General features: G+C 34.5%; 50 protein-coding genes and 1 riboswitch. Of the genes, 13 read left to right on the plus strand and 37 right to left on the minus strand.

Going from position 1 to position 56,296, the window contains the following annotated elements:
• Nucleotides 1-214: 214 nt before the first annotated feature.
• The 7 genes from CW751_RS13405 to CW751_RS13435 all read right to left on the minus strand — a co-directional run bounded on the left by CW751_RS13405 (nt 215) and on the right by CW751_RS13435 (nt 4,567).
• Nucleotides 215-667, minus strand: coding sequence for a hypothetical protein (locus tag CW751_RS13405; protein WP_101335542.1), 453 nt, complete (start codon nt 665-667; stop codon nt 215-217).
• 93 nt (nt 668-760) lie between these two features.
• Nucleotides 761-976 carry a T9SS type A sorting domain-containing protein gene (locus CW751_RS13410; RefSeq protein ID WP_165779311.1) on the minus strand — a complete coding sequence of 72 codons (216 nt, stop codon included), beginning with the start codon at nt 974-976 and terminating at the stop codon, nt 761-763.
• A gap of 7 nt (nt 977-983) precedes the next feature.
• Entirely contained in the window at nt 984-1,337 is a 354-nt protein-coding gene (locus CW751_RS13415; RefSeq protein WP_101335544.1) for a hypothetical protein, read from the minus strand.
• A 6-nt stretch (nt 1,338-1,343) separates the two neighbouring features.
• Nucleotides 1,344-2,162: a hypothetical protein gene (locus CW751_RS13420; RefSeq protein ID WP_101335545.1), complete on the minus strand. Its 819-nt coding sequence runs from the start codon at nt 2,160-2,162 to the stop codon at nt 1,344-1,346.
• A 119-nt stretch (nt 2,163-2,281) separates the two neighbouring features.
• A complete protein-coding gene (locus tag CW751_RS13425; protein ID WP_133122227.1) occupies nt 2,282-2,710 on the minus strand; it encodes a hypothetical protein in 429 nt (142 codons plus the stop codon).
• A 5-nt stretch (nt 2,711-2,715) separates the two neighbouring features.
• Nucleotides 2,716-3,531 (minus strand): hypothetical protein, encoded by an 816-nt coding sequence (locus CW751_RS13430; RefSeq protein ID WP_101335547.1) that lies wholly within the window; start codon nt 3,529-3,531, stop codon nt 2,716-2,718.
• 70 nt (nt 3,532-3,601) lie between these two features.
• On the minus strand, nt 3,602-4,567 hold the full coding sequence (locus CW751_RS13435; RefSeq protein ID WP_101335548.1) for a hypothetical protein: 966 nt from the start codon (nt 4,565-4,567) through the stop codon (nt 3,602-3,604).
• 575 nt (nt 4,568-5,142) lie between these two features.
• Between CW751_RS13435 and CW751_RS13440 the strand changes: the two genes are divergently transcribed.
• The gene (locus tag CW751_RS13440; protein WP_101335549.1) at nt 5,143-6,369 is read left to right on the plus strand and encodes a pyridoxal phosphate-dependent decarboxylase family protein; all 1,227 of its coding nucleotides are present in this window, start codon (nt 5,143-5,145) and stop codon (nt 6,367-6,369) included.
• Nucleotides 6,370-6,818: 449 nt separating this feature from the next.
• Here CW751_RS13440 and CW751_RS13445 read toward each other — a convergent pair whose 3' ends face one another.
• From CW751_RS13445 to CW751_RS13460, 4 genes are read right to left on the minus strand one after another with little or no spacing between them, the layout of a single operon-like run.
• Entirely contained in the window at nt 6,819-7,166 is a 348-nt protein-coding gene (locus CW751_RS13445; protein WP_101335550.1) for a hypothetical protein, read from the minus strand.
• A 13-nt stretch (nt 7,167-7,179) separates the two neighbouring features.
• Entirely contained in the window at nt 7,180-7,476 is a 297-nt protein-coding gene (locus tag CW751_RS13450; protein ID WP_101335551.1) for a hypothetical protein, read from the minus strand.
• A gap of 38 nt (nt 7,477-7,514) precedes the next feature.
• A complete protein-coding gene (locus tag CW751_RS13455) occupies nt 7,515-8,366 on the minus strand; it encodes a mechanosensitive ion channel family protein (RefSeq protein WP_101335552.1) in 852 nt (283 codons plus the stop codon).
• A 9-nt stretch (nt 8,367-8,375) separates the two neighbouring features.
• Nucleotides 8,376-9,155 carry an enoyl-CoA hydratase/isomerase family protein gene (locus CW751_RS13460; protein ID WP_101335553.1) on the minus strand — a complete coding sequence of 260 codons (780 nt, stop codon included), beginning with the start codon at nt 9,153-9,155 and terminating at the stop codon, nt 8,376-8,378.
• A gap of 206 nt (nt 9,156-9,361) precedes the next feature.
• Here CW751_RS13460 and CW751_RS13465 point away from each other — a divergent pair, with 206 nt between their 5' ends.
• Together CW751_RS13465 and CW751_RS13470 are read left to right on the plus strand one after the other, a co-directional pair.
• On the plus strand, nt 9,362-10,078 hold the full coding sequence (locus tag CW751_RS13465; RefSeq protein WP_101335554.1) for a ComF family protein: 717 nt from the start codon (nt 9,362-9,364) through the stop codon (nt 10,076-10,078).
• 105 nt (nt 10,079-10,183) lie between these two features.
• Nucleotides 10,184-12,613, plus strand: a complete 2,430-nt coding sequence (locus CW751_RS13470; RefSeq protein ID WP_101335555.1) for a TonB-dependent receptor — start codon at nt 10,184-10,186, stop codon at nt 12,611-12,613.
• A gap of 132 nt (nt 12,614-12,745) precedes the next feature.
• On the opposite strand, the gene recJ is transcribed toward CW751_RS13470, so the two are convergent.
• On the minus strand, nt 12,746-14,518 hold the full coding sequence (gene recJ / locus CW751_RS13475) for a single-stranded-DNA-specific exonuclease RecJ (protein WP_101335556.1): 1,773 nt from the start codon (nt 14,516-14,518) through the stop codon (nt 12,746-12,748).
• A gap of 163 nt (nt 14,519-14,681) precedes the next feature.
• Nucleotides 14,682-15,764 carry a 23S rRNA (adenine(2503)-C(2))-methyltransferase RlmN gene (rlmN, locus tag CW751_RS13480; protein WP_101335557.1) on the minus strand — a complete coding sequence of 361 codons (1,083 nt, stop codon included), beginning with the start codon at nt 15,762-15,764 and terminating at the stop codon, nt 14,682-14,684.
• Between the two features lie 147 nt (nt 15,765-15,911).
• On the opposite strand from rlmN, the gene CW751_RS13485 reads away from it, so the two are divergent.
• From CW751_RS13485 to CW751_RS13505, 5 genes are read left to right on the plus strand one after another with little or no spacing between them, the layout of a single operon-like run.
• Entirely contained in the window at nt 15,912-16,319 is a 408-nt protein-coding gene (locus CW751_RS13485) for a DUF983 domain-containing protein (protein WP_101335558.1), read from the plus strand.
• Nucleotides 16,316-16,612: a thioredoxin gene (gene trxA, locus CW751_RS13490; RefSeq protein WP_101335559.1), complete on the plus strand. Its 297-nt coding sequence runs from the start codon at nt 16,316-16,318 to the stop codon at nt 16,610-16,612. The genes CW751_RS13485 and trxA overlap by 4 nt, the downstream gene beginning before the upstream one ends.
• 4 nt (nt 16,613-16,616) lie before the next feature.
• Nucleotides 16,617-17,009: a ribonuclease P protein component gene (gene rnpA / locus CW751_RS13495; protein ID WP_101335560.1), complete on the plus strand. Its 393-nt coding sequence runs from the start codon at nt 16,617-16,619 to the stop codon at nt 17,007-17,009.
• A gap of 42 nt (nt 17,010-17,051) precedes the next feature.
• Complete coding sequence (locus CW751_RS13500) at nt 17,052-18,689, plus strand: S41 family peptidase (protein ID WP_101335561.1); 1,638 nt, start codon at nt 17,052-17,054, stop codon at nt 18,687-18,689.
• A 6-nt stretch (nt 18,690-18,695) separates the two neighbouring features.
• Complete coding sequence (locus CW751_RS13505; protein WP_101335562.1) at nt 18,696-20,264, plus strand: O-antigen ligase family protein; 1,569 nt, start codon at nt 18,696-18,698, stop codon at nt 20,262-20,264.
• Here the strand turns inward: CW751_RS13505 and CW751_RS13510 are convergent.
• From CW751_RS13510 to CW751_RS13550, 9 genes are all read right to left on the minus strand, one after another.
• The gene (locus CW751_RS13510) at nt 20,259-20,858 is read right to left on the minus strand and encodes a non-canonical purine NTP diphosphatase (RefSeq protein ID WP_101335563.1); all 600 of its coding nucleotides are present in this window, start codon (nt 20,856-20,858) and stop codon (nt 20,259-20,261) included. The two genes, CW751_RS13505 and CW751_RS13510, sit on opposite strands and share 6 nt — an antisense overlap.
• Nucleotides 20,859-20,947: 89 nt before the next feature.
• Nucleotides 20,948-21,874 (minus strand): alpha/beta fold hydrolase, encoded by a 927-nt coding sequence (locus CW751_RS13515; protein WP_101335564.1) that lies wholly within the window; start codon nt 21,872-21,874, stop codon nt 20,948-20,950.
• A gap of 10 nt (nt 21,875-21,884) precedes the next feature.
• Nucleotides 21,885-22,556 (minus strand): DUF4412 domain-containing protein, encoded by a 672-nt coding sequence (locus tag CW751_RS13520; RefSeq protein WP_101335565.1) that lies wholly within the window; start codon nt 22,554-22,556, stop codon nt 21,885-21,887.
• Nucleotides 22,557-22,605: 49 nt separating this feature from the next.
• Entirely contained in the window at nt 22,606-23,265 is a 660-nt protein-coding gene (locus tag CW751_RS13525) for a hypothetical protein (RefSeq protein ID WP_101335566.1), read from the minus strand.
• Nucleotides 23,266-23,440: 175 nt separating this feature from the next.
• Nucleotides 23,441-24,772 carry an RIP metalloprotease RseP gene (gene rseP / locus CW751_RS13530; RefSeq protein WP_101335567.1) on the minus strand — a complete coding sequence of 444 codons (1,332 nt, stop codon included), beginning with the start codon at nt 24,770-24,772 and terminating at the stop codon, nt 23,441-23,443.
• Between the two features lie 127 nt (nt 24,773-24,899).
• Entirely contained in the window at nt 24,900-25,574 is a 675-nt protein-coding gene (locus CW751_RS13535; RefSeq protein WP_101335568.1) for a hypothetical protein, read from the minus strand.
• On the minus strand, nt 25,567-27,270 hold the full coding sequence (locus tag CW751_RS13540; protein WP_101335569.1) for a DUF349 domain-containing protein: 1,704 nt from the start codon (nt 27,268-27,270) through the stop codon (nt 25,567-25,569). Before CW751_RS13540 ends, CW751_RS13535 begins: the two co-directional genes overlap by 8 nt.
• A gap of 12 nt (nt 27,271-27,282) precedes the next feature.
• Nucleotides 27,283-28,209, minus strand: coding sequence for a PfkB family carbohydrate kinase (locus CW751_RS13545; protein WP_101335570.1), 927 nt, complete (start codon nt 28,207-28,209; stop codon nt 27,283-27,285).
• Between the two features lie 105 nt (nt 28,210-28,314).
• Nucleotides 28,315-29,082, minus strand: a complete 768-nt coding sequence (locus CW751_RS13550; RefSeq protein ID WP_101335571.1) for a hypothetical protein — start codon at nt 29,080-29,082, stop codon at nt 28,315-28,317.
• A 221-nt stretch (nt 29,083-29,303) separates the two neighbouring features.
• Between CW751_RS13550 and CW751_RS13555 the strand changes: the two genes are divergently transcribed.
• Nucleotides 29,304-31,961: an AsmA-like C-terminal region-containing protein gene (locus tag CW751_RS13555; protein ID WP_101335572.1), complete on the plus strand. Its 2,658-nt coding sequence runs from the start codon at nt 29,304-29,306 to the stop codon at nt 31,959-31,961.
• 90 nt (nt 31,962-32,051) lie between these two features.
• On the opposite strand, the gene CW751_RS13560 is transcribed toward CW751_RS13555, so the two are convergent.
• The 3 genes from CW751_RS13560 to alaS form a co-directional block, all read right to left on the minus strand.
• Nucleotides 32,052-33,149: a transporter substrate-binding domain-containing protein gene (locus CW751_RS13560; RefSeq protein ID WP_101335573.1), complete on the minus strand. Its 1,098-nt coding sequence runs from the start codon at nt 33,147-33,149 to the stop codon at nt 32,052-32,054.
• Nucleotides 33,150-33,215: 66 nt separating this feature from the next.
• Nucleotides 33,216-34,850 (minus strand): M1 family metallopeptidase, encoded by a 1,635-nt coding sequence (locus tag CW751_RS13565; RefSeq protein WP_101335574.1) that lies wholly within the window; start codon nt 34,848-34,850, stop codon nt 33,216-33,218.
• Nucleotides 34,851-34,922: 72 nt separating this feature from the next.
• Complete coding sequence (gene alaS / locus CW751_RS13570; RefSeq protein ID WP_101335575.1) at nt 34,923-37,535, minus strand: alanine--tRNA ligase; 2,613 nt, start codon at nt 37,533-37,535, stop codon at nt 34,923-34,925.
• Between the two features lie 104 nt (nt 37,536-37,639).
• Between alaS and CW751_RS13575 the strand changes: the two genes are divergently transcribed.
• Nucleotides 37,640-38,611 (plus strand): M23 family metallopeptidase, encoded by a 972-nt coding sequence (locus CW751_RS13575; RefSeq protein WP_101335576.1) that lies wholly within the window; start codon nt 37,640-37,642, stop codon nt 38,609-38,611.
• Nucleotides 38,612-38,710: 99 nt separating this feature from the next.
• Nucleotides 38,711-39,061, plus strand: coding sequence for a MerR family transcriptional regulator (locus tag CW751_RS13580; protein ID WP_101335577.1), 351 nt, complete (start codon nt 38,711-38,713; stop codon nt 39,059-39,061).
• 11 nt (nt 39,062-39,072) lie between these two features.
• On the opposite strand, the gene CW751_RS13585 is transcribed toward CW751_RS13580, so the two are convergent.
• The 7 genes from CW751_RS13585 to CW751_RS13615 form a co-directional block, all read right to left on the minus strand.
• Nucleotides 39,073-39,342: a hypothetical protein gene (locus tag CW751_RS13585; protein WP_101335578.1), complete on the minus strand. Its 270-nt coding sequence runs from the start codon at nt 39,340-39,342 to the stop codon at nt 39,073-39,075.
• A 107-nt stretch (nt 39,343-39,449) separates the two neighbouring features.
• On the minus strand, nt 39,450-39,977 hold the full coding sequence (locus tag CW751_RS13590; RefSeq protein ID WP_101335579.1) for an AAA family ATPase: 528 nt from the start codon (nt 39,975-39,977) through the stop codon (nt 39,450-39,452).
• Nucleotides 39,952-40,572, minus strand: a complete 621-nt coding sequence (pnuC, locus tag CW751_RS13595) for a nicotinamide riboside transporter PnuC (RefSeq protein WP_133122228.1) — start codon at nt 40,570-40,572, stop codon at nt 39,952-39,954. The genes CW751_RS13590 and pnuC overlap by 26 nt, the downstream gene beginning before the upstream one ends.
• Nucleotides 40,573-40,646: 74 nt before the next feature.
• A complete protein-coding gene (locus CW751_RS13600) occupies nt 40,647-41,426 on the minus strand; it encodes a tRNA pseudouridine synthase A (protein ID WP_101335581.1) in 780 nt (259 codons plus the stop codon).
• A gap of 69 nt (nt 41,427-41,495) precedes the next feature.
• A complete protein-coding gene (locus CW751_RS13605; RefSeq protein WP_101335582.1) occupies nt 41,496-44,246 on the minus strand; it encodes a T9SS type A sorting domain-containing protein in 2,751 nt (916 codons plus the stop codon).
• Between the two features lie 30 nt (nt 44,247-44,276).
• A complete protein-coding gene (locus CW751_RS13610) occupies nt 44,277-44,522 on the minus strand; it encodes a hypothetical protein (protein ID WP_101335583.1) in 246 nt (81 codons plus the stop codon).
• A 98-nt stretch (nt 44,523-44,620) separates the two neighbouring features.
• Nucleotides 44,621-45,067 carry a single-stranded DNA-binding protein gene (locus tag CW751_RS13615; protein WP_101335584.1) on the minus strand — a complete coding sequence of 149 codons (447 nt, stop codon included), beginning with the start codon at nt 45,065-45,067 and terminating at the stop codon, nt 44,621-44,623.
• Nucleotides 45,068-45,367: 300 nt separating this feature from the next.
• Between CW751_RS13615 and radA the strand changes: the two genes are divergently transcribed.
• The gene (gene radA / locus CW751_RS13620; RefSeq protein ID WP_101335585.1) at nt 45,368-46,732 is read left to right on the plus strand and encodes a DNA repair protein RadA; all 1,365 of its coding nucleotides are present in this window, start codon (nt 45,368-45,370) and stop codon (nt 46,730-46,732) included.
• Nucleotides 46,733-46,740: 8 nt separating this feature from the next.
• Here the strand turns inward: radA and CW751_RS13625 are convergent, their stop codons facing one another.
• From CW751_RS13625 to CW751_RS13645, 5 genes are all read right to left on the minus strand, one after another.
• Nucleotides 46,741-47,088, minus strand: a complete 348-nt coding sequence (locus CW751_RS13625) for a Rieske (2Fe-2S) protein (RefSeq protein WP_101335586.1) — start codon at nt 47,086-47,088, stop codon at nt 46,741-46,743.
• Nucleotides 47,089-47,138: 50 nt separating this feature from the next.
• Nucleotides 47,139-48,332 carry an ATP-binding protein gene (locus tag CW751_RS13630; RefSeq protein WP_101335587.1) on the minus strand — a complete coding sequence of 398 codons (1,194 nt, stop codon included), beginning with the start codon at nt 48,330-48,332 and terminating at the stop codon, nt 47,139-47,141.
• 368 nt (nt 48,333-48,700) lie between these two features.
• Nucleotides 48,701-51,388 (minus strand): methionine synthase, encoded by a 2,688-nt coding sequence (gene metH / locus CW751_RS13635; protein WP_101335588.1) that lies wholly within the window; start codon nt 51,386-51,388, stop codon nt 48,701-48,703.
• A 78-nt stretch (nt 51,389-51,466) separates the two neighbouring features.
• Nucleotides 51,467-52,474 carry a homocysteine S-methyltransferase family protein gene (locus CW751_RS15740; RefSeq protein WP_101335589.1) on the minus strand — a complete coding sequence of 336 codons (1,008 nt, stop codon included), beginning with the start codon at nt 52,472-52,474 and terminating at the stop codon, nt 51,467-51,469.
• A 115-nt stretch (nt 52,475-52,589) separates the two neighbouring features.
• A riboswitch (SAM riboswitch) is annotated at nt 52,590-52,696 on the minus strand.
• 73 nt (nt 52,697-52,769) lie between these two features.
• Nucleotides 52,770-55,568: a CocE/NonD family hydrolase gene (locus CW751_RS13645; RefSeq protein WP_165779312.1), complete on the minus strand. Its 2,799-nt coding sequence runs from the start codon at nt 55,566-55,568 to the stop codon at nt 52,770-52,772.
• Nucleotides 55,569-55,674: 106 nt separating this feature from the next.
• Between CW751_RS13645 and CW751_RS13650 the strand changes: the two genes are divergently transcribed.
• The gene (locus tag CW751_RS13650; protein ID WP_101335591.1) at nt 55,675-56,019 is read left to right on the plus strand and encodes a hypothetical protein; all 345 of its coding nucleotides are present in this window, start codon (nt 55,675-55,677) and stop codon (nt 56,017-56,019) included.
• Nucleotides 56,020-56,296 lie beyond the last annotated feature (277 nt).

A 56,296-nucleotide genomic window follows, 5' to 3' on the forward strand; every position in this document is an offset into this window, starting at 1 on the left:
TGCGCCATTACTAAGTCCTTCACGTATCTCAAAATCCGCACTCACTTCACTTGCGCATTCACATGGATCTTCTGCGTTTAAAATTTCAGGTTGTTCTTTTTTACATGCCCAAAAGAGGAGCAGTGAAAAAACGGCGAATATTAAAAGTTTAAACAGTGTTTTCATAACTGTTATTTATTATGAATGAATAATGTGTCAGCTCAATTTTTAATTGTCAATCTACCTCCACATGAATCACAACTTTTTGACCTTCGAAACCGAGGGTATTATAACTTTCAAATGTTTTGGATTTACGCTTGTTTTTGGTTACATCATAATCTCCGCTGAACTTAAAGGTTTGCTGCTCTACTTCTTCGGTGTAAAAGTCTCCGCAATCTTCTGGTGCCACAACACGAGAAATAGTGAATGTTTGGGCTTTATCGTTAAACTGCCAATAAAACTTACTTTTAGTAGTGTCACTCGACCATGTGCCTTCACAAACCGTTTCGTAAATGTCACAGTCTTGGATTTCCCATGTAGGAATTAATGTTTGATTCACGCCATCAACAGATAGTTCTTTCACCTCCCAATTCCCAGCTTTCATTAGTTGTTTGGAAGCACGTTTGTTTTTATCGCATGCTGAAAATAAAAATGCTGTTGCGATGAGTAATAATGTTAGTTTTTTCATAGAATAAAAATAATTACGAATTACGAATCAATCAATTAAGAATTCAAAAATTCATACTTGTTAAACTCAATTTACGGTGAATATATCATTTTTTTACTGTTTCACCAATCGTTTTACATGGCGTTCTCCACCAACAATTAAATGTACTAAATATATTCCTTTTGACAAAGATTCCGTTGCCAATTGATGTCTTGAATCTCCTGCTCGCAAAATTTGATTGTCGAACGCGGTTTTGAGCACTCTACCATTCATATCTGTAATGTACAGTTGACCATTAACTTCTTCATTTAATGATATATTAACTGCCACATTTCCATTAGTTGGGTTGGGGTAAATTTGGTTCTATATCGTTGTACAAATAAGAATAAAAAGTGTGTTGTTGATTTGAATAAATGTTTTGAATTTCGCCAGCATCCAATATATTGGAGTTCATATTTATCGTCTGATATTTGGCTACTGTTTGATTTACAGATCGTGGCACCCAATCAAACTCGTTTAAAAACTTTTGTCCATACGCAGGATTTGGAGAGTTAGTCGGCAAAGCATTATTTGTCGATGTTTGGTTATAATCCGTACTTACGTTGTTTTCGCATTGGCTAAAACTTGTGGATAAATTTAGCGCGCCCAAAATAAAGACAAGCACCAATGTTGTAGCTCTTATGATTCTCATGAATTTTTAATTTAATTTCCTTCCAAAAACTTCATATTTTATAACCCCCCCTACAGAAGGATGTCCAAACTCGTAATCCAAGTAAAACTGACCTTCTAAATCTAAAGAACATTTTCTGATATAAATGTCTTTACAATCCCATGAATCTCCCCCCCAATCTGTTATAGTACCGTTTATAAAGGCCCGATAGTTACGCCCCATTGTATAATCATATCCTACGCAATTACTTCCATTCCTGTCATAGTTATAAAAATCCAATCGTCTACAATCATTGTTCGACAATAAACCAGGTGCGGCATACGCCAAATCAAAATCAAAAACAATATCAAAAGAGTCAACTGAATTTTCTTCAGCAACGCGAAATGTTCCTTCCATAATACTAGAATCACAAAAACTATGAACGCCCATGTATTTTGTTATTGAATCGTAACCATCGTCATTCGGAAAACAAATGGTGTTTGGTTCTTTTTCCACTACAAGAGTAATCGGAATAAAGCTTCCTGCCCATTGACCCGGAAAAAACTTAGCTGTCTCTCTATCCGTTTCAATATCAGCACCTATATACCAAGTATATTCTGCATCAGCTTCTTTAGCTTTAAAATAGGCTGTTTTATTCGTCAAGATATCATCTGTAACTGTGTACATATTTATGGAAGGTGCTGCGCCATTAATAAGCCCTTCTCGTATTTCAAAATCCGCACTCACCTCACTCGCACATTCACACGGGTCTTCGGCATTTAAAATTTCAGGTTGTTCTTTTTTACATGCAAATAAAGCCAGTAGAAAGAGGAATGGTAGTAGTAAAAATTTTAGTAATGTTTTCATAGCATATATTAATTACGAATGACGAATCTGTTAATTACGAATTCGATCACTATTGGATTATAAATCTTTAAATTATTAATTTCACAGTTAAGGTAATGTTTCTTGTTAATGATGAGTTATTAATGAAAAAATTTTTCTTTTGCCTTCGACATTGGAGTTTCAATATCATTTGACGGATACCACCCTCTGTTATCGGCTAATAATTCCCAACCATTTTGTGGATTTGGTTCTATATCGTTGTACAAATAAGAATAAAAAGGGTGTTGTTGATTTGAATAAATGTTTTGGATTTCCCCTGCATCTAAAATATTTGAATTCATATTGATGGTTTGGTATTTTTCCACTGTTTGATTTACAGATCGTGGCACCCAATCAAACTCGTTTAAAAACTTTTGTCCATACGCAGGATTTGGAGAGTTAGTTGGCAAAGCATTATTTATTGGTGTTTGGTTATAATCCGTACTCACGTTGTTTTCGCACTGTCCATAAGCCACATGAATAAACACGCTAAATGTAAACACACTCAATATAATATATAAATGTTTCATATTTTTTAATTTAATTTTCTACCATTAACATTAAGTTCGATTGCTTCTGGATCATTAACATGCCAATATTCATAACTTAAAAACAGTTGATTATTTAAATCTAAGTAACACTTCTTAATCAAAAGATCACCACATTCGTGTGAGGCTCCTCCCCAATTTGAAAAAATACCACTTCTAAAGGCCCTATAATTCCGCGCCATGACATTATCATATCCCACGCAATTACTTCCATTCCTGTCATAGTTATAAAAATCCAATCTGGAACAATTACTGTTTGATAAAACACCCGGTGCGGCATACGCCAATTCTAAATCAAAAACAATATCAAAAGAGTCAATTGAATTTTCTTCAGCAACGCGAAATGTTCCTTCCATAATACTTGAATCGCAAAAACTATGAACGCCCATGTATTTCGTTATTGAATCGTAACCATCGTCATTCGGAAAACAAATGGTGTTTGGTTCTTTTTCCACTACAAGTGTAATCGGAATAACGCTTCCTGCCCATTGACCCGGAAAAAACTTAGCTGTCTCTCTATCCGTTTCAATATCAGCACCTATATACCAAGTATATTCTGCATCAGCTTCTTTAGCTTTAAAATAGGCTGTTTTATACGCCAAGATATCATCTGTAACTGTGTACATATTTATGGAAGGTGCGCCATTATTAAGTGCTTCTCGTATCTCAAAATCCGCACTCACTTCACTTGCGCAATCACATGGATCTTCTGCGTTTAAAATTTCAGGTTGTTCTTTTTTACATGCAAATAAAGCCAGTAGAAAGAGGAATGGTAGTAGTAAAAATTTTAGTAATGTTTTCATAGCATAATTTAATTACGTATTATCAATTACGAATTCGATAATTTTCAGGTTACAACATCTAAGTTACCTATTATTTAGATAATTCTAAAATCAATTCTTCTAGTTTTTCGATACGCTTTTGTAAAGATTCATTGTTGGTATCGTTTGATTCTGCTGCTGATAGTCGTTCTTCGAGTTCTAGCACGTATAAGGTCAATTCTTCTACTTTTTCAACTAAAAGTCGATTAATTTCTCCTATATCAGCGCCGTTTTCATCCACTTCAGTGGCTGTTGGCATGTTTGGTAAATGTTTGTGCGTGTTGATAAATGTTCTCAATTCCGCAAAAGTTCTTAATTTATAATCCGGTTGAAAAACATAATCTGGAAAAGGATTTAATGTTGTAATGTATCTTCTTGCATAAACATTTCCACCTCCTGTTACTTGAAAATTAGGTACGGAATTATCTGAGCCATAAGCTTCAATCACATTATTATTGTCAGTTGAGACTTTTAAGCGAAGTGCATACTTCAATGCATTATTAACTCTAATACTCATCCCATTATCGGAAGTATATACATTAAACTTACCATATTCATTACCGCTAGAGACACCTCCAATGGATACCCTACCCGAAGAATTATCAAACTTCATGGTTGCTCTAGGAATGGAAATAGTAAGATTACCATTTTCTCTATTTGAAAAAGATAAATTCTTTTGTGCCATCATGATCAAGCCTCCATCATTTTCTCCAATTCCAGTTACAGAATTTGTAATTCCAATTCGAGCAGTTTTTCCGAAATTAATTGGAAACACATAATTCTTCTGATAATTACCATTTCCTTGAGATGAACTATCTTCCATAATACTTGTTTGAGCACCATTATAATTGTAGTCTGCTACTCCATGTACTTGGAAGTTATACCTTGGTTTGACCGTATTCATGTTGGCTGTTGGACTTGTTCCTACACCGACGTAACCACTCTGCGCAGAGTTACTCGTATTTGTAGTCCATGGAGAGTTAAATTGAGCATAGTTGATAGTTGAGCAGCATAACATTGCTACTGCTAAAGAGATTTGTTTTATCCCGAATTATTAACTCCTATGATCGTTGAGCTCGCAGGCTCGGTTCACCAATCTTAAAGTTTAAGAATATTAACATTTGTAAGTCAGTATTTTAACTGTATTTCCTGTAAAATGTGAGAAACCCATTTTTGGGTATTTGTGTATTTGTAAGATTTTGATTTAATTTTGATCTATTCGTCGTTACAAGCCCTGCGAAATATACATATATTACTTTAGGTCTTGTGCCTAGAATAGATTTAAAATTAAATGCATGAATAATCCGGGTTATCATAAGTAGTAGTTTTTAAGACTTCAAAGATAAGATAAAACCAAATATTTTTAAAACTTTTCTCATGGATGGGTGAAAAAGTTATTCACTTTTGGGGACAGTAAAAGATTTTGTGTTATTGAAAACCAGGATTTATCAGTTATTATTTATTTCTAAAACAAAAGAATCGGATAGTAAGGTAATTACTTATTAATAATAAATACTGATTAAGGTCATTCTTGATCTTTAGGCCAATATCTATACTTTATTGTACTTTTGCAAAAAACAGAAAGACATCATTATGTATAAATATTGGGACAAAAAATCAGAGGAAGAAATTAAATCAATTGTTTTTGACGCATTAGCAAAAAATGTAAATTATGATGAGCAAAATGTTTTAGGTATCCCCGCTTCCTACCTCGACCAAAATGTTTTTAGTCAGGATGCAAGCTTTCTAAAAGATGCACCATTCCTTTCTACTTTGATAAAAAACCCCAATCACATTGGTTGTCATACTTTAGGGACATCAGAACCGTTTTTTGCGGGAACACATGAAATTGAGCGCGACCTTATCAAAATCTGTGCACATGACATTTTAAAAGGTGATGCAAATGAAGAGTTTGATGGATACGTTGCTTCAGGAGGCACAGAAGCCAATTTACAAGCAATTTGGATTTATAGAAACTACTTTAACCAAGAGAAAGGATTAAAAAATGAAGAAATTTGCATCTTAACTTCTACAGACAATCACTACTCGATGGATAAAGCAGGGAACATATTTAATTTGCCTGTTCAAAAAGTAGAAGTTACAGATGTTGGTCGATTTATTTCAGAAAAAACTGTTCAATCAGCAATAGATATTCAAAAATCAAAAGGTGTAAAAGCTTTCATTGTTGTGGCAAACATGATGACAACAATGTTTGGATCAGTAGATGAGCCTGAATTTTTTGCGACCGTTTTAGAAAGAGAAAATCTTGATTATTTTATGCACGTGGATGGTGCTTATGGTGGATTTTACTTTCCTTTTTCTCAAAAAGAACATCATTTAGATTTCAGAAATCCACATATTTCCTCGGTAACACTTGACGCACATAAAATGGCACAAGCACCTTATGGAACCGGTATTTTTGTGATTCGAAAAGGACTGATGCGATACGCAAACACCAAAGAAGCAAGTTATGTAGAAGGTGAAGACAATACGCTAATTGGTAGTCGTTCTGGAGCCAATGCAGTTGCGGTATGGATGATTCTTTCTAAATATGGTCCTTTTGGCTGGATGGAAAAAGTTTTTATTCTTCAGAAAAGAACGACCTGGATGTGTGAAAGATTAGCAGAACTGAAAATTGATTACTACAGACATCCTTCATCAAATATTATCACCATCAGAAGTAGATATGTAAAATCAGAAATAGCACAAAAATATGGTCTCGTTCCAGACAACCATAAATCTCCACAATGGAATAAAATCGTAATCATGGATCATGTTACAATTGAAAGGTTGAGTGAGTTGTTGGAAGACCTTCAGTAATGATGAATGATGAATGATGAATTTTTGGTTCATGATTTCATTATTAGAGAATAATCCAAAAGATAAACATGAATTCAAAGTATAACGTAGGGACGGTCTGCACACTGTCCTTTTTATTTGGAAACCAATCATTGATAAATAATAATATGTTTAACGTTTTTGGAGGTTTTTTAATGATGAATTATGAATGGCCTCATGATTTCATTTTTAGAGAAAATGTTTATCCCTTACTTTAATCATTAAATAGTGTTCTAAAAATCAATATTTTTTTTATAACAATATCCTTCGGAAAGCAATAAAAACAAGTTTTTGTGTTTCCACATCAGGATCTATTAACTTTCATTAATCGAATATTACCTTGGAAAACAAGCGGATAAGCAATTATTTTTTTATTGATTCATTAACGTTTTTGGGGTTATCAAATAATGAACGATAAACTTCTTTAACACTCATCTTCGCCATAGAACATACATTCCTCCGCTGATGAAATAGCACAGAATATCCCATGGGTCTTGCACATAAATGGTGCTTTGTGAAGGTAAATAAAACTCAAAAAAAAGAGAGAACATTGCAATACTTAGGAGCACTAATAAGGGTGGAAATTCGAGATTGGGCTTGTTTTGAACTTTTCTAATAATGGCTAACGCAAAAGTATTGACCAAAAAGATGCTGAGTAAATCTGCCAAGTAGCTTGAAACAAATAATGGAAAAACAACTTCAGTTTGTTTCAGACCATAATAAGTAATATAGATTAAGAAAAGAACAATGAATAATGGATGAGATATTGTTTTCTTCATCACTGATTTTTTATTAACCTACGACTGAAGCAGCTAAATACATAATTAGCATAACAATTCCGGCATAAAACATCCAAATTCCCATTAAAACATAATATAAAACCTTGAGCAGTGGATTTTTGGATGTTCGCAAATATTCCATTGCCTTTTTTAATTTCGAAGGAGGTTTGGGTGGATTTAATTTCAATTCCTCTTCTCGCTTAATGTCATCTTTGATTTCTTGACTAATAATGTAACCACAATGTTCACAAACCTTGGTATTTGTTGACCATTCTCTACATTGCATGCAAAGCGCTTTCTTTTTACTCATATCATATTAAACAAACAATCCAATAGCAAAGTTAACCTTTATTCAGGAGCATCAGTGCTATTTCTTTCTTTAGTATGAGAATAATTAATTTCTCTTTTTGGAATTGCTATTTTTATTCCTGCTTTGGCAAGCTCCTTTTTTATCACAGCTAACTGTTCCCAGTAAACTGGCCAATATTCCTCCCATTCTGTCCAACCTCTAACAGTAAAACGCAAACAATAATCCTCTATTTCATCAAGCCATGCGTCAGCTTCTGGATCTTTCATAATCGCTGCGTGTGATTTCATTACATTTTCACAGATTGAAATAACTTGATCTATATCCTCATCGTGCCCCACACGAATAGTTATTTCCACACGTCTTGTTTGATTTATTGTACGATTATCAATATCACTATTGGCTACATTTCCATTCGGCATAGTAATCATACGCCCATCATAGGTAGTAACACGTGTATAAAGAATATCTATTTTTTCAACAAAACCAAGCACTTCATTGACCTTAATCAAGTCACCAACACGAAAAGGCTTAAAAACGAGGATTAAAACTCCTCCAGCAAAATTGGCTAAACTACCTTGCAATGCTAAACCTACAGCAATTGCAGCACCACCAAAAGCAGCAATAAAAGATGTTGCCTCAATGCCGATAATTATACCAATTGTCGCAAACAATAGACCATAAAGAATAAAAGTAGCAAGACTATCGACAAAAGTCCTTAAGGATAATTCTGTATTAGCTTTACGCATTATTCTATTTAAAATGCGTTTAACTATTTTAATGACAACAATTCCTATTAAAAGAGCAATAACAGCCTTAATAACCGTTGGTCCGATATCCCACAAAAAACCGATTAATTTCTCTTCAATTTCAATAAAAAATTCTTTATCCATTGAATGTGATTACTTCTTTTTAAATTCGTTAATCGCATTTACAGTAAAATCTGAGAGCACTAATTCTCCACTTAAAGCAGCGCGTTCTTGAAGTAATTGATCCCAATTTTCAGTTCCTTCCCAGAATATTCCTTTTAACAATTTCATAGCTTCAGGATTAGAAGCCGATAATTTATTTGCTAATGTTTCAACAGCACTATCCATTTCTTCAACGTTGTCAAAAACTTCAGCAAACAAACCATTTTCTTTGGCCCATTCTGCACTTTGCCATTCTGTTGCATTAATCGCTAGTTGACTCATTGCTGAGGTTCCCACTTTTCGCTCTACAGCTGGTCCGACAACAAAAGGTCCTATTCCTATGGCTAATTCTGAAAGTTTAATAGCTGAGAACTTTGTAGCATAACAATAATCTACAGCAGAAGCTAGTCCAACACCACCTCCAACAGTTTTTCCTTGTACACGTCCAATAATCAATTTAGGACACTTTCTACATGCGTTAATTACGTTGGCAAAGCCCATAAAGAATTTCTTTCCAGTTTCTAAGTCCTTTATTGAAATCAATTCATCAAAACTAGCACCTGCACAGAAAGCTCTGCCTCCTTCAGATTTTAAAACAATAACTTTTACCTCATCCTTACCTCCTAGATCAGTTATGGTATCTGCTAACTTTTTTAACACCCGACCTGGCAAAGAATTACTTAATGGGTGATGAAAAATAACAGTAGCAATTCCTTTTTCATTAATTGAAAAATTAACATCTCCTTCGTTTATCGCATCTATCGTACTCATTATTCTCTTTTTTCGTTGACTTCCAAAATTACATATTTGTATTGAATTTAGAGGGTTTCAATTTGACAATTTATCACAAACGATGAAACAATCAGAAAATGTATTTAAACTCTTAAATAGCAAATTGTTCATCCAACAATAGGCACCAAGCTAGTTAATTGTTGGATTTTAATTATCTTTAACTGAAGGTTTAATATAAAAAACGCATGAAAAACAAGATCACCAAGGTTATTAAAGACTACACCGAGGGTTTTCTATCTTTAATTTACCCACAATTTTGTGTCATCTGTGGAAATGAATTAAATCAACAAAATGACCATTTTTGTTTTATGTGTGAACAGGATTTACATTACACCTATTTTGAAAAATATAAAGACTATACCTTAGCAGATGAAGTATTTTGGGGGAGGCTCAACATTGAAAGCGTTTATGCCTTACTTTATTACGAAAATGGCAATTCAACGAAGAATATTCTACACCAAATTAAATATAAAGAAGGAAGGTCTTTAGGCGTTCTTATGGGTGAAATGATGGGCAAAAAGATGAAAAACATGGAGGAGTTTAAAGATATCGATGCATTAATCCCCATCCCTATCCATTCCAAAAAATCATTCATTAGAGGATATAATCAAAGCTTACTTATCGCAGAAGGCATGAGTGAAGTAATGGAAATCCCAGTTTTAGATGCACTCTATCGTAAAACACATGATGAATCACAAACAAAAAAAAGCAAAGAGGAACGTTTAGAAAACGTAAAAGGAAAGTTTGCCTTAAAAGAAGGTGGATTAAAAAATTGTAATCATGTATTAATTGTTGATGACGTCCTTACGACAGGTTCAACACTTGAATACGCAGCTCGCGCCATTTATGAGAAGAAAGTAAAAGCAAAAGTGAGCTTAGGAACGATTGCTTTGGCTCATTAACATAAGAAATTGTTCTACTTTTGAGCTGTTTAAGATAAATAATGGGATCAACTTAGAACTTTGTCTTCTTTTGTTTGTGTTACAGTGAACTTATTAATTATTGTTATGAAGAAAATTTTATACTTGTCCATCGCTTTATTTTTCATTTCTTCTGCTTATGGTCAGAAAAAAGGGGTAATTACTGGAACGGTAAAAGATAAAAACTTACAAGATATTCTCATTGGTGTTTTAATTACCTTACAAAACGATACCGATACGTTAAAAACAAGAACAGATCTCGATGGGAAATTCAAATTTGAAGCGCCAGTCGGTAAATATAATCTTGAAACAAAATATGTAGGTTACGAACCTTTTACCGCTTTCAATATAAATATCAGTTCGGGAAATGCGGAGGTTTTAGAAATTGAACTTGAGGATCAATCGGAAGAATTTGGGGAAGTTACCATCAACGCTTCAAAAATGGTAAAAGCGACAGACATGACTACTCCATTGTCTACACAAAAATTAACCGCTGAAGAAATTAAAGTCAATCCTGGAGGAAACTTCGATGTTTCTAAGGTAATTCAAGTACTACCTGGTGTTGCAGGTGGAACATCTCCCAACAGAAATGATATAATTGTACGTGGTGGTGGACCTAGCGAAAACGTTTATTATCTCGATGGAATAGAAATTCCAGTATTAAATCACTTCCAAACACAAGGTGCTAGTGGAGGTGCTACAGGAATTTTAAATGTTTCCTTTATTCGTGATGTGCAACTGACTTCTTCTGCTTTTGATAGTCGATATGACAATGCTTTAGCTTCTACAATTGTAATTAAACAAAGAAATGGTAATCCCGACAAATTGAGTGGAAACTTTAGACTTTCTGGAAGTGAAGCAGCAGCAACACTAGAAGGTCCTTTAGGTAAAAAAACAACATTTATGGCTTCCGCAAGAAGATCATATTTGCAGTTTTTGTTTAAGCTCATTGATTTACCCATTCGTCCAGACTACTGGGATTTCCAATATAAAATCAATCACAAAATCAATAAAAAGACAGAATTGAATTTTATTGGAATTGGTGCTATAGACAATTTTAGACTGGCAGTTCCTGAAGATGCTGATGCTAATACAGAATACATCAACCGATCAAACCCATTAATTAAACAATGGAATTATACCGTCGGGGCATCATTAAAAAGGCTAATCAAAAATGGATATTTCACGGTTGCTCTGAGCAGAAACATGTTTTTTAATGGAGCCGATCGATATGCAAATAACGCCATCAAAGAAGGTCCGAAATTATTGAGCTTAAAAAGTCATGAAATTGAAAACAAATTGCGTTTCAATGTCAACAAGTTTATCGATGGCTGGAAAATAAGCTACGGATTGAGTGCTCAATATGTAAAATACGATCTCGATTTATTCAATACCATTCAGGATGAATTAACAGACTCCACAGGAACAGTTATTTCTCCTTCGATTAGTTTCAACACAGCTTCAAATATAGATTTTTACAAGTTTGGCGCTTATGGTCATGTGAGTAAGTACTTTTTGAAAGACAAACTTTTACTTTCTGGAGGTGTACGATCTGACATGAACACCTATACTGACAATGGACTCAATCCGCTTGAAACCATTTCTCCACGTTTATCTACCGCTTACTCTTTCAACGACAAATGGAATATTTCAGCTTCTGTGGGATCTTATTTTAAACTGCCTGTTTACACCGTTTTGGGTTATAGAGATATGAGCGGAGAGCTGGCCAATAAAAATTTAGACTATATCAATTCCATTCACTACACGGTAGGTGGACAGTACATTCCAAAGAAAGACCTGCGTTTTACCTTAGAGGCTTTCTATAAAGATTACAGAGATTATCCTGTTTCTTTAACCGACAGCATTTCTTTGGCAAATATCGGTACAGACTTCTCTACGGTTGGAAATGACACCTATGCCTCAACGGGAAGAGGTCGTGTTTATGGAGTAGAAGCTTACGTGCAGCAGAAATTGATCAATCGCCTATTTTATATCGTAAGTGCAACGGTTTATAAATCTGAATTTTCAGGCTACGACGGAGTTTTTAGACCTTCCACTTGGGATTACGGATTCGTATTTTCTACTACAATGGGATACAAATTCAAGAAAAACTGGGATTTAGGTGTAAAATACCGCGTTTCTGGCGGTCAGCCTTACACTCCTTTTGATTTATCAGCTTCTCGTCAAAATTACTTGACCACAGGAGTTGGTGTCTTGGATTACGCACAATTAAACAGTGAAAGATTGCCTATTTATCAGCAATTTGACATTCGTGTAGACAAGAAAATCAACTTTGATAATGTGAGTTTAACCTTGTTTGTGGATATTCAAAATCTATTTATGTTTGAAACACCAAGAACACCCAACTATACTTTCCAAAGGAATGAAGACAACACAGGATTTGAAACAACGGATGGAAATCCAATCAAGTCGGATGGTAGTAATGGTATTCCAGTTATTCTAACAGATCCTTCATCGACTGTTGTTCCTTCAATTGGGTTTATTTTTGAGTTTTAATAATCATGCAATTCAGATACTTGAAAAATCTAGAATAACGCACATGCTCGGACAATTATGTATATCATAAATGTTTAGAATAGGTAAACAGGGAGCTGAACAATTCTTGTAGCTCCCTATTTAATTTATCAATCACTTTAAGTTTACGGCATATTCATTAATGTTTTCGAAATCTGCATCCGTTGGGCGCAAATCCTTAACCATCAACTGCGGCGTGGTTTTTCCCCTGAAAGTATTTTCCTCAAGCGTAAAAACCATATCAAATGGTCCATTTTGAACAATTGCCAAAGAAGTTGGGCTTTTAAAAAATATAGCGTCTATATGTTTTTGAAAATCGGGTTGATAGACTTTCATTTTTAAATGCTCACCTTTCAATAATTTTGCATCATGCGCATAAACGTTACGTGCAACGAATAATGGTTTCATATTTTCCGGACCATGCGGCTCAAACTGTTTTAAAACACGCATCAACCTTGGGAGCTCATAAATTGACTCTGCAATATTAAAGAGTTGATTAAAAGGCAATTCTTTTTCGATGATTTGTTCTGGAATCAATGTTTCGCTTCCTATTCTTTTTTGCACTTCTTTTTCAAAAGCGTTTTCAAATCTTGATAAGTGCTCTGTTTTTAATGTAAGTCCAGCAGCATAATAATGCCCTCCGAATTTTTCTAAAAATGCACTACATTTATCTAAAACTTCATACATATCTATTCCTTTAATACTTCGAGCTGATCCCGTCCATGTTTCACCATCCTCAGCTTGAGTCATCACAATCGTAGGACGGTAATGTTTTTCTATCAATCTTGAAGCAACAATTCCGATAACTCCTTTATGCCAAGTATGATCATACACAACAGTAGTGCATTTATCGGTATATTGATTATCTGCTGCAATTTTCTCTAATGCATGTTCCGTAATTTCCTTATCTAAAGCTTTACGTTCATCATTAAACTCTTGAATTTCTTTGGCAATGCTCCGAACCTCCTCTTTATCTTGAGAAGTTAATAATTTTACTGCTTTTTTGGCATCATCGATTCGACCTGCCGCATTGATACGCGGTGCAATCGTAAAAACAATATCAGTAAATGAAAGTGGTTTTTCTTTTTTAGCCAAATTCAACATAACATCAATACCTAATCTCGTGTGTTGATTGAGTTGTTTTAATCCGTATTGCGAAAGCAAACGATTTTCTCCAGTTACCGGAACAAGATCTGCTGCGATACTAATGGCTAATAAATCCAATGTTTTAAATAATTCAACTTCGTCCCATTGATTAGCTGAGGTCAGTCCTTGTAATAATTTAAATCCTACACCGCAACCTGATAATTCTTTGTAAGGATATTCACAATCTTTACGTTTAGGATCTAAAACAATTGCATTGGGAATTTCATTTCCAGGTGTATGATGGTCACAAATAATCATATCTATGGCTAGAGAATTGGCTAAATCAACTTTTTCGTTGGCCTTTATACCGCAATCTAAAGTTATGACCAAGGAATATCCTTCCTTTTTAGCGTTTTTTATTCCTTTTTCACTCACTCCATACCCTTCATCGTAACGATCAGGAATGTAATAAGCAATATTTGAGGTATACTGTGATAGAAATCCATAAACCAAAGCGATTGCTGTTGTTCCATCAACATCGTAATCTCCATAAATGAGTATCTTTTCTTCTTCAGCTATGGCTTTATTTACACGTGCCACTGCACGATCCATACCTTTCATTAAAAACGGGTCGTGAAGTGCTTTCAATGATCCTCTGAAAAAACTTTTAGCAGCATCAAAGTCAGTTATTCCTCGTTGTACGAGCATATACGCAACAACTTCGGAGACATTCATTTCTTTTTTTAACGCATCAACAGTTTCAAGATTCGGCGCGTCTTTAAATAACCATTTTGTATTCATTTATAATTGATTTTTTAGGTGGTCTAATTCAAGTTAATGAAAATTATGAATTAAAAACAAATAAAGCATAAAAAAACATTAGCTGGCACTGACTTATTCAGTATGAATAATAAAAGTTAAGAATTTGTATGAATCGAGTAGATATAGACACGGTTCAATTCACTCACTTCAACATTCTTTCCGTTACCACCTCATTTTTATTGGCCAACTGTCCACATGCAGCATCAATATCTTTCCCTCGACTTCGACGCACGTTAACAATTATATTTCGTTCTTCTAGAAAAGCCGCAAATCGGTCTACTTTTTTAGCATCTGCTTGTTGAAAGTGAAAATCTTCAGGTTCACCTGTATTATCAATTGGATTGTATTCAATAATATTGACTTTACAAGGAACTATTTTACAGAATTGGGCTAATTCTTGAGCGTCCTCTAGTTCGTCATTAAAATCTTTAAAAATAATATATTCATAAGTTACGCGTGTACCCGTTTGCTTATAAAAATAGCGCAAAGCATCCGCCAAAGCTTCCAGATTGTTGGTCTCATTGATGGCCATAATCTTATCGCGTTTCTTATCATTCGCGGCATGAAGAGAGAGCGCTAAGTTAAACTTCACTTGATCTTCTCCTAGTTTTTTAATCATTTTAGCAATTCCAGCAGTAGAAACTGTAATGCGTTTTGGAGACATTCCCAAACCATCTTCAGAAGTGATTTTAGCAATACTATCTATCATATTTTTATAGTTTAGTAAGGGTTCGCCCATCCCCATATAAACGATATTGCTTAAATTTTGATCGTATTTGGTTTCTGAAAGATTTTTTAAATGCACTACTTGATCGACGATTTCTCCGGCAGATAAATTCTTTAATAGTTTCAACTTTCCTGTAGCACAAAACTTACATGCTAAACTACAACCTACTTGTGACGAAATACATGCGGTCATTCTGGTTTTGGTAGGAATTAAAACGCCTTCAACTACCTTCCCTACTCCGACATTAAATGCACATTTTATTGTTCTATCGTTTGAAACTTGTTGCTCATCTAAAGTAATATGGTCAATAAAAAATGTGTCCTTCAACTGACTTCGTAATTTAACACTCAAGTTAGTCATTTCATCAAAAGAGGCAGCATTTTTTTGCCACAACCACTCATATACCTGTGTAGCACGAAAAGACTTCTCTCCCATCGTTGTGAAAGCATTTTTCAAATCATTCTTACTTAACGACCGTATGTTTTTCTTCTTCTCCATAAATTGAGCTGCAAAGTTCGATGATTATTTTGAAATAGACAAGAAACAAAGCCAATACTAGTGAAACATTCACGAACATAAACCATCCTTCTACTTTTGTAATGATTGTCACTTTAAAATCAAGCGATTTCTTGTTATCTTTGCGTTATGAAATGGAAAGAGAGTAGAGTTCATAGCGTTCTTACAAACACATGTCCGAAGTGTCATCAAGGAAAGGTGTTTAAATATAGAAGTGTTTTTCATCTAAAGAAATTCGACAAAATGCATGAACGATGCAGTGAATGTGGTCACAAATATGAATTAGAAACCGGTTTCTTTTATGGCGCAATGTATGCTTCCTATGCCGTTACAGTTGCTTTTTCGGTGGCTACTTTCGTACTCACTTATTTAATTTACCCTGCGTCTCCATTTTGGATTTACATCATAAACATTCTTACTATTTTAGTGGTATTAGCACCGTTAAACTTCCGCTTAGGAAGACTAGTATGGATTAATTTATTCACAGGATACGATTCGGAAGCGATTAAAAATCATCAAGAAAAAAAGAAATCATGAGTCAATTTAAAGAAATTATAAAAGGTGAAACACCGGTGCTTGTAGATTTTCATGCAGATTGGTGTGGACCTTGTCAAACAATGAATCCCATAATAGATGAAATTAAACAGCATTATGGTGAAAAATTACGTGTTTTAAAAATTAATGTTGATAAGAACCAAGCAGCAGCGCAAAAATATAAAGTACGTGGAGTTCCTACATTTATTCTTTTTAAGAAAGGTGAAATTAATTGGCGTTCGGCTGGTGTTCATTCACGCGCAGATTTAAAATCCGTAATCGAAAAGGCACTTTAAATTCATGACAAAAAATAATGAACGTTTTGGAAAGCCCTACAAATTATGCAGCAAAACTGTTATCAGCAATGTCTTTGCAGCAGGAAAAGTAGAAAAAAAATATCCTTTCTTAATTCGATATCATTATGCAGCATTAAATACTGATGAAGCTTTTCAAGTAATGATTTCTGTTCCAAAACGTAAGTTTAAAAAAGCGGTCGATCGCAATAGAATAAAACGATTGATTAAAGAAGCAGTCCGGAAAAGAAAATACATTTTTGAGGAAAACCTGATTGCAAAAAACCAACAAATGGCAATTGTTATTATTTACACTGGAAATCAGGAAGAAAGCTATCATTCAATTTTAAACAAAATAGAAGCACTTTTTTTACGTTTAGACCAAAGAGAAAGCGCGTAAACTTCTTTTTCATTACCTTAGTCCTTCAATAATATTGATTTTATGAAATACATTTTTATCACATCTATTTTTTTAACTTTTGGATTTATTCATTCACTTCGCTCTCAATCAAATGGCTTTGAAGTGGTTAAAAACCTAGAATTATTTGATCTGATTTACATGAATTTAGATAAATTTTATGTAGACAATCCTAAAACTGGTGAAATTTCAAAAGCTGCCATTGATGCTATGCTACACGAATTAGATCCCTACACGGTATATTATCATGAATCAAATATAGAAGACTATCGTTTGATGACAACAGGACAGTATGGTGGAATAGGCGCTTTAATAAGAAAAACAGATGAATATGTGATCATTGCAGAGCCTTATGAAGGAATGCCAGCAGCAAAAGCAGGTCTAAAAGCAGGTGACAAAATAATTGCCATTGAAGGAAGAAGCATGAAAAATGTTGACTCAGAAACAGTTTCTTCCGCTTTAAAAGGAGCTAAAGGATCTTCGTTTCAATTAGAGTATGAGCGTCCAAACCAAGGCGTAAACACTGTAACTATTGAGCGAGATGAAATTAAAGTTCCAGATGTGCCTTATTCTGGAATGGTTGATGAAAAAGGAAAAATAGGATATATAAAACTGAGTTCCTTTACTCAGACTGCTTCTAGAAATGTTAAAAAAGCATACGATGATTTGGTAAGTGAAGGGATGGAAAAAGTTATTTTAGACCTACGTGGAAATGGCGGAGGTTTGCTTATAGAATCAATAAACATTGTCAACTTTTTTGTTCCTAAAAATGAAGAAATTGTAAAAACCAAAGGAAGAGTTTTAGATGAAAACCGTTCTTATAAAACAAAGAATGAACCAATTGACTTAGAAATTCCTGTGGTGGTATTGGTTGACGAACGGTCTGCTTCTGCTTCTGAAATAGTTTCAGGATCTCTTCAAGATTTAGATCGCGGTGTTGTTATTGGAAATACCACTTTTGGAAAAGGACTAGTACAGAGAACAATCGACTTGAAATATGGAGCAAAAATGAAGCTCACTATTGCAAAATACTACACGCCTTCTGGAAGATGTGTTCAAAAACTAGATTATTACCATAAAAATGATGGCAAGGTAGATGAGGTTCCCGACTCTTTAATCAATATTTTTCACACTAAAAATGGTCGAGAAGTTATTGATGGACGAGGAATAGAGCCAGACATTAAAATCGAAAGCAAAGAGATGTCAAGATTTTTGGCTGTTCTTATGAAGGAAAACATCATTTTTAATTATGCGACAATGTTTGAGCAAAAAAACCCTACAATTGCTTCGCCTGAAGCGTTTGAATTGACGGGAGCACAGTTTAATGATTTTAAGGCCTATGTATTAGACCAAGATTTTGAATATAAAACTGCAACACAAGAGCATTTAGAACAGGTTATGGAAGTTGCTAAAAAAGAAGGCTATGACGCTAAAATAAATGGTGAATATAAAAACCTACATAAAATAATAAGCGCATCAAAAAAAGATGATTTAGAATTATTTGAAGCACAAATAAAGGAGTTATTAACAAATGAAATAGTCTCGCGCTACTATTATCAAGAAGGTCGCGTAGTGAATGCTTTTAAGGAAGACGCTGCACTTAAAGAAGCTATTGAAGTACTAAACGATGAAAAACAGTACAACGCTATATTAAAACCTTAATTATTCATGTTAGATCGTTTATTGGGTTTTAAAATTCACGATTACCTTCAAGTATTAGGAATACTAATTTTGGCTTTTGGTTTACCCATGAACAAAGTTTTAATGTCCATTGGAACCATTTGGCTGGCGTCAAACCTTTTATTAAAAGCAGACTTAAAAAGCTATTGGAATCGTTGGAAACCAAGTGTTGTTTTCTGGTTTATCCTCGCTGTTTTAGCATTTCACATCTTGGGTTTATCCTATACACAAGATTTTGGATATGCTTTCAAAGACCTTAATACAAAACTGCCATTATTCGTTATTCCTATCGCTATTATCGGATATCCAATAGAAAAACGCTATTTCAATTTGATATTGATCGTATTTTTAAGTTCCCTGCTGATCACCTCTGGAATTAATTTTTACTATATGATTTTTCATCCATGGGAAGATTATCGTACATTTTCACTTTTTGGTTCACATATCAGATATGCCTTACTAATTGTTACAGGCGTTTTAGTTGCACTTTATTTATTTCTTCAAAAAAAGAAGTTTAGCATTATATTTCTACTCTGTTTAATTTGGTTTATAATTTATACGGTATTAAGTCAGGTATTAAGTGGATACATCGCCTTGTCATTTCTAAGTCTAGGCATATTTATCTATTTCATACGGCAAATAAGTTCAAGATTTAAGAAAACAATAGGAATATCTTTATTCTTGATCACAATAATCTGTGGAGTCTGGTTTTTGTACGCATATTTAAGTCCCGACAACCGTGAGCTTACTTTTGGTGAGCTTCCGAAAAAAACAGAATATGGGAATATTTACTATCATGATACAACCGTACTATGGTATGAAAACGGACACCATGTGCAATCGTTTATTGCTGGTGACGAATTAACAGAGGAATGGTCAAAAAGGTCTAAAACTTCATTAAAAGATACCACCTCAGACGGTTATTTATTGCGTGATATTCTTATTCGTTATATGACTTCCAAAGGCTTAACTAAGGATAAAAATGGAATGCAATCCATGGAGGCGAAAGACATTCAAAACGTGGAGAATGGTATAGCGTCAATAGCGCATACGTATGATGGTATTCATCGACAAATGCATCAATTAAAAAATGAAGTTTTTCATTATAGCGTTAATGGTGACCCTGATGGAAATTCATTGTTACAACGTATTGAACATTGGCGGGCAGCAATACACATCATTGAAAACAACTGGCTGTTTGGCGTTGGTACAGGAGATTTACAAAACGCTTTTGATTGGAGCTATGAGAATATAGATACCCGTTTAGACAAAGAGAACTGGAACAGAGCTCATAATCAATTTTTAACCTTTTGGGTTGCTTTCGGAGTGTTTGGCTTTATTATATTTTGCGTATTTTGGTTAGGTTTGTTTGTTTTTGGTTTACGTAATAACAAGCTATTGATTATCGGGTTCAGCTTAATAGCAATAAGTTCATTTTTGTCTGAAGATACATTAGAAACGCAACAAGGCGTTACCTTTATCGCTTTATTTCTAGGGTTATTTAGTCTTTATCAAAATTTCTTCTTTCAAAAGGATAAAGACAGTAAAAAATTATGAAGCTTTTATTTCTTCTAAAAAATCTTTTAATTTTTCGATAGCTCTACTGCGGTGACTTCTTTGATTTTTCTCACTTAAACTCATCTCAGCAAAAGTTTTACCGTAATTTTCGGGTTCAAAAATGGGATCGTAACCAAACCCTTCCATTCCACAACGCTCTTTTCTAATTTCACCAATCACAATTCCTTCAAAAAGATATTCTTTTCCATCCAAAATTAAAGCGATAACCGTTCTAAATTGCGCTTTTCTATCGGTGTATTGGCTCAATTTTTTCAAAACCAAATCCATGTTTTGCTCACTATCTTTTTCTGGCCCTGCATATCGTGCGCTATAAATTCCTGGTTCACCATTTAAAGCATCTATTTCTAAGCCTGTATCATCTGCAAAGCAATCAACATTATATTTATCATAAATATACCTTGCTTTTTGAAGTGCATTTCCCGCCAAATCAGGTTGGGTTTCGGGTATATCGTCCGTACACTGAATATCCTTTAAGGTTTTTACCTGCACATAGTCAGGAAGTAAACCTTGAATTTCTTTCGCTTTATTTTGATTTTGTGTAGCAAAAACAAGTGATCGCTTCTTTGTTTCCATATAATTTTATTTAAAAGTACGTAATATACATTTGATTGGGAGATACACTTAAGTCTCTAAAAAACAAAAAATCAACAACTTCATTATAATTATTCAATATTAGAAATAAAGGTCTCTAGATGTTCGTTAAATGCTTTCGCTTGTTCAAATGGGAGTGCGTGTCCTGCTTTTGGTACGATTACAAGTTGGGCATTTAATTGCTCTTGTAAAGCATGTGCATCAGCAACTAAAAATATTTCGTCTTCTTCTCCCCAAAGAATTAAAACAGGCACTTTAATGTTTAAATTTTCAAATTTCTTTCTGTTTCTTGGTAATTCTCTAAGCAACTTTCTTTGTTCTTTTGGATGTTTGCTAAAATAAACACCTAAGGTAAGCGCTCGAACATGATCTGTCAAAGGTGGTGCATTTCGAAAAGAAAACTCCATGAGTCGCTTGACTTCATCACTATTTTTTGGTACAAAGGCATCTTCTAGGTTCGCTGCACCAACTTTGTCACAAAAGGCATCTAATTCATCATCGGTAAAATGAACACCAGGAGAGTCGACTATAGTTAGTGAAGCCCATTTCTCCTTATACTTTTCTGCTAAACCTAAACTTACAAATCCACCATAAGAAATGCCAACTAAATGTATGTCTTTTATTGATAAATAATTTGTGAGTTCATGAATTGCTTCAATCTGTGAATCAAGATTGGGAGTTGCATCGCTAGTACTATGTCCAAACCAAAGCAAATCAGGTACAATGACACGGTAATCATCTTCAAATTCCTTTATTTGCTCTTTCCATGAAATCTTTCCATCACCACCAAAACCGTGTATAAACAACAAAACAGGAGCATTCTCCCGTTTGTTATCATAATAAAATATTTTATGTTGACTTAATTCAACAGAATGATCTTGAAAATCGTTTCTATTATATTTCTTGTGAAGATGTTGGTCGTATTTTTTTACAATGTTTTTACAACTTGACAAAGACAGTGTAAATAAACCAACAATTGCAATAATTAGCCGCAACATAGATTTTTATTTAACGTCCACCAAATTGTTTCATTTCTTCAACAGTTTTCAAAGTAAAGCCTTTAGGTATTTCTTGGCTAAAAACTTCGTCTGCTTTTTTCACCTTTCCTTTAAAACTGTATGCAACAATTTTAAAATTCATTTTACCTCTGGAGGAATGCAATTCAAGCGGCAGTCCAGGGATCTCTTCAAATAAATATTCTCCTTCTCTGTGTGCAGGAAGAATTTCTGTGGTATACCAAACAACGGACTCTTGTTCATCTGCTCCAACAATAATGGCTTTATTACATTCATATCCCATTACTTCTTTTGTTTCTCCAGCAATTAATTCAACCTCTTGCTTTTCCATTGCCATTCTTTGTTCGTCATCCATATCGTCTTCGGTAACTTTCATGGCAATCTTACCCATCATTCCATCTAATAAAACTAACGTGGTATCTTTATCTGATGCCGAAATGGTTTTGGTTGTCATCATTTCTCCCATAAAAAAATCTGATCGTGTATTGTTCTCAGAAAAATACATTTCTAGGGCGCTATTCTCCATTTGATCTACATAGGCAGACATTGCAGGATCATCGGAACTCACAAAAACATCATATTTAATTACTCCTTTTGTTTCTTGCCCTATTGTGTAGGCAGCAAAAAGTAAAAATGTGGTAAAAAGTAAAGCTTTAATTTTCATAATTCATAAAATAAAAAAACGAATGTTTTACCATCCGTTTTGATTCGTATTATTGCCCAGACATCTTACTGATCTCTTCCATGGTTTTTTCTGAATAACCTTCTGGAATTTTTAAACTGAACATATCTTTCGTTTCTTTTACTTTTGTTTTCAATTCTGTTGCTGTAAACGTCATGTTCATATTTCCTTCATCAACAGAAAACTCTAATGCTAATCCAGGTAATCCTTTTTTCATGTATTTAGATAACGCATCATTCCCTAATTGAATCTCTTTGGTATACCAGTAAACCAACTCAACATCATCCTCTGTATAGATAATTGCTTTTTTACAGGTGTAGCCTAAAATCTCTTTAGACTCATCAATTAATTCAACCTCGATATCTGCTTCTTCGGCATCAACCTCATCTTTATCTTCCTCATCAAATTTGGCAGCTTGCTTTCCTAACATACCATCCATGAGCAAAACACCTTTTCCTTTTTCGTTATCTACGATATTAGTGGTTGTTATTAACCCACCCATATTCATTTCTGTTCGAGACTTTTGATCTTTACTTTTTAATTTTAAAGTTGAACCTTGCATCATACCCATTTGAGCTTGAACTTCAGGGTCATCTGAGTGCATAGTAATTTCATAAGTTACTGCTAAATCTTGTGCTATTATAGTGCTTGCAGTAAATAATAGCGTTGCTAAAAGTGTTAATATTTTCATTGTGTTTATTTTAATTATCAAAAATAAGATTTTATTGTGGATAAATGAATATGTTTCCGCATCAATTTACTTGATATTCATTTCAAATCCAAATCCAGCTAAACAAGGTTTATGCCATAAACAAATTAGGTAAACGTTCCGTAAAACGGAAAAAGAAAGATAAAATGCTTCTTACTTATTTAAAAAAGGCCCTATAAACATCGTTTCCATTAGCAAACAAGAATAGTGAAATCAATAATAAAAAGCCAATCAATTGCGCATATTCCAAAACTTTTTGAGGTGCCTCTTTTCCAGTAATCATTTCATATAATAAAAAGACGATATGTCCTCCATCGAGTGCTGGGATGGGTAAAATATTCATAATTGCTAAAATTAAAGATATAAATGCTGTTCTAGCCCAAAACACTTCCCAATCCCAAGCTGGAGGGAACAAACTACCTATTGCACCAAATCCTCCAACGCTTTGTGCTCCTTTGGAGGTGAAAATTAAAGGTAGTTGAGCGGCATAATCATGCATTGTCCAAATCGCTTTATCAATTCCGCGAGAAATAGACTCACCAAATGTATAACTGCGATGGGTTGATTTTAACCATGCTGGGTTTTTGGGTATAAATCCAATGGTCTTTTTAGCATCGGTAAATGTTGAAATTTCTTGAAAAGAACCTCCGCGATAAAACCCGACCTTCACAGCAGTAGAATCGCCTTCTTGTTTTGCCAATTCTGCTTGTAGGTCATGAAAAAATGGTGTTTCCACTCCATTAATGGTTGTTATACTATCTCCTTTTTGCAAACCTGCAATAAAAGCATGTCTATTTTCCATTACTGAATCTACAACAACAGGGATTCTTGGAGAAAATGCCATTACTGCATCATTCTCCCACATCCAATCATCGACGTTTTTATCTAATGTGATGGTCTTTTTTTCTCCAGAAGGTTGCTGTACTTCAAGCTCCCTATATCCACGTAGAAAAATTTGAAAATTGATTAGGTTCACATTTTCGACAGCTTCTCCATCTACGGCAGTGATCACATCTCCATCTTCAATTCCTGTATTGAGCTCTGCGAAATTTTTATTTACTGCCACGCCGTATTTCAGGGTATCATTGCTCACTACATTGTCTCCCCATGCGGCAACAACCATTATATAAATAAAGATTCCAACGACAACATTCACAATTACTCCTGCAGCCATAACAATCAAGCGTTGCCATGCAGGTTTTGAGCGAAACTCATCTTCTTTTGGGGGTTCAGCCATTTGATCTGTATCCATTGACTCATCGATCATTCCTGCAATTTTCACATAACCTCCTAAAGGCAGCCAACCAATTCCCCATTCTGTGTCTCCAATTTTCTTTTTCAATAAAGAAAACCACGGGTCAAAAAACAAGTAAAATTTTTCTACACGAATCTTAAATGCTCGTGCTGCGAGGTAGTGACCAAATTCATGTACAGTTACAAGAATAGCCAATGAGAGTATGAGTTGAGCAGCTTTAATCCAAAAATCCATAATTTGTGTAAAATTGAGATTGCAAATATGAGAATAAATCATTCATTAATGACAATTCTATGAGAATTAACTATAATGTTTAAGAAAATTTAAGCATGTTTATTAGGATATGCATTGATTGCCATTTTTAATCTTCAAACCGAGAGAAAAACACTTTTTTTTCATCGACATTTGAGCGCAATAAACGCATAAATTCCTCTTGCTTTTCCGCTGGAATATTTTGTAGTGAAAAATCGAGGACTAAATCATTTACGTACTCAAAAAACAACAAATCCTTTTGTATAGAAATGCGCTTCAAGCCTTTAAAATAAATAGCAATCACCTCACGATCAACTGCTACTATAGCCTTTTTGGTCATTCCAACACGGTACTTTTTACTAACAACACCGCGAATGGTATTAACAATTGCATCGATAATAAAAATGAGAAAAATAAGCGATATGTAAACTGCATCAATAGAAAAAATAAAGAAAACAATTCCAATCAGGAAAAAACCGATGATCTCTATGCTATTGATTAACAAAACACGTTGTTTGCGTTCTTGACTAATTAAGGTATTGAATTGAAAGCGATCAATTTGATTGACTATCTTTATCCCTGACCATTTACGGGATGAACGCATGGCACCAATTATAAAAATCAAACCTGCTGAGATGCCAAACACCAATTCCTTATAGGCGAATTTGTCTCCATGAATTTTCATCCCAAAAATTCCAAACACCTCATTTAAGCCAACAGCAAATGCAAAAGGCAGTGTGAGGATAGAGATTATAAAAATCCATGTGTTATAAATTTTATTCATCTGGAATCATTTTAAGCTTTGCTTTAAGGGCGTTTAGCTTTTCTTGTTCTGCTTTTATATTGTTTTCTACCTGATCTTTTAACGCATTTGCACCTTTAGAGTTGGCAAAGAAGCCAAGGTTGTTCTCGAACTGAATTATTTCTTGCTTCACCTTGCTTATTTCATTGCGGATAGCTTGTTTTTCCTTATCAAAAAGTTGCGCTGCATTTCCACTCCCTTTAATGGTGTTGATGCGAGCTTCAAACATTACTTTCTCCTTCTCTTCTCCTTCCATTTTAAGAGCTGAGTAATGTTTATCTAAGGCTTCTTTATAGGCTTTGTAAATCTCATCTTTTTGTTTTGTTGGAACAAATCCGATAGCGGAGAAACGATTTGAAAATCCATGCAAAGCTTCTAAGGCTGTATTTTTATCCGTTGGTAATTCAAAGGCAGAAATTTCTTCTATAAGCTTTTGTTTTTCCTTCAAGTTTTCTTCAAAAGCTTTATCTTTCTCTTCAAAATACGTCTGTTTTGCATTAAAGAAATCGTCACACGCACCTCTAAACTCTTTCCAAAGTTTTTGTTCGTGTTTTTGTCCTGCACTGCCCAACTTTTTCCATTTCTTTTGAAGGTCTATTAAAGCCTTGGTTGTTGGCCCCCAATCTGTACTGTCCTTTAATTGATTTGCTTTCTGTATAAGTTGTTGCTTTTTTTCAGCTACTTGATCATAAACAGCTTGAACGTCTTTAAAAAAGTCACTTTTTTCGTTAAAAAACGCATCACATAGTTCCCTAAAAGATTTCCAAACTGCATCATTTTCTTTTTTGGGCCCAAAACCTATGGACTTCCAATCGGACTGTAATTTTAACACCTCAGCAGTTTGATTATTCCAATCTTTCACACTGTTGCGCTCTTGTGCCAATAAGGATTTCATTTCAGAAATAAGCTCCTTTTTCTTTTCGATGTTTTCTTGCATCTTTTCGCGCCGGTCATCATAAAAAGCACGAATACGGTCATAAATAGCATTGACTGTAGACCAATATTCATTTTTTATTTCTTCCCATAGCTCTTGTTTTGTTGGCCCAATATCTTCCCATTCATTTTGAAGTTGTTTAATAGCTGCTTCAACCTCTTTTATTTTTTCAACCTTGCTTAGGGCTTTTAGTTTTTCAATGATTTCTTTTTTGGCTTCATGGTTTTTTTGGAAATCATAATCTTTGATTTCCTTATAAATATTCATGTTATAAAAGAACTGCTCGAGCAAACGGCTATATTCTTGCTGAATTTCACTTCTTTTATCACGCGGAATATCTCCAACCGTTTTCCATTTTTCATTGATTTCTTTATGAGCAGAAAAAGCCGCACCGATATTTTCCTCAGTTTCAACCACAGATTTCAATTGATTAATCAGTGCTCTTTTCTTTTTCAAATTTTCATCTTCTTCAGCTCTTTTGGCCGCAATGATGGTTTTTCTTTTTTCTGCAAATGGAGAATAAATTGCATAAAACTCTTCTTTTAAAGGAGTCATCCAATCTTCTTGGGTAAACTCCTCTCCTTTATCCTTGGCCTCAAGTTCTGCAATTTGAAATTGCCTTGTTGCTTCAATGAGATAGTCTTCAAACTGTGTTCTCAACTCTTTCACCTCTCTGCCTACACTCAATAAATCTTCTTTTGTTACGAGTGCATTTAAAGCATCAATAAATTCTTTTTTCTCCATGATAATTTACATTTAAATTGATTGAACCATATCAAAGTTTGTCAACTTTACAAACTCTTGGATTCTATCTTCAATTTCACTTTTGGATAAATTCTCCAATTTTTCAGTCCCAAATTTTTCTACACAAAAAGAAGCCATTGCAGAACCTGCAATAATTCCTCGCTTCATATTTTCGAAAGAAACATCATCGGTAGAGGCTAAATACCCCATAAATCCACCGGCAAAAGTATCACCTGCTCCAGTTGGATCAAATACATCTTCTAAAGGAAGGGCTGGAGCAAAAAAGGCATTTGTTCCGTGAAACAAGAGGGCTCCGTGTTCACCTTTTTTAATCACTAAATATTTTGGTCCCATCTCACGAATTTTCTTAGCTGCTTTCACCAATGAATATTCTCCTGAAAGTTGACGCGCCTCTTCATCATTAATGATCAAGATATCAATTGCTTTTAACGTTTTCTTTAAATCATCCATAGCAATGTCCATCCAGAAATTCATGGTGTCTAATGCTACTAATTTCGGACGTTTCTCTAAACGGTCAATGACTTTCAGCTGAACATCAGGACTTAAGTTACCAAGCATTAGGTAATCACAATCTTGATAAGAATCAGGAATAATCGGATCAAAATGTTCTAACACGTTTAGTTCGGTTACTAACGTATCACGTGAATTCATGTCATTATTGTACTTCCCTGACCAGAAGAATGATTTTTCTCCTTCTTTGATTTGTAACCCTTCAAGGTTAACACCTCTATCTCCTAATTTATCAATCATTTCTTGTGGAAAATCATCACCTACAACGGCAACAATATTTTGATTTTTCACGAAATAAGAAGAAGAAAGTGCTATGTAAGTACCTGCTCCTCCAATGATTTTATCTGTTTTTCCAAATGGTGTTTCAATAGCATCGAATGCGACACTTCCAACTGTAACTAAGCTCATATAATATTATTTTGATGCAAATATATCGTTAAATATAGAGATACATCACTTAATAGGAAGCTTTCCTTACAAAATTATACACAAAGAAGTAGTTAGTATTGTGAATTATAAATTATTCCAAACATTTAAAGCTACCTTTTTGGCAATTTCTATGTTTTCATCAAAGCTTAAATCAGAATCTATACCAACTGAAAATGTATAAATTCCGAACCGAACATTTAAAGCACGATCTAAGTGATCATAATAAGCACGATCTCCAACACCTTCAACTTTCGTAAATTTAAGAGATTCGGCAATTCCTCCAACTACAGATTTCCCTTGTTTCTTTGTTTCCGCTTTTAAGTCTTGTTTGTCGAGTTCCTCATCAATCGATTTATTAAGCGCCTCTATATCATTCTTTGAGGGGACTTTGTGTAACAAATCAAATCGTTTTACCGCTTTTTGAAAATCTTCATAGGCTTTAAATTCACCAACCATCAATTTAGCGTAAGGCGATTCTAGTTTCGTTATATCTGAAAGTTTGGGCTTAGGTCCTTGGTCCTTTTTTGCACTTTTCATCATATAACTCATCATGGCATCTTGATGCACTTTGGACAATTCTTCAAAATTATTTTTCTTCCATTTAAACCCACATTTTGCATATTTACTATGCGGATCTGTAAAATCTTCATTCAATTCTAAGTCTGTAGATTTAACATCAAAATATGAGGTCACAGTTTCTCGAGAAATATAATCACATGGATTAACAGGTAAATTAACCTTCTTTGTATAAGTTGTTGTCACTTTATTACCATCACTATCCTCAGCTACATTATTATTCGTACATGAATAGAAAATAAAAACAATCGATAAAAGCAAAATAAGAATTTTCATAAGCACAATTTTAAGTACAAAAATAATGGTTTATGAAGAAATAGACACAAGGGTTTTCCCTATTCAGAATGAACTTATTTGAACTTTCCATTTTTTATTAAAGCCTAAAAGTAAGTATCGGATTAAATCTGACTTTAATTTGTACCTTTTTGAAATACTTTACGTTAATAACTATGCGCAGTTAATGTTATGGACATTAAAATTGCATTTATTTTCGTTGTATGAATTGGAGAAAAATTCTAAACATATCAAAATGGTTTTTAGGAATCATCGTTGCCTTGATGCTTCTGGTTAGCGCCTTACTTTTGGTGTTTAAAGACAACATTAAAGAATATGCTTTAGCCGAAGCGAATCAGTACCTCAATAAGCGGGTTCATATCGGCTATATTGATGTGGGAATTTGGAAAACATTTCCTGATTTAACACTATCCTTTGATGATGTGTTGGTTCATAGTCGATTTGAGCATGAGCAAACGAAGGACACAGCGATTTATGCACAACAAATTAATTTACGATTTAATCCCATAGATTTCTTTAAAGGTAAATATGATGTGCACAGTATTGATATTTCGGAAGCTAAATTAAATTTAGAGATTCGTAAAGATGGAAGCATAAACTATGATTTTCTCAAACCCAGTTCCGATAGTTCTTCTTCTCCTTTTGCCTTTAACTTAAACAACATTCAATTAATTAACACAGATTTTTCTTATAGAAATCACTCAACTCAACAATATTATACGGGTTATTTCAAGCATTTAGATTTAGCAGGTTCTTTTAATGAAAAGCAATTTCTTTTAGATGCCGAGACAGACTTTGTAATTAATTCAATTCAATCCAAAGCAATCAAACTGATAGAAAATAAAAATGCAAAGTGCGAAATTTCTATCAAAATGGATCAAGAGCAAAACATATTTGAAATTAAAACTGCTGATGTTTCAATTAATAAACTCCCATTTTTGGTAAAAGGCAAAGTTACTCCAGACTCTTTAGATTTTTATATTGGCGCCAAAAACCTAAATTTAGCAGATGTTGCGCATAATTTTTCATTTAAAGAGTTAGATGTCGTAGACGAAATTAATGGAAAAGGAAATGTAAATTTTGAATTATTTATTCAAGGTGAGAATCAAAAAACAAGTGCACCAGCCATTGAATCAACCTTTGAAGTAAAGAATGGGAGCTTATCTGACAATGGTTTTTCTTTAAGCAACATCAATCTATCGGGAAAATACAGCAACGGTGTGCTCAATGGAAAAGAGGAAATTGAATTGTCATCCATAACTTTCAAATCTCTAAATGAAACATTTAAGGGTCAAGTCAATATAACAGATTTTAACCAACCAAGACTTCAAGGAAATGCGAAAGGATTACTCAATTTAAAAGCTATCCATCGATTATTCGGTCCTTTTAAAATGCAGTATTTGACAGGTTCAATTGGTGTGAATGGATCGTTTGACGTAAGGTTGAATCAACCACAAATTGACCCTAAAGACATTACAATCTACAAGCTCCGAAGTACATTGGAACTGGAAAGTATAGAAACTCAATTTGAAAAAGACCAGCGCATTTTAAAGGTTAATTCAGGAGAAATAACCATTCGAAATCAATTTGCAGGGATTACGGATTTATCAATCGCTTTAAACAATTCATCTATCCTACTTGATGGTGAATTTAATCATTTGGTTGACTATTTTAAAGGAGCTGGGAAATTGAAAGCTGAAGCTAATGTTACGAGTACTTTCTTAAATCTTGATGATTTATCAGTAGAGAACAATAATCAGCAACGTACAAAAGCATGGTTGTTACCGAATGATATAAATGGAACGTTAATCTTAGCGCTAGACAAGGTAAGGTATAGCAACCATGATTATGAAAACATAAACAGTAAAATGATTTTCGGGAAGCATCAATTAACCTTCCCTATACTTGAAGGAGAAAATGTTGGTATTCAACTCAAAGGAGATTTGAAAATAACAGAAGAAAAACCCATGTATTTGAGTATTGAAACAAATCTTCGTTCCAAAAACGTTCAATTTAAACCTTTATTTAGAGAATGGAATAACTTCGATCAAACCGTTATTCAATCAGAAAACATAAAAGGAAATGCGGCCATTCAATTGTATTTTAAAGGTCCTTTTGATTTGTATAATGAAGAAATCATAAAAGAAGCATTTGATGTTAAGGCAAAAATTAAAATCAACAATGGTGCTTTAATGCATGTACAAACCTTCACGGAAATAACGAATAGTTTACGAAATTCGAGTGCAAAACTGCTGTTATCCAAAGGGAAGATAAATGATTTTGAAAAAAAGCTATTGAATTTAGAATTTGATTCGTTTGAAAATGAATTAAGAATAAAAGATGGCATAATCACTATACCACACATGAAAGTAAAATCAAACGCTTTAGATTTCTCATTGGAAGGAACGCACTCATTTAAAAATGAAATTGATTATTCGTTTAACTTTCGATTTAGAGAATTAAAGGGCAATAAAACCTCTGAATTTGGTGATATAAAAGATGACGGAACAGGTTTTAAAATCTTTTTAAAAATGTTTGGAACAATAGACAATCCTAAATTTTCTTGGGATAAAGAAGCTCAGCAAATAGAAAAACAAGTCAACAAAGAAAAAGCAAAAAAAGATCTGAAAAGTGCATTAAAAACTGGGTTTGGAATAAATAAAAAAGATTCTACCGTTCAAGAAATAACACCAAAAAATGAAGAAAAAGAAGATGTCATTATGGATTTTGGTCATGAAGACGAAAAAGATTTTGAACCTGAGCAAAAAAAGAAGAAAAAAAATGCTTTACAACGCAAAATTGATCAGTGGAAAAAAGAAAATCAAGAAGAAGAGAAAGAACCAGACTTCCAATTTGATTAACAATGGAAAAAACTTATACGAGAATCTACTGAATCAATAAATTATTTTTAACCATCTCATTCTTTCTCAATGCAATACCCTAAACGATATTTATTCATCCTTATCTAAATAATTTTCAACTATTTTTACAACTTCTTGTTCTTCTGCCAAGGTTAAAAGCGACCTATTAATTTCATAAACTAAATCAGAACTTAGTTTAAACGCGAAACCATAACCTTGTTTATAATACTCTGCTTTTGCTAAATGTAGGTTTTCTTTTTGATTTTCTGACATATAATAAAGCAATTGCGGGCGATCGTATACAACAGCATCCACCTCTTTATTTTTCAACATTTCCATTGCTTCTTCCAAGTCATTGGAAGCCAAAACGGAAACTTTGTTTTCTTTTAAAAAGAGTGCAGAAGGAGAAGATTTAATGGTGGCTGCTTTTTTCCCAGAAAGCTCTTCTATGTTCGTTATGGTTGAATTTCCAATTGATGATATCGTTAGCGTACTTGCTATTCCCGCTACCATTGAAGTAGCAAATATTATAGAAATAACCATCCATGAACCCGCAATAATTCTACCTATTAAAGTAACTGGAGCTCTATCACCATATCCGACTGTACTCATCGTTACAAGTGCAAGCCACATTCCAGTACCAATTCCATTAATGGGATCGTGAGGAAATTGATCAGGGGATGCATTTCTCTCTGCTAACCATAATAAAGTTCCTACTATGGCTAGAATAAATAAAAACACAAATACAGCATATAATAAATTAAGACTAAAAAAAGGCTTGATTTTATCCCAAAAATTTAATTTATCAGCTCGTGAAACAATCGCCAAACTAGAATTATAAAACGGTTGAGAAAAGCGCAGGTATTCAACACGATTTGAGGTAATACTTACCGGTCCTACAACAATATCAATTTCTCCATTATCTACAGATTTTAAAGCTTCATCTACCGATTCAAAATAAATGTACTCATATTTCCAATCCTTATCATCTGCCATTTTCTCCCAAATTTCAACAGCAATTCCTTTTTGTTCATCCATTTTATCAAAAGCAAAAGGCTCGCTTCCTGTAATTCCAACAATAAATTTCTTGGTGTTTTCTTTGACTTCGGTTTCTTGTGATTTACCCACAAAAGAGATAGAAAAAATTAAAGCTATAGTGAAAATATAAGAAAGGTATTTGTTAAACATGGTTTATTTATGTTTTTGATTTTTGCGAAATATATAAAAACGAGAACACAAGACTTCATGCTTTGTTTATAAAATTTCGACTTTTATATAATATTTATTTTCATTTAATTGATGGTCTTTTATTGTTTTAACCTGCTTTAAAACATTCCAGTTATTATTAGGCTGAAGCTGAAACAAACTTTTATTGATTATTAAGTCAACCGGCATTTCAAAGTCTTCCTCAATGGGTTTCCAGCGATAAAAGACCTTTTTATTTTCCTTTTTAAATTGTAATGTCGGTATTTCAGCGTGCAATAAATAATGTCTAAAAATAGGCGATAAAGAAACCTTAGTGTGATCATCAAAGAAAGATATTACCTCATCGGTATTGGTTATGCTGTCATTAAATGTTTCACTAAAAGATTTGATTAAATCCCACCATTGCTGATCATCATCAATCACACTACGAAGTGTATTTAACATATTTGCACCTTTATAATACATATCTACACTTCCTTCACTATTTACCCCTGGGTCTCCAATAATTGGAGCTTGATTATAAATCATAGTTGCGCGCATTCCTTTTAAATAATCTAATGCTGCACTTTTCCCCCATCTGCACTCAATGTATACTGCTTCTGCGTAAGACGCAAAAGCTTCATGTATCCACATATCTGCAATGTCTGAAGCAGTAATACTATTCCCAAACCATTCATGTGCTGTTTCATGTATGATGATAAAATCCCATTTCAAGCCAATTCCAGTGAGTGACATATCCGCACCTTCATTACCTAATAAAAACTTATTTCCATAAGCAATTGCACTTTGATGTTCCATACCTAAATAAGGGGATTCAACAAGTTTGTAGGCATCTTCTTTAAAAGGATATTCACCAAAATGTTCATAAAAACATGCCATCATTGGTTTTACCTCTTCAAAATGTTTTTTAGCCTTTTCTAATTGATAGGAAAGCACATAATAATTAAGATCTAAATCCCGAAACGTGTCTGAAAAATGAACGTAGTCGCCGATATTCAAAATTATATTATAATTATTGATAGGATACGTTACCCGCCAACTCCAAATTGTTGTGCCATCATCCTGAGGTTGACTGTCTATCAATCTTCCATTTGATACATTCATTAACCCATTTGGTGCCGCCACATGAATTTCAGCTTCTTCAGGCTGATCACTTTGATGATCTTTATTTGGATACCAAAGACTAGCTCCAGTTCCCTGCACCGCAACACTTACCCAATCTTTTCCATTGTTATCTTTTTCAAAAACAAAACCACCATCCCATGGTGGATTCTTAGCTTCAACTGGATAACCAGCGTAATAAAAAACGAGACTATCAGTCAAACCAACGGCTAAAGGATTTTCAAAATGAAGAAAAACAGCATTGTGTTTTCGTTTATATTTTACATTTTGATTTTTATAAATGATGGAATCTATTATCATATTTGAAAATAGATCTAATTGCATAACGGGTAATTTCTTCAGTATTTTAAAAGTAATTTTATTATATCCTGAAATATACTTTTTCTGTGGATCTACTTTTACATTCAAATTATATTTAAGAACATCAAAGTTTACACGTTCAGGTCGCAAACCTCCCCTGAGAGAGTCTTTTTCCGTGTAAGATTCTTCAGCCTGAAAAACTTGAACAAATCCGGATAATGGTAAAAACAAAACAAGTAGAACAACAATAAATAGTTTCATGATAAAAGAAAGTTTAGATGCTTTAAAGCACAATAAAAAGAGAAATGACTCCTTTAAATTTACATAAAATTTCTAAATCATGGACTTAACCTCTTCAATTGCTGCTTTTAATCCTGCTGGATTCTTTCCTCCTGCTGTCGCAAAGAATGGTTGTCCACCTCCTCCTCCTTGGATGTGTTTTGCAGCCGATCTTACTAAGTTCCCCGCATGTAAGTCTTTCTCTTTTATGATTTCATCGGCAATCATAATGCTCAAAGTACATTTACCGTCTTTTTCTCCACCAATCACAGCAAAAAGATTGTCTACCTCTCCTTTCAATTGAAAAAGTACATCTTTTACCGCTCCGCCATCCAAAGGAACAATCGCATCTAAAACATGCATTCCGTCTTGTTCAATAATGCTGTTTTTTAATTCTGCTTTTATGTTTTTCGCCTTTTCTTTTTCAACTTGTTCCAACTGCTTTTGCATGCGTTGATTGTCCTTAATCAAGTCTTCAACAGATTGCACAAGGTTTTTTGTGTTCTTAAACAAAGCATTTATGTCGTCAAGTTGATTCAATTTTTTATTGATGAATTGCTCAGCTGTAGTACTTGAAATGGCTTCAATTCTTCTAATTCCAGAAGCTACCGAACCTTCTGAAATGATTTTGAAAGCACCAATATTTCCTGTGTAATCAACATGAGTTCCTCCACATAATTCTATAGAGTCTCCAAATTGAATTACACGCACAGTATCACCATATTTTTCACCAAACAACATCGTTGCGCCCATTTCTTTGGCTTCCTTTATTGGTGTATTGCGCATTTCATTCAACGGCGCATTTTCTCTGATTAAATCATTAACGATTTTCTCAATTTTGCTAATTTCTTCATCGCTCACTTTTGAGAAATGTGAAAAGTCAAAACGCAAATATTCGTCATTTACCAAAGAACCTTTTTGTACCACATGATCACCCAAAACCTCACGCAAAGCATGGTGCAACAAGTGTGTTGAACTGTGATTGGCAGCTGCTAACTTTCTTTTACTTGAATTCACTACCGCTTTAAAAGTAGCGTTTGGATTTTTCGGCAAATTTTTCACCAAATGAACAATCAGATTGTTTTCTTTTTTGGTGTCAAAAATACTTACTTTTTCTCCATCAAATTCAATATATCCTTTGTCTCCAACTTGTCCACCTCCTTCCGGATAAAACGGGGTTAAATTGAATACCAATTGATAAAAAGACTTTTTCTTTTGTTCAACCTTTCTATAGCGAGTTATTTTTACTTCAGCTTCTAAATGATCGTAACCAATAAATTCTTCTTTTTCGTCTTTTCTGATTTCCGTCCAATCATCCGTCTTGATTGATGTAGCAGAACGCGAACGGTCTTTTTGGACTTGTAAAGCTTTTTCAAATCCTTTTTGATCAACTGATAAACCAGCTTCTCTGGCCATTAATTCAGTTAAGTCAAATGGAAATCCATAAGTATCGTATAATTCAAAAACTTGTTCTCCTTGAATTTCTTTTTGTTGTTGTTCTTTTTGATTGGAAATAATGACATCCATTCTTTTTATTCCTTGTTCTAAGGTTTTAAAGAAACTCATTTCCTCTTCACGGATCACATTTTCAATTAAGGTTTTATTGTCTTCCAATTCTGGAAAAGCCTCACCCATTTCTTGAATTAAAACTTTACTCAATGGCGACAAGAATGGTTCGTGCATTTTTAAAGTTTGGTATCCGTAGCGAACCGCTCTTCTTAAAATACGACGAATTACATAACCTGCCCCAGTGTTTGAAGGCAATTGTCCATCAGCGATAGAAAAAGCAATGGCACGTACATGATCTGCAATAACTCGCAATGCAATATCTGTTGTTTCATCTTTTCCGTATTCAAAACCAGACTGTTTAACGACTTGACCAATCAAAGTTTGAAACAAGTCAATATCGTAATTCGATTGTTTTCCTTGTAAAACCATAGCCAGACGCTCAAGCCCCATTCCAGTGTCAATATGTGTTGCAGGAAGTTTTTCGAGACTTCCATCTGCTTTTCTATTGAATTGAATAAAGACTAAATTCCATACTTCGATAACATGCGGATGGTCTTTGTTGACCAATGATTTTCCATCCACTTTTTGTTTTTCTTCATCTGAACGAATATCTACGTGAATTTCAGCACAAGGTCCGCAAGGTCCCATTTCGCCCATTTCCCAAAAGTTATCTTCTTTATTGGCTTCAATGATTCGATCTTCATCTATCCATTCTTTCCAAAAATCATAAGATTCTGAATCTCTTGGCACACCATCTTTTTCGTCTCCTTCAAAAATAGTGACATATAAATTCTCTTTATTAATGCCGTAAACTTCTGTTAGCAATTCCCACGACCATGCAATTGCTTCTTTTTTGAAGTAATCTCCGAAAGACCAGTTTCCGAGCATTTCAAACATGGTATGATGGTAAGTATCAACACCAACTTCGTCAAGATCGTTGTGCTTTCCAGAAACACGTAAACATTTCTGTGTATCGGTAACACGTTTATTTTTTGCAACAGCATTTCCAAGGAAGTATTCTTTAAATGGAACCATTCCTGCGTTTATAAACATAAGGGTTGGATCATTTTTTACAACCATTGGTGCAGAAGGAACAATCGTGTGTTCTTTTGCTTCAAAATAGGAAAGGAATTTACTTCTTATCTCTTCTAATCTCATGGGTTTTACCTTTTAAATGTTGTGCGTTTGACTGTTAAACAGCGTTAACGATTTTGCAAAGTTAGATTATTTACCTAATTTTGCGACGTTTTACAATACAAATAATGTCAAAAACCAAGTTTAGATATAATCCAAAAACACTTTCATACGAAAAGGTTAGGCGTTCTGTAGGCGAAAGAGTTTTGCGCGGTATTATCTTTATTGCACCTACAATAACGTTATCTATTATCCTTGGGTTTGTTTTTGCTTATCGCATTGAGTCTCCAAAGGAAAAAGCATTACAAAATGAAGTAGAAACCTTGAAGGCTGAATTTGCAATTGTGCAGGAAAGAATGCAATTGGTTGATCAAGTTACTGAAAGTATAAAACAGCGCGATGAAGACTTATACAGAACAGCATTAGGAGCAAGTTCATTCCCTGATGAGCTACGACTGATGGGAGTTGGTGGAAGTGATGCGTATAAAAGCTACAAAAATAAGTCAAATTCGGAATTATTAATAGCTACATTTTCTAAATTGGATCAATTAGAAAGAAAGTTAAATGCGCAAAGTTTATCGTTTAAAGAATTAGCCAAACTTGCCAAAGAACGCGAGAAAAGATTAGCTTCTTTACCTGCAATACAACCTGTAAATAATAAAGAGCTAAAAAGAATGGCCTCTGGATATGGTTGGAGAATTGACCCCGTTTATGGAACACGAAAGATGCACTGGGGAACAGACTTTACTGCAAAAGTTGGAACAGACATCTATGCCACAGGAGATGGAGTGGTAGAAATTACGCGTGTTAATAGTTGGGGCTATGGTCGTGAAATTGTTATCAATCACGGGTTTGGTTATAAAACAAGGTATGCACATTTAAGCTCTTTTCTAGTAGAGGTGGGTGATACTGTTAAAAGAGGAGATTTAATCGGCCTAGTTGGAAACACAGGGAAATCGACTGGTGCACATTTACATTACGAGGTAGAGAAGGACGGACATAAAGTGAATCCTATCAATTATTTCCATTCTGACTTAACGCCAGAGCAATATGAAAAGATTGTCGAGATTTCAAATAATGCCTTAAAATCCATGGATTAATTCTTAAAACAGAATAATTATTCCGATCATTTACATATTTATTTTTAGTACTTTAGCATATAAATAAGCATTGATTTTTACAATGCATATACCTAAGATATGATTGAAATCAAACGTTCCGAATTAACAAAATTGTATTACTCGATTGGTGAGGTCTCCAAGATGTTTGATGTAAACACTTCATTAATTAGATTTTGGGAAAAGGAGTTTGCCAGTATAAAGCCTAAAAAAAACAAAAAAGGAAATCGGCTTTTCTCACCAGAAAGCATTTTGGAAATACAAAAAATTTATCATTTAGTAAAAATAGAAGGACATACACTTGAAGGTGCTAAAAAGGCTTTAAAAACGTATGATGAACGACTAAATGAACGTACTGATGAAATAAAAGATAAAGAAGAAATTATTCAACGTCTTTACGCGATAAGAAAAAAGCTAATTGCTCTTAAGTAAGGCATATTTTTCTAACTTGAAAAGGTTTTGTTAAACAATTTTTTGATTTTCTTTCTAAACAAAAATGTGATCAATACCAATAAAATATACGGTGCAGCCATGATATACAAAATTGCTGAATTAATATTATTCCCGTTATTGTTATCCAATATCTTATCATCAATAGAGTCTCCACTCTGCTCCGCCAACAATTTACATTGAGAACATTGTGCATCAACCTCCCCAGTGAAAAGAAAAACAAATATTAAGACTAAAACCAAATAAGGAATCCACTTTTTCATATTACAAAGATACATAAAGTGATTATTATTCTTGAATAATTAACGCCTATTTAAGTGTTTTCCATTCTTATTAGACAATATGCTGAAAATAAAGTAAGAATGTGAGATTAAACACAAAATCCACCTTTCGAAAGACTTATTTCTTCAATTATGGCAATCGCTTCTTGCTTTCTTTGTTTGAAACCTCCTTTTAAGATGGTGAAATCAACATTTTTATTACGCAATTTAGCTACATACAAATCAAGCAATTCCGCTCTTTGATTTGGACTTTCTCTTAAAGGATCTTCTTCCCATGGAATCCCTTCTGGACTGCAAAGAAAATAGTGTGTAAAATGTTGGTTTTGTACTAAGGCTTTTATATTTTCTGACACCTTATTATACTTAAAAGTGGACCAAATATACAATACGATGTTGTCCGTATCATAAATTTTAATTCCTGATAGTTCTGTAGATTCACGTATTTTTTGCTGCTCAACACCAATTTTATCAATATCATGGTAAGCGTATTCTCCACCAGAGTTCAACAAGTACTCACGGGCATATTCGGGAAACCATTGGGCATCAAAATGTTCAGCAACAGCCTTTGAAAGACTTGTTTTCCCCGAACTTTCAGGACCTGTGAATGCTATTTTCATTTTTTTGATTTTTAAACATTTTATACCACGATAAGAAAGCAAAAACTGCAATAATGGTATAGATTAAATAATGGAAGCCTGTGAGGTAAAATCCACGTCCTGCATAAAGAAAAATGAGCGCTGCATCGATGGCAATCCAATACAACCAGTTTTCTAACACCCTATGTGCGGCCATAAAAGTTGCTGCGAGACTAAATACAGTGGTAAAAGCATCCAAATATGGACTTTCTTGATCGGTATATAACTCCATAAAATAACCCAAAACAAACATAATTAAAGCACTTATCCCAATGTTTATCAAGTGGTATTTGACTGGCCATTTTATAATATTTCGCGTTTTCGAAGTCGTTTTATTCCAAGAAACCCATCCGTAGATTGCCATGACAAAATAGAAAATCTGTAGCCCTGATTCAATAAACAAGTTGGCATAATAACATAGGTAGATATATATTGATGTGCTTACCATTGCAAAACACCAACCCCATCTATTTTTTAATGCAATTAGTATAACATAGAAAGTACCAATGATAACAGCAGTCCACTCAAGTAATGACGTATTTATTAAACCCTGTTTTATTTCTTCAAGTATTTCCATGCTGGCTAAAATAAACAATATTCATTAACCGCATGAGCTTGATATTACAAATAAAACATTCGTTTGTGTACTATTTATAGAAAATCAACAGAGACGAGCTGTAGTCCAGAAGCAGGTGCGTTATACGTTAATTTAATCCGATTAGCACCATCAAGGGTTTTTACAAACTCGGTCCACGATTTCTCATGCTTTCCTATTTCGATTAGCATCCCCATCATCAATCGAATTTGATTTCGTTTAAACCCAACACCTTTCACCTTCATCACATAACTCTCTTCTGGAAAAAAAGAAGCAGTAAGTTCAGTGTTTTTTACTATTTCACAAGAAATGACTTCACCCATAGTTTGAGTAGTTGGTGTTGGCCGAAACGCATAAGAATAAAAGTCACGTTTACCTACAAACATTTGAGCAGCCTTCTGCATTAATGCAACATCAAGATCTGATAAAATATTACACATAAAAGCTGCACAATACGGATGAAATTTTTCACCAAAGGCAAAATAATAATGATACTCCTTGATTTTCGGGGATTGAATAATGTTAAATTTCGCATCTGTTGGCTCAATAGAAAGCGCTTTAATATCAGCGGGTAAATTGTAGTTAAACTCCTTTAAAAAAAAAGATAAATCTTGAATTGACCGATCAGTAAAAACTTCAATATAAGTTTGGTTAACAGAGACTTTGGCATCTGTCCTTCCTGAAGCTAATACCTTAACCTGTGTTTCAGATAAGACCCATTTTAAAGTCTTTAGAATCATTTCCTGCACTGTAATTACATTCGGTTGTTTCTGCCATCCATGATATCGAAAGCCCAAATATTGTATCTCTATTAAGTAATAAAACTTTGTTTTCATAAAAAATTTGAAGATATAAAAAAAGCAGCCTCACATGGAGACTGCTTCCTTTTTAATCTAATTTTTATTTTATTGCACTATTACTTTTCTAACTAAATTGCCTTTATCTGTAGACAACTGTACAAGATAAGTTCCTTTTGCAACCGCAGATACATCAATTTTGATTGCATTCGCATTAACTGCGTTTGTTGAAGAAACTACTTTTCCTTCAAGCGACATGAATTGAATGTTCTTGATAATATTTTGACCTTCAATTCGCACTTCAATAAATGATGATGCAGGGTTTGGCGACACAATTAGTGTATTTAACTCGTTATCCTCAAGACTTGCACATCCATCAACAGTAATTTCAATAGTAGATGAATTGCTACATCCATCGCCATCTGTATAGGTGTACGTTACAACATGTGTTCCCTCTCCGGCAGCAGAAGGATCAAACATATCATTACTGACACCTGTTCCTGAGAAAGTTCCTCCTGATGGCGTACCGCTTAATGCAATAGGATCGTAATTCACACACGTGTTTTGGTCAACACCAGCACTTACCGTTGGCAATGCATTTACCGTAATTGTCACATCATCAGTTGCTGTACATCCATTGTTATCAACTGTGGCAGTATACGTTGTTGTTGCTGATGGAGTAAAAGCAACGCCATCAGTAATTCCATTATCCCATGTTACTGATCCTGTTGACACAGCAGCCGTTAAAGTAACATCGTCACCTTCACAAACCGCTTGATCTGCACCAGCGTTAATCGTTGGATTAGCATTTACAACTACCTCAACTTGGTCTGTATTCTCACATCCACTAGTTGTACCAGTTACTGTGTATATTGTTGTACCAATTCCTGGTGTAAAAGAAGCACCATCTGTAACTCCATTATCCCATACGTAAGTATCCGCTCCATTTCCTGACAAAGTTATGGAAGTTCCTTCACAAACTTCTTGATCAGAACCTGCATCAACTGTTGGCGCAGCATTTATTGTAACCGTAAAACTCTCTGAAACTGCAGGACAAGAACCTGAAGCCGCGATTGAATTAGTAACGGTATATGTTCCGGCAGTACTATTTGAGAAATCAATTTCTCCAGTACCTGATGAAATGGATAATCCTGTTGTAGATGAAAATACTCCAGCACTTGCTCCAGAAGAGAACGTTGGTGTTACTGAAGCATCATTTCCACAATAAGTTGAATTATTGTAAGAGAATGAAGCATCTGGACTATTTGTAATGGTTATTGTTTCTGTTTCAGCTCCATCACACGTTCCAGTAACTGTGTACGTAACATCGTAAGAACCAGCAGTACTTGTGTTTGAATTAATCTCTCCAGTTGAAGGGTCAATAACAAGTCCCGAACCTGTATACGTAAAGGTTCCACCTGCTGTTGTAATCGTTGGTGTAACCATACCTCCTGCAGTACAAATCGTATTTGAAGCGTAAGAAAAACTAGCGTCTTCGAGCGGATTTACAGTAACAGTAATTTGATCTGTATCCGTACATCCATTCGCATCTGTAAGTGTTACGTCATAAGTTGTTGTAGTTGTTGGTGAAGGTGCGTAAGATGTTCCAGTATTCACTGAAGTTCCGTTATCAAACCATTCAATTGTACCATTTCCTGAAGCTGTTAGACTTGCAGAAGCCCCTTCACAAATAGATGCACCAGCACCCACAGTGATTGTTTCTCCTGGCGTGTCAACAACTGTAACAGTTTCTGTATACGCACAACCATCCCCATCCGTAGATACCTCTACGTCATAAGTTCCAGCAGGTAAATTCGAAAATAATCCTGTTGACTGTGTGGTTACACCGCCATCAATGGAATAGTTATACGTTCCATCTCCACCAACAGCTGCCGTAATATTAATTTCTCCATCAGAAGCACCACATGATGAATTACTTGTTGCAACTGTAGCTGTAACTTCTGAATAGACATCTACTAGATAGCCAACAATATCGTAATCACATGCACCATAAGTAATCAAATATATTGCTTGTTGGTTTCCAGTGGCTACTGTAGGTGAGATAACATCTACTGAAGCACCATCAAAGTTTACATAATCTTGCGTATATGGATTATCCGTCAAGGACCAATTATAAGTATCAATTGTCCCACTTGAAACACCAGCATTTACTCCAAAAGAACCCCCAACACATGCCGCAGCGTTTGTAACTTGATAATCTGCAGTTGGCGCAGTACCAGTTGATAATAACACATCCATTAGGAACGCTGTATTAAGCGAGTATCCTGAAGACAAATCTAACCATTGGTCATTTAAAGCCCCAGACCCAGACAACTGAAATTTCGTAACGCTTGTTGCAGGCTGTGTTCCTAAAAGCGCAAATGAATCCACAGGTGAAGTGTAATTTAATTCATAACCAACATGAAAACTACCATTTACACTTGGTGGGTTTGTAAAAGAGATCGTATTCCATCTATTAACAGTTATATCAGAAAACAATACAGTTTCTGAGGCAAGAATTGTGGCTGAAGGATCACCTGCATTATCAGCATATACGTGAAACGTAACTGAACCATTACCACTATTATCTTGCACCTTCCACGGCGCTACTCTAATAGCTCTAACCTCCGTCGAAGTAGGAGCAGTATATGGTTCAGACCATGCCTGTACTTGATAGGTATCTGAACCAGCCGTCAATTCATCTTGCCCCAACATCAAACCATTTGTAGAACTAAATTCATAATAAGAATCAGTTGGGTTATAATTTCGTAATGTGTCGCAACTTTGTCCTTGCACAAAAGACGACATGATTAATACAACAACCAGAATGGCTGCTGACAAAACATTATATTTTTTCATAATAAAGGGTTTAAAAATGAGTAGTATAGATTATTTTTTTGGTGTATTTGCTGGTCTTGGCGTAATGTTTTTTTTATCACGTGTACCTTCAATTTTAACCGTTTTTAGCTTTTGCTTTTCAATAGGAGCAGCTTTTACCGCTTTTTTATGGATTTCGGACTCTGTAGCTTTTTTAGATTCTTTTGTTACTGGTTCTTGAGACTTTTCTGTCTGCCCAAAAGATGAAGCGGTACATAATAATACGAATGTTCCTAATAATAAAATTGATTTTTTCATAGTGTTAATTTTTATTAATTTAACACGAAGATAAATCAAATTCGATTAATAGCAAAAAAAAGACTACTAAATTACAATTTAGACTTATGAAACAAATTTTAAAAATCATTTTCACTTAACGTGAAATCATCAAGACCACCATATAAGTCATCATTGTCATTATCATTGTCGATTTGGTTTTCACTTAAAGTAGTTTGAGTGTTTTTATTTGTTTTAAGAATATTTGTCTTGGCAACATTTAATCTTATTTCAGTTTTGATTTTACCATCTTCTTGATGGAAAGCTTTGGCATAAGGAGTTCCTAGCAATTCTACTAAGGTTCCACTTTTTAAAAAATCGAGAATACGCATATTCGTACCTTCTTTTTTCCAAATCGTACAGTTTACCCATGTGGTTTTAGTTCTTGATTCTCCAGTTTTTTTATCCTTCCAGTTCTTATTATGTGCCACGGGAAAGTTTATCGCCATAACACCTCTATCCATTTTCCTAACTACTGCATCTTTTCCGATATTCCCAATCAATCTTGTTTCAAATACTGTTGCCATTTGTTTGTAATTTTTTTTAATTATTGTTTGTCCTAAGGGCTAAATATATGATTATTCGCAAATAAAAAGAAACTTGTTCAGGTATACACTTCAATATAAAGAAATTGTTAATCATCATAAATCTAATGACTTAAAAATATAGCTTATTTAAATTTTCTTCATTTTACAGGATATGATGCTTTGTAAAAAAAGAAATTCATCCCTAATATATTTGATATAAATAGGACTGTTAAGTTACTAATAATGGTTTAAAATAAATAAAAATTGTAATTTTAAACGTTAATAAAACGAACTTAGGCAATGGCAAAGGTGAAAACAGCATATTTCTGTCAAAATTGTGGGCATGAAGCACCAAAATGGTTAGGACGCTGTCCTTCTTGTAGCGAATGGAACACCTTCGTTGAAGAGGTGATAACAAAAGGAAAGAAGGAAGTTACCGTCTTTTCTAAAAGCAGTAAACGTACCTCTAAACCTCAGGCGATTCATGAAATAGAAGAAATTCCACAACAGCGTTTACAAATGGTGGACCGGGAATTGAACCGCGTTTTAGGTGATGGTTTGGTGCCGGGTTCGTTGACTTTATTCGGTGGAGAACCTGGAATTGGAAAATCCACTTTGATGCTACAGATGGCTATGCAAGAAACGAAGCACAAAATTTTATATGTTTCGGGTGAGGAAAGTGATCAGCAAATAAAAATGCGCGCCAGTAGAATTGGAGAACTGAATGAGAATTGTTTTTTGTTGACAGAAACACAATTGGAAAGCATTTTTAAACATGCCGAAAACTTGCAACCTACCATGTTGGTGATTGACTCTATTCAAACCATTCACAGCGAAAATATCGAAAGTTCACCTGGGAGTATTTCACAAATTAGAGAATGCACCGCTCAATTGTTGCGTTTTGCCAAACAAACTGAAACTCCTGTGTTTTTAATAGGACATATAACCAAAGAAGGTTCGTTAGCTGGACCAAAAGTATTGGAGCACATGGTCGATACAGTTTTACAATTTGAAGGTGATAGAAATCATGTGTATCGTTTATTAAGAAGCATAAAAAATCGTTTTGGCTCTACGAACGAACTCGGAATTTACGAAATGCTTGGCAATGGATTAAGACAAGTGGACAATCCATCAGAGATATTGATTTCTAACAATCAAGACGATCTTTCAGGAAGTGCTATTGCAGCAACTTTGGAAGGCTTGCGCCCGATGTTGATTGAAGTGCAGGCGCTAGTGAGCACAGCAGCTTATGGAACACCACAGCGCAGTGCCACAGGATTTGATTTGCGTCGTTTAAATATGTTGCTTGCTGTAATGGAAAAAAGATGTGGTTTTAAGCTAGGTGCAAAAGACGTGTTCTTAAACATTGCCGGAGGAATTAAAGTGAGTGACCCCGGAATTGATTTAGCGGTAGTCGCTTCCATTTTATCTTCCAATGCCGATATCGCTATTAAAAAGAACATTAGTCTTTCAGCTGAAGTAGGATTGTCTGGTGAAATTCGTCCGGTAAATCGCGTAGATCAGCGTATTTCTGAGGCAGAAAAACTGGGCTTTGATAAAATCATAATTTCAAAAGACAATAAAGGGATTAAACAATCCGATTTTAAAATTGAAATTGTGGGTTGTTCAAGGATTGAAGAAGTGTTGAGAGAATTATTTGGATAGTATAAATCTCATTCTCCAAACCAACTAAAATAGGTGCGACAAAGGAAAAAGCCATCTTCGTTTTCTTCCAAGGGATAAAAATCTAAATACAATCCATGGCCACGACCTGTTTCCGTACTGAATTTGTAATTGTGAACAGGACACATTACACGCTCATTTTCAATCGTACATCCTTGCATTTTTTGTCCTTGGTGTGGACATTTATTGATGAATGCATAAATCTCTTTCTCTTTTTTTACAAAAAGCACCTCTCCGAAAGGAAAGTTTTTAGCCAATTCATTGGTGGCTGGAAAATCATGTAGAAATGCTTCACGAGAATCTGCTAATCGGTATTTTTTGGTTTTATCGGAGAACATAGAAATGAAAGTTACGAAAAAAGTGATAGGTTAGCAAAAAGCAATTTATGTTAATACAAAAATCCAAACAACCACAAAGGTATGTTATTTCCAGATGAGAATGCGACATCATCTTTTACAATAAAAGCATTTTCAATTTCTTTTATCTGCTTTTGTGATTTGTTTTTTCCACCTACTTCAAAGGTGTATTTATTTCCAACGAAGAAGTCTCCTTTTTTAGGTAACTCAATTGAATTAATCTGGTTAACCTGAGAATAAAAGAAAGTTTCTCGTACATTTCCAATGTTTGATTTATCTTCCGCTAAAGTGTGAATTAAGGCGGTATTATTTAGGTAGATTTTGTCTGGCTTTTGAAGTGTGGAAGTACTTTTTCCAGCTGTATAAACGAGTGAAATCAACTTTGCTTTTTCAAGAAAGAATAAATAGTTGTTTAAGGTGTTTCTATGAATCCCCGTTTGTTCAGCGAGCTTTGAAATATTTGGTGAAAAAGGAACTTGTTGTGCAATTACGTAAAGTAATTGCAGCATTTTATGAGCATTCCTAATGTCAAAGTCTTTTAATTCTGCCATATCGGATTCAACCACTGTACGAATGAGCTGATTCATCCTGTATTGACTTGTAAGTGGTTCTTCTAATAGGAATGGATAATAGCCTAATTGCAAATACTCTTTGAAATTAGCTAAGGGTTTGAATTCACTTGGGAAAACAGAGTAAATTGAGTCGTTTTTTGAGACGATTTCTTCAAGGCTTAATTTTGGTAGATTGATGTCGTAATGCATAGCAAGAAACTCTCTATACGAAAGCCCAGGTAGTTCATAAATTACCGCTCTTCTGCTTAAATCTGCTTCTTGTTTGCTGATGTCAATAATCGAGGAACCAGTAAAAATAATTTTAAGTTCGGGATAAAAATCATATATATTTTTAATGACTTGAGACCAATTCGGATATTTATGTACTTCATCAAGGATAACTATCTCTCCACCTTTTTCATGGAAATTAACAAGAAGAGTTTTTAAATCATTTTGAGAAAAATAAATATCATCCAAAGATATGTAGACGGCTTTGTTGGGAGCAAGTTTTTGCGCCTTCAACCATTGGAGTAATAAGGTTGTTTTTCCAGTTCCTCGTGCTCCTTTAATACCAATTAAACGTGATTCCCAATGTATTTCATCAAATAGAAAACGTCTAAATATTGGAAACTTTTGACGTATTAAAGCCTGATACTGTGTTATTAATTCTTCCATTTTGCACTTCTTATTATGCAAATATACTAAATGTTGCACATCAAGATATGCATATTTTGTTAAATAATGCACTTCTTGATGTGCAAAAGCAACAAAAGCTCTTCTATAATTATAATCTTAAATGTTTATCCGTTACTTTATCCAATAAATAGTGTTCTAAAAATCAATATTATTTTCTTGACAAGATCCTTCGGAAAACAACAAGAAACAAGTTTTTTGTTTTTTACCATCAGGATGACAACCACTTTATAGACTCCTCTTATATTAGCTGTCATCCTGATGGAGTGAAACTCCGAAGGATCTTTTAATTTTTCACAAATAGAATATTATCTTAGGGAAACAACCGGACAAGCAATTAATCTCAACTTCTAATAACTCAAATTAGAAGCCAACCATTTCTCCATTTCTTCAACACTTTTTCCTTTTCTTTTCGCCAAACTTTCCACCTGATCTTTTGCTATCTTTCCAACGCCAAAATACTTTGCCTCGGGATGTCCAAAATACCAACCCGCAACTGCTGCTGTTGGATACATGGCCATGTGTTCGGTCAATTCTACAGTGGTGTGTTCTGTGGCATTTAAGATTTTAAATAATCCTGGTTTTTCCGTGTGATCTGGACAGGCAGGATAACCCGGTGCAGGACGAATTCCTTTGTATTTCTCTCTGATTAATGCTTCGTTGTCTAAATCTTCATCTGGTGAATAACCCCAAAACTCTTTTCTTACTCGGGCGTGTAACAATTCAGCAAAAGATTCTGCCAAACGATCGGCTAAAGCTTGTAGCATAATAGCGTTGTAATCATCATGATCATCTTTAAATCGCTTGATGTGTTCATCTATTCCAATACCCGAAGTAACCACAAATCCACCGATGTAATCTTTAATACCGCTTTCTTTAGGTGCAATAAAATCAGCTAAAGCCAAATTGTGTGCTTTTTTCGATTTTTTCAATTGCGAACGCATCGAATGTTGGACATGCAAAACTTCTGTGCGCGATTCATCAGTGTAAATCTCTATGTCGTCATCGTTGATGGAATTGGCCGGAAATAATCCGTAAACTCCTTTGGCGGTTAACCATTTTTCTTCAATGATGGTTTTTAGTAATTCTTGCGCTTCTTCATAAAGTTTAGTCGCCGATTCGCCAACGACTTCATCTTCTAATATTTTTGGAAATCTGCCTGCCAGTTCCCAAGCTTGGAAAAAGGGTGTCCAGTCGGTGTATTCTAAAATTTCTTCTAAACTGTAATCTTCAAAATTAAAAACCCCAAGTTGATTAGGTACCTTGATGTCGCTTTGTTTCCATTCAATTGGGAATTTATTAGCTCTTGCTTCTTCCAAAGGAATGTATGTTTTGCGCGATTTACTTTTGAGGTGATGTTCACGTAGCTTTTTGTATTCTTCTTTGATGTTAGACACAAATTCGTTGCGTTTGTTTCCTAATAAACTCTCAACAGCAGTTACCGAACGAGAAGCATCTAAAATGTGTACCGTTTGATTCTTTGTATAAAACTGTTCGATTTTTACTGCGGTATGCACGCGTGAAGTTGTTGCTCCACCTATTAATAAAGGAATATCAATATCTGCACGTTCCATTTCTTTGGCAACAGTTACCATTTCATCTAAAGAAGGCGTAATTAATCCGCTTAACCCAATGGCATCCGCATTGTTTTCTATGGCGGTTTGAATGATTTTTTCTGCTGGCACCATTACGCCTAAATCAATAACATCGTAATTATTACAACCCAAAACAACACCCACGATATTTTTCCCAATATCATGTACATCACCTTTTACGGTAGCCATTACAATTTTACCATTGGGTTTGTCGCCTTCTTGCTTATCATCTTCGATATAAGGCAATAAATAAGCAACTGCTTTTTTCATTACCCGTGCCGATTTCACTACTTGTGGTAAGAACATTTTTCCGCTTCCAAATAAATCTCCAACAATATTCATCCCATCCATCAAAGGACCTTCGATGACTTCAATCGGACGTTTATAATTGTGGCGACATTCTTCAGTATCTTCCTCAATATACTCGGTAATTCCTTTCACTAAAGCATGCGCTAATCGGTCTTTTACTGGCTGATTTCGCCAGGCCAAATCAACGACTTTTTCTTTCTTTTCTCCAGTGAAGTTTTCGGCGAAATCAAGTAGTCTTTCTGTGGCGTCTTCTCTTCTATTGAGAAGCACATCTTCGACTTTTTCGAGCAATTCTTTATCGATATCGTCATATACACCTAGCAAAGCCGGATTAACAATCCCCATGTTCATTCCTCTTTGAATGGCATGATATAAAAAGGCAGAATGCATCGCTTCTCGAACGGCATTATTTCCCCTAAAAGAAAAAGAAACGTTGGAAACTCCGCCGGAAACATTGGCACCAGGAAGGTTTTTACGTATCCATTCTGTGGCATTGAAAAAGTCTAAGGCGTTATTGCGGTGTTCCTCCATTCCCGTGGCTACAGGGAAAATATTTGGATCAAAAATGATGTCCTGCGGTGGAAAATTAACTTCCTCGACTAAAATATCGTAAGAACGTTTACAAATTTCAATTCTGCGTTCGTAATTGTCTGCCTGACCGTCTTCGTCAAAAGCCATTACAATTACAGCCGCTCCCAATCTTCTGATGGTTTTCGCTCTTTCTTTAAATAATTCTTCTCCATCTTTTAAAGAAATAGAATTGACAACACCTTTTCCTTGAACACATTTTAAGCCTGCTTCAATAATTTCCCATTTGGAAGAATCGACCATAATCGGAACACGAGCAATATCAGGTTCCGAAGCAATGAGGTTTAAGAATTTGACCATGGCTTCTTTTCCATCGATCATTCCTTCATCCATGTTCACATCGATGATTTGTGCGCCACCTTCTACTTGGTCGAGTGCCACTTCTAATGCTTCTTCGTATTTATCTTCTTTGATTAAACGCAAGAATTTCTTGGAACCCGTTACGTTGGTTCTTTCTCCAACATTAATAAAGTTAGATTCTGAAGTAACGATTAACGGCTCAAGTCCTGATAGTTTTAATGGTGGAAGTATATTTTTATTGCTCATTGTCTTATTGTTATATCATGTTCACAGCTTTTTTTACTTCACCCTTTGGAGAGGGACTAAGGGGGAGGACTGTTTAACCTACGCCATTTCTTTAATTTTTCTCACTTCATATTTCTTCACTAATTCAGCAATAACTTCAATATGCTCAGGAGTTGTTCCGCAACATCCGCCGATGATATTTACAAGTCCTTCTTTGAGAAATTCTTCAATTTGTTCACCCATTATTTCGGGTGTTTCGTCGTATTCTCCAAATTCATTGGGTAAACCTGCGTTGGGATGTGCTGAAACAAAAAACGGTGCTTTTTCGTCCATTATTTTTAGATATTGTCTCAATTCTGTTGCACCTAAAGCACAATTTAATCCAACACTAAAAACGGGCAAATGAGAAATCGAAATTAAAAAGGCTTCAGTGGTTTGTCCGGTTAAAGTTCTTCCAGAAGCGTCTGTAATTGTTCCCGAAATCATAATGGGTAAATCGGTTTTGAGCTCTTCTTGAATTACATCAATGGCGTATAAGGCTGCTTTTGCATTCAAAGTGTCAAAAATTGTTTCTACCAAAAGTAGATCAACTCCACCCTCGATGAGCGCTTTTACTTGTAAACTATAGGCTTCTACCAATTCATCGAAGGAGATTGCACGAAAAGCAGGATCGTTTACATCGGGAGAAATGGATGCTGTTCTGTTGGTAGGACCAATTGCTCCAGCAACATATCTTGGTTTATTCGGCTCTTTTGCTGTAAATTCATCGGCTACTTCTTTGGCTAACTTTGCCGATTGATAATTAATGTCATAAACTGCACTTTCTAAATCGTAGTCGGCTTGTGCAATGGTTGTTCCAGAAAATGTATTTGTTTCGCAAATATCGGCTCCTGCGGCATAATATTTTCGGTGAATCTCTTGGATGATTTCGGGTTGAGTGAGTGACAATAAATCGTTATTTCCTTTCAAAGATTTATGGTGGTCTTCAAAACCTCCTTTTCGAAAATCTTCTTCTTCCAATTTATATTGCTGAATCATTGTTCCCATTGCGCCGTCTAGCACCAAGATTCTTTCTTTAACTATTTCTCGTATATCTTCTTTAGCCATTTTCTATTTTATTTATTCGTGAATAAATTATCATTCTCCAAAGTGAATTGGATGAATTGTGCACTGCGAATAAAAAGGGTTTGGAGAAATGGGCTCGATTTAACGAGTTTCTATAGACTTATCAATCCCGATTTATACGGGAAGGATTTGGCACCGGAATTAATAATTTAAAAGGTTGCCAAGGTTTCAAAGGGCCTGTCCCTCCACCTTTCTTTATAAGCTTGTTATTTTTAATAAAAGAACTGCTCAAATGTAAGAACTAATTTAGAGATAGAAAAGCAGAAGAATATTTTTATTATTGAATAATTAGCTTTTGAGTTGAATTGAACTCAGGAATATTAATAAAATAAACTCCTGGTCTAAAATTTTCAACATTAATTTTATGCTGTGTTTCGGCTATAGAAATGTGTATAGATTTCATTAGCTTACCTGATAAATCATGGATTTGAATATTTCCTGCAATGGGAGTATTCCAGATTACATTAACAATATCATTTGTGGGATTAGGATAAACCTTAAATTCTGTGGACATTTTTTGTACTTTATTCATCCCTGCAAAAAACGAGGTGTCTAGCTTCGGAAGCATGATATAGTTGGGATGATTATCATTAAAGTCATAAGTAATTTCCGAGTTTTGAGGTGTTAAGCTTTGTCCTTGGTAAATGTAAGGATCAGTATCACCAGGCGACCATCTAAAAAACTCTTGATCCGCATTGGGTAAATGTGGATTACTTTGATATTTCGGATAGTTTGAACTACTCAACAAGAACTTTATTTGATGGTCTTTCCCAAATGTATGTCCTAAAGGCAGTAAATTAAACTCAAAATAATAGTAGGTATCATTATCAATATTGGAAAGTAGTATGGTTTCATTGGTGTTATTTTGCACAATAGATTTAGCATACGCTCTAGATTTAGCATTAACAACACCTTCCGTAATTAGCATTTCTCTACCATCAGGATAAACATCAAGAATTCTAATCATAATATCAAAGTCAGTTTTGGCTGTTGCATATGTTGTAGTATGCCCTTTTGCATAAATTCCTGCTTTTGGAAATCCAACATAAGTCAATGTGTCTGCCAAAGGTTCTGTTATAAACCCAAGAACATCCGCCCTATCCATGGTTAAGGTTTTATAATTTGAATTTGATAAATCCATTGAACCTTGAGATTTTTTACTACCTCCAGGAACGGATGGAATCATATTATTGCCACCAACTGTAATCACAGGATTATGTGGATCGGCAATATAACTTAATGTTCCTTCATGAGAATTTGGCATACTTTCGTCTGCAGTTAGATCTTGATGTAGGTAATAGTAATCGTTAGTGATACCTTTCTTAAATGGCAAAGAATCAGAAGCAATCCAATAGTTCCCAACATTGCTATTTGCAGGGTCATTAGCTGGTCCTGAGATATACATACGAACATCTTTTACATTTTCAAAATGATTCATATCCGGAACTGTCAACGGTTCTGCTAAAGCTATTAATGGAACCTCAATAATCGGCAAATTAAAATTAATTATTGATGTTGATGAGCCATTATTTATTTCAATAGGAATATCACTTAATTGGGACTCTCCTGCTAAATAGTTTAAGAATTTATAGTAAGGTATTACATAATTTTCAGCAGGGATTCTGACTGAATTACTTCCAATTACTTGCCAATCGGATGATTCTGGAATAATAAAGAATGGTTCGCCGCCTAAATGGGTCCTAAACCATTTTAACAGTTCTGATTTATATAAATTATTCACCAATTCTGGATGGGTAAAGAGAGCGTCAGGATCAAAGTCCAAATCTACATTCATAATATCGTAAACATTGTCTGGATAAACCATATCTCCTACTTCTTTGGTTCCAATGGTTTGATGAGTCCAAGGTCCAATTACCAGTTTTTGACTTAAACTTGGGTTTTCTTTACGAATTCTATTAAATGTTTCTATTTGACCATTGATAAAAATATCCCACCATCCTGTTAAATGATATGCAGGTTGATTTAGGTTTTTATATCTAGAAATTGTTTCATTTGCATCTGAATATCCTAGAGCATTAACAGGAGCCATGGATGCATCAAGGTCTTTTCTGAGTGCTGAAGTTGGATGTGCTCCTGAGGGAGATGGTCCCAAATCATTTGATACAAACCAATCTATTAGATCATTTGCCAATACCATATTATCCGCATAACCATAATCTGAAGGACTGTGAATATTATTAAAAATACTACCATCAGAGCCATTTTGAGTATTGTCTACATCAGCCATTTGCCCTTTAATCCATCCATTGGCTAATGCGTTTCTATAAACACCATTGTGAAACAAAGTTGTATTGTAATGTTCATTCGTTGCTACAATTGGCATAATACATTTTAGAGGATTAGCTTCTGAGAAAGGCATATCTGATAAAGCCTGATACTGCGAATTTCCCAAAGCAGAGGCACCAAACATCCCAATTTGACCATTGCTGTAATTAATTGTATCAAGTACACCATCTAAGTTTACATCAAAAATACGGGTTGCGGAATGAGCTAGATATTTTATTGCCTGACTCCCATCATGGTGTTTTAATGCATGGTTTGGGTCTGTATTATTGGTTACATCCATCGGAATTGAAATCGAAGGATGATAGATTTCCTTAGCCCATGCATCTGAGTACATTGGAAAATATACTCCCTCGCTTTCGTACCTTCCCCTCATGTCCTGAATAGCAAATGCATATCCAAGGAAAGGGAATACTTGTCCACCAAGATCATCACTTGACCTATCATAAGGTGTACGTGTAAAAATAATGGGTAATTGATAGCTTTCGGGTGATATATTTGTTGTGTCATATATAATATATTGCGAGTTTTTCGGAATAATTTGAATTGCATAGGTTGTTCCATCAATTTCTAGTTCTGTAATAATTGAATCACGAAAAACAGGTGTAGAGATGGTGGTTGCGAGAAGTGTTCCATCACTCATCGGGACATAAATGGTGTCGGCTTTAGATAACTCTTCAATATTATCAATAGTTCCGTTGGGAATTATTTGTGTAAAAGCAACAGCATGTAAAATAAAAAATAATAGGAGTAAATAGTAGTGTTTCTTCATGGTTACTAAGTTAGATAAATCAATTATAAAACCCAAAACTTTAAGAAAGCCATTCATATTATATGATTGATTAAAAGTTTTTAAGAATATATCTTACTTTTGCGAAATGGCAAAATGGGGAACATATATGATTTTAGCTGCGTTACTTGCAATGGTTTTTCCATTTATACTCGTAGCTTTTGGTGCTGACTTAATTGCAAAAAACCCTATTTTTCCATTACTTACACTTTTTACAGGTGGGTCTGGAGTTGTACTACACATTATATATATGCTAAAAAATAATACCATTAATGGCACCGCACTATTATTATTGACATCAATAATGATGATTATTTTTGGTTATGCTTTAAATATATTAGCTATCCCAAATGCAAAGTATTTGTTACTTATAGGAACACTATTAATTGCTATTTGGATAATTATTCCGTCTAAAAATAAAAAAGAGAGGTAAACGGGCGTTCACCTCTCTAATTAACTAACACTACTACTTATGAAACTAAACTACTTCTTTTAAAACTCAGTTCTTTTATAAATATTGTGTATACTTTCTTAAATATTTGTTAATGATTTTTAGTGCGTTTGAACACTTGCTTTGATAGACTTATTCTTTTCGAGATCTGTTGGCGCATATATTTTAGGGCATAAGCCTTCTTGATAAAGAAAATAATCGAGTAGGAAGATAGGGATTAATTCCCTACCTGTCCTCTCACACCACCCTGCATACCGTT

Origin of the sequence: Brumimicrobium salinarum (genome assembly GCF_002844555.1) — a bacterium.
GTDB lineage: Bacteria > Bacteroidota > Bacteroidia > Flavobacteriales_D > Crocinitomicaceae > Brumimicrobium > Brumimicrobium salinarum.

Bases quoted from the DNA above. Each gene is read 5' to 3' on its own strand.
- CW751_RS13405 (WP_101335542.1), bottom strand. From the start codon at position 667: ATGAAAAAACTAACATTATTACTCATCGCAACAGCATTTTTATTTTCA.
- CW751_RS13415 (WP_101335544.1), bottom strand. From the start codon at position 1,337: ATGAGAATCATAAGAGCTACAACATTGGTGCTTGTCTTTATTTTGGGC.
- CW751_RS13420 (WP_101335545.1), bottom strand. From the start codon at position 2,162: ATGAAAACATTACTAAAATTTTTACTACTACCATTCCTCTTTCTACTG.
- CW751_RS13425 (WP_133122227.1), bottom strand. From the start codon at position 2,710: ATGAAACATTTATATATTATATTGAGTGTGTTTACATTTAGCGTGTTT.
- CW751_RS13430 (WP_101335547.1), bottom strand. From the start codon at position 3,531: ATGAAAACATTACTAAAATTTTTACTACTACCATTCCTCTTTCTACTG.
- CW751_RS13435 (WP_101335548.1), bottom strand. From the start codon at position 4,567: ATGTTATGCTGCTCAACTATCAACTATGCTCAATTTAACTCTCCATGG.
- CW751_RS13440 (WP_101335549.1), top strand. From the start codon at position 5,143: ATGTATAAATATTGGGACAAAAAATCAGAGGAAGAAATTAAATCAATT.
- CW751_RS13445 (WP_101335550.1), bottom strand. From the start codon at position 7,166: ATGAAGAAAACAATATCTCATCCATTATTCATTGTTCTTTTCTTAATC.
- CW751_RS13450 (WP_101335551.1), bottom strand. From the start codon at position 7,476: ATGAGTAAAAAGAAAGCGCTTTGCATGCAATGTAGAGAATGGTCAACA.
- CW751_RS13455 (WP_101335552.1), bottom strand. From the start codon at position 8,366: ATGGATAAAGAATTTTTTATTGAAATTGAAGAGAAATTAATCGGTTTT.
- CW751_RS13460 (WP_101335553.1), bottom strand. From the start codon at position 9,155: ATGAGTACGATAGATGCGATAAACGAAGGAGATGTTAATTTTTCAATT.
- CW751_RS13465 (WP_101335554.1), top strand. From the start codon at position 9,362: ATGAAAAACAAGATCACCAAGGTTATTAAAGACTACACCGAGGGTTTT.
- CW751_RS13470 (WP_101335555.1), top strand. From the start codon at position 10,184: ATGAAGAAAATTTTATACTTGTCCATCGCTTTATTTTTCATTTCTTCT.
- recJ (WP_101335556.1), bottom strand. From the start codon at position 14,518: ATGAATACAAAATGGTTATTTAAAGACGCGCCGAATCTTGAAACTGTT.
- rlmN (WP_101335557.1), bottom strand. From the start codon at position 15,764: ATGGAGAAGAAGAAAAACATACGGTCGTTAAGTAAGAATGATTTGAAA.
- CW751_RS13485 (WP_101335558.1), top strand. From the start codon at position 15,912: ATGAAATGGAAAGAGAGTAGAGTTCATAGCGTTCTTACAAACACATGT.
- trxA (WP_101335559.1), top strand. From the start codon at position 16,316: ATGAGTCAATTTAAAGAAATTATAAAAGGTGAAACACCGGTGCTTGTA.
- rnpA (WP_101335560.1), top strand. From the start codon at position 16,617: ATGACAAAAAATAATGAACGTTTTGGAAAGCCCTACAAATTATGCAGC.
- CW751_RS13500 (WP_101335561.1), top strand. From the start codon at position 17,052: ATGAAATACATTTTTATCACATCTATTTTTTTAACTTTTGGATTTATT.
- CW751_RS13505 (WP_101335562.1), top strand. From the start codon at position 18,696: ATGTTAGATCGTTTATTGGGTTTTAAAATTCACGATTACCTTCAAGTA.
- CW751_RS13510 (WP_101335563.1), bottom strand. From the start codon at position 20,858: ATGGAAACAAAGAAGCGATCACTTGTTTTTGCTACACAAAATCAAAAT.
- CW751_RS13515 (WP_101335564.1), bottom strand. From the start codon at position 21,874: ATGTTGCGGCTAATTATTGCAATTGTTGGTTTATTTACACTGTCTTTG.
- CW751_RS13520 (WP_101335565.1), bottom strand. From the start codon at position 22,556: ATGAAAATTAAAGCTTTACTTTTTACCACATTTTTACTTTTTGCTGCC.
- CW751_RS13525 (WP_101335566.1), bottom strand. From the start codon at position 23,265: ATGAAAATATTAACACTTTTAGCAACGCTATTATTTACTGCAAGCACT.
- rseP (WP_101335567.1), bottom strand. From the start codon at position 24,772: ATGGATTTTTGGATTAAAGCTGCTCAACTCATACTCTCATTGGCTATT.
- CW751_RS13535 (WP_101335568.1), bottom strand. From the start codon at position 25,574: ATGAATAAAATTTATAACACATGGATTTTTATAATCTCTATCCTCACA.
- CW751_RS13540 (WP_101335569.1), bottom strand. From the start codon at position 27,270: ATGGAGAAAAAAGAATTTATTGATGCTTTAAATGCACTCGTAACAAAA.
- CW751_RS13545 (WP_101335570.1), bottom strand. From the start codon at position 28,209: ATGAGCTTAGTTACAGTTGGAAGTGTCGCATTCGATGCTATTGAAACA.
- CW751_RS13550 (WP_101335571.1), bottom strand. From the start codon at position 29,082: ATGAAAATTCTTATTTTGCTTTTATCGATTGTTTTTATTTTCTATTCA.
- CW751_RS13555 (WP_101335572.1), top strand. From the start codon at position 29,304: ATGAATTGGAGAAAAATTCTAAACATATCAAAATGGTTTTTAGGAATC.
- CW751_RS13560 (WP_101335573.1), bottom strand. From the start codon at position 33,149: ATGTTTAACAAATACCTTTCTTATATTTTCACTATAGCTTTAATTTTT.
- CW751_RS13565 (WP_101335574.1), bottom strand. From the start codon at position 34,850: ATGAAACTATTTATTGTTGTTCTACTTGTTTTGTTTTTACCATTATCC.
- alaS (WP_101335575.1), bottom strand. From the start codon at position 37,535: ATGAGATTAGAAGAGATAAGAAGTAAATTCCTTTCCTATTTTGAAGCA.
- CW751_RS13575 (WP_101335576.1), top strand. From the start codon at position 37,640: ATGTCAAAAACCAAGTTTAGATATAATCCAAAAACACTTTCATACGAA.
- CW751_RS13580 (WP_101335577.1), top strand. From the start codon at position 38,711: ATGATTGAAATCAAACGTTCCGAATTAACAAAATTGTATTACTCGATT.
- CW751_RS13585 (WP_101335578.1), bottom strand. From the start codon at position 39,342: ATGAAAAAGTGGATTCCTTATTTGGTTTTAGTCTTAATATTTGTTTTT.
- CW751_RS13590 (WP_101335579.1), bottom strand. From the start codon at position 39,977: ATGAAAATAGCATTCACAGGTCCTGAAAGTTCGGGGAAAACAAGTCTT.
- pnuC (WP_133122228.1), bottom strand. From the start codon at position 40,572: ATGGAAATACTTGAAGAAATAAAACAGGGTTTAATAAATACGTCATTA.
- CW751_RS13600 (WP_101335581.1), bottom strand. From the start codon at position 41,426: ATGAAAACAAAGTTTTATTACTTAATAGAGATACAATATTTGGGCTTT.
- CW751_RS13605 (WP_101335582.1), bottom strand. From the start codon at position 44,246: ATGAAAAAATATAATGTTTTGTCAGCAGCCATTCTGGTTGTTGTATTA.
- CW751_RS13610 (WP_101335583.1), bottom strand. From the start codon at position 44,522: ATGAAAAAATCAATTTTATTATTAGGAACATTCGTATTATTATGTACC.
- CW751_RS13615 (WP_101335584.1), bottom strand. From the start codon at position 45,067: ATGGCAACAGTATTTGAAACAAGATTGATTGGGAATATCGGAAAAGAT.
- radA (WP_101335585.1), top strand. From the start codon at position 45,368: ATGGCAAAGGTGAAAACAGCATATTTCTGTCAAAATTGTGGGCATGAA.
- CW751_RS13625 (WP_101335586.1), bottom strand. From the start codon at position 47,088: ATGTTCTCCGATAAAACCAAAAAATACCGATTAGCAGATTCTCGTGAA.
- CW751_RS13630 (WP_101335587.1), bottom strand. From the start codon at position 48,332: ATGGAAGAATTAATAACACAGTATCAGGCTTTAATACGTCAAAAGTTT.
- metH (WP_101335588.1), bottom strand. From the start codon at position 51,388: ATGAGCAATAAAAATATACTTCCACCATTAAAACTATCAGGACTTGAG.
- CW751_RS15740 (WP_101335589.1), bottom strand. From the start codon at position 52,474: ATGGCTAAAGAAGATATACGAGAAATAGTTAAAGAAAGAATCTTGGTG.
- CW751_RS13645 (WP_165779312.1), bottom strand. From the start codon at position 55,568: ATGAAGAAACACTACTATTTACTCCTATTATTTTTTATTTTACATGCT.
- CW751_RS13650 (WP_101335591.1), top strand. From the start codon at position 55,675: ATGGCAAAATGGGGAACATATATGATTTTAGCTGCGTTACTTGCAATG.